A 57,671-nucleotide genomic window follows, 5' to 3' on the forward strand; every position below is an offset into this window, starting at 1 on the left:
CATAAATTTACAAATTATTTAAAACTAGACCATTACTTGGTGAAGTTGATGGATTGAACAATTTCATTCTTTAACATGATGAGTAATTCATAATCTCCACTTTCTAAATGATCTATGTTTAGATAGAGTTTGTTTTTTTCAAAAACTTTTTCGGTCGATTTTTCCTGCATTGTCACGTATTCAGTGAAGCTAATTAGTACAAAGTATCATCACCTTTTAATCTATAAAGATTTCAAACTCTCCACCTTCATTTCCGTCTTGCGCACCAAATCCGAAATACCAATTCCCCGATAATTCAGCTTGATTGTTCGTTTGACTTAAGGTGCCAGAGATCGAAAATTCATCATTAGAAGAATCATATGTATAATCTGCAGTAAGTACACCGTTGTTTAATTCCCAAGTTCCAGATCCCACTAGGGGATTAATTCCATCATCTGCCGCTACTTCAAGTGTTCCGTCACTATTGAATTCAAACATAAAATAAAAACTGCCACTATATGTTCCGGTAAAAGCGCCCTGAAAGGGATTGCTCAAGTTTATATTTGCAACCGTTTGGCCTTCGCTATTCGTGGCAATAACATTCATGTTATAATCACCGGGTGCCAGCTGTCTGTTCCAGTTTAATACACCATTGGTACTGTTTAAACTTATGCCCTCGATAGAACTTGACAACGATAAAGTTCCTTGGTTACCATTCCAAGAAATGGTTGGAGCTTCCGAATTTCCTGCCTCAAAAAAGGTTGCCATTAGATTGGTAGAAGGATACGTTAAGGATGGAGACATTACAGTGTCTTCATCGTCATCGGTTAGTCCGCACGATAGAAACAAAGCGAAAGCACTAAGAATTAGTAAAGTTTTTAGATAAAAAAATTTCATGATACATTATATTTTAATTTATTCAAACGAAATGAATGCTCCTAGATGAATACTCCTAGTTTATCCATTCGAGTTATTAGTGTAAAATTATTGAAGTGTTTTTCGCTAGGCTATAAATTATGTTCCATAGCTTGTTACAAATGTTCCAAAGTAAGGATGAGTCATGATTTACACCTCTTTTGAAGCAAATTCGGAAGGCGTATATCCATAGGCTTCTTTAAAACATCGTGCAAAATAAGAGGGAGAATTAAATCCTACAGTATAGGCAATTTCCGAAGTAGTATTATCCGATTCTTTTAATAAGCCTGCCGCTAATCTTAATCGGTGCGAACGAATAAAAGAAGAAGTACTTTTACCAACTATTGATTTTAACTTTCTGTGCAGTTGTGTTCGACTAATATTCATTAGATCCGCAAATTTTTCGCTAGTCAACTCGGGATCGGTTATATGTGTGTCGAGAACCGACTGCATTCGTTTTAGGAATTCTGTTTCTGTCGATGTTATACCGAGGTTGGGATCGATCGTAAAAGTCTTGCTAAAATGCGCTTCCACCTTTTTTCTTGTCTCAAGTAACTGTTGCACTCTTACTTTTAGTTTTTCTACACTAAAGGGTTTTGTGATATATGCATCGGCACCCGTTTGTAGTCCTTGAATTTCTGCTTCCTCACCAACTTTAGCTGTGAGCAATATAACGGGTATATGACTAGTAAGTTCATTTGTTTTTATAGTGTCACAAAGTTCGATTCCGCTCTTTATGGGCATCATTATGTCACTTATAATAAGATGCGGCAGGTGTTCGATGGCTAGTTCGATGCCTGCTTTGCCGTTTTCTGCTTCCAGTATATTATATTTGAGGGTGAATACGGAAACAATATATTCACGCACTTCCATGTTATCTTCCACGATCAAAAGTGTTTCTGTATTTTTGTTATCTGAAGCTGAATTTTGTATAATCTCTTCGGAAACATTCGATCTTTGTTTTATGACGTCTTCTTCATTGAAAGCTTCTTTTACCACCGGTAAGGTGACCGTGAACTGAATGCTATTATCTCCACTCGCATGTGCAATTATATTTCCATTATGAAGATTTGCTAATTCTTTTACTAACGCCAATCCTACGCCAATGCCTTCCGAAGACTCATCTGCCTGATAGAAGCGATTGAACAACTGATTTATTTGTCCTACGTTTCTACCATCCTTCTTGTTGGTAATGGCAAAAACGAACCAATCTTGATCTTTTTTTGCCTGCATAGTGATTGTGGTATTCTCAACTGCATACTTTATGGCATTGTTCACTAAATTTGTTACTATTTTTTCAATCACATCTCTGTCAAACCAACAGTTCTTTAAATTATCAAATTCATATTCGAATTCAATGCGTTTGTCTTTGGCAGCATACCGGAAAGTGTTTATGATTTGCTTTAAGAATAGTTCTAGATTGCCTTGTTCAATCTTTAACTTGATCGAACCGGAATCGGTAAGGGACAGGTCTAACATCTGATTTACCAAATGAATAAGTCGATTGCTGTTTTGTTTAATAAGCGTAAGGTCCTTTTTATCTTTTTCGGTCAATTCTTCTCGTTTTAATTGGTTTTCTACCGGTCCTGATATTAGTGTCAACGGTGTGCGTATTTCATGCGATATGTTCGTGTAAAGATTTGTTTTAAACTCATCTAATTTCTTAAGTCGTTCAGTTTCTTCATGATCTTTAAGTAGTTGATTTTGAACATTCCACCGCCACTTTAAGTAGGCATAAATTCCGTACAATAGCCATAAAAATAGAATGAGGTATATCACCTTCGCCAAGTTTGTAGCGTACCACGGTTGTGCAATGGTAAACGAATAGGCTGTTGGGGTCTCATTCCAAATACCATCGTAGTTGCTCGATATAACTTGAAAGGTGTATTCGTTTGGCGGAAGGTTGGTATAGTGTGCCACATTTGTATTATTGGCAAGTATCCAATCGGTATCGTTATTAGATAATTTGTATTTGAATTTATTCCGTTCCGGCTGAGAATAATGTAAGGATGCAAATGTGAACGTAATTGTATTTTCGTTGTGATCAAATTGTTGTCCCGGAAGTAATTCGCGTTCCGTATTAAATACTTCTAAACCGGTAATAATGGTCTTTGGGATTACGGGATTAAAAGAAAGTTGCTCAGGATGAAACCAATTTATTCCATCTAAACCACCAAAGTACAAGTTGCCTTTATCATCTTTAAAGTAAGCCCCCGTGTTGTATTCCAATGCTTGTAGTCCGTCATAATCGGTGTAATTTTCGATTGTTGCATAATACTCACCATCTATTGTGAAATTAGACAATCCTTGATTAGAACTTAGCCATAGATTTCCTTTATCGTCGGGAAGAATGCCGTAAATAACATTATTTGGCAATCCATTTTCTCTAGTGAACGCCCGTACAGATTCGTCGATCAAATTGTATAAGATCAATCCTTTACCATTTGTGCCTACCCAAAGTTTGTTGCTTGTATAGTATAAACTTTTGATAGGCACCGAAACCGCATCTATTTTAGTGATAATGTTAGTTTGTATATCTAATTTGAACAACCCTTTATCTTCGGTTCCAATCCAGATTATAGAACCTTTACCTTGTTCAATGGTTCGAATGTTATTGGTAGTTAATGTAGAATTTTGACGGTTAAAGGACTTTTTGATTCCAAGTTGCGGATCGAATAGAATTAGACCTTGACTTCGAGTACATAACCAAAGTGAGTCGTTAGCGGTCTTATAAATTTTCCAAATGGTTAAACCATTGGTCTCAGGAAAGTCTTTAAAGGTTCCGGAATTCGTCAAGTATTGTAGTCCTTTATTTTGATGGCCTATCCAAAGTCCGTTCGTATCATACGACAAGCTCATTACCCGATCACCGGCCAAATCGGAATTGTCTTTTGTAAATGTTTTAAAATTTTGTTGTGATAGCTGAAGCTGTGATAATCCTTTTCCCGAGGTTCCTAACCAAATGGTCTTCTCATTTGCGGCTATCGCTCTGGTGACATCCACTTGAATACTAATAGGAAGTTGTTTATTGGTCAATACATTGAATTTTACCAAATGCTCGTCGTAATAACTTAAACCTGCACCATCTGTACCCAACCACATAGTATTTGTGAAATCTTCGTAAAGACTTAAAACATCATTGTAATGCAAAGCATACGGATTGGTCTTATTGGCAACAAAATGTCGAATGGTCTCACGTTTAAAATCAATCAAATATGCACCTTCTCCATAGGTCGCAACCCAGAGTCGATCGCGATGGTCTATTTCAAGGTCTAAGATGTTAAGGTTTGATGAAAATGGAGCTTCTTCAAACCCTTGAAATAGCGTATACTGATTCGAGTTTTCTGGTTTTATAAAAAGACCCTTTCCATAGGTGCCGGCAAACACTACCCCTTGTTTGTTTTGAGCCAGCGCACTAAATGCTGTGTTTTCGAATCCTTCAATAAGAATAAACGAATGGGTGGTTTCAGTTACTTCTAATAAGCCTTCCGAAGTAGAAAAAAGAAGCCTGTCATTTAACTCCATACTGTCGTAGAAATGCAGAGCGCCAAGCGCGGCACTTGCTACTTTAATGGGTTCGTTTTCAGAAAGGTCAGTTACATACAGTCCATCTCCATAAGTGCCAATGTAATAATGATCATTTTTATCTTGAATGACCGTACTCGCATTTTCAATGGACGAAATAGGAGAGAAGCTATCGGTTATAGAGTTATATCGCTCCAATCGACCTGTAATTGGTATGATGAATAGTTGTCCTGCCTTGTCCACATAAACTTCACCAAGTCGACTATATGTAGGTCGCGTAACATCTTCAAACTGTTTGCTGTATTGATAAAATCTAGTACCATCATAACGGTTAAGGCCGTCTTGAGTAGCGAACCACATAAATCCAATACTGTCCTGAGCGATGCTTACAACACTGTTTTGCGAAAGTCCTTGGGCAACGGTTAATTCCCGAAATGAAAATTGTTTTTGGAATCGCCCGTTATCTTGGCACCTAGCTAATTGAGGAATAGACCAAAAAGCCATTGCCAAGACTGCAAATGGTAACGAGATTAATTTAGGCATGTACAAAAATTCTTACTTAAAAATATAAAAGAATCTTTAAACCTCCTTAAATAAAGCGTTTATAAAGCGTTGAAAATTAATAAAATGTGAGTTCGGACTTAGAACATGGCCCTAAGGATCCATTTAATGCCATTAAATAATAGGAAAATGGTAGCGCCCATCGCTGCTATGGCTAACGGTAAGATCCAATACATGGGAATGGTGTCCTTGTTGAGAAATGTAAATGTAAATAAATACGTGGTAAGTACTAACAACGGTATTGCAAAAGCAAGTCGTTTTAGCCCTTTAATCAGTAATTTTAAATCGGTGTGTTCTTTAGGCATTTTTGTAGGCATTAATAGCGTTGCGAACACTTTTATGGGTGTCTAATAATTGTTTTGCTTTTTCTTCGGAAACAGCCAGGGCCTCCATGATCATTCGGGTGCCACGATCTAACAATTTGTTGTTGCTCAATTGCATATCGACCATCTTATTACCCTTTACTCGTCCCAATTGGATCATTGCCGCTGTCGAGATCATATTTAGAACTAGTTTTTGCGCAGTCCCGGCTTTCATTCTTGAGCTTCCGGTGACAAATTCGGGTCCTACCACCACCTCGACCGGTAATTGAGCGGTTGTTGCTAACGGACTTCCTTCATTGCAAGTTATACAGCCGGTTATTATACCGTTTTCATTGCAATGCTTTAGCGCGCCAATTACATATGGAGTGGTGCCCGAAGCAGCAATCCCAATAACAACATCCTTATCAGAAATCTGATGTTCCTGCAGATCATTCCAACCTTGATGGTGCGAATCTTCTGCAAACTCAACCGCTTTGCGCATCGCAGCATCCCCGCCTGCCATAAGTCCAACGACCAAGCCGTGCGGTACACCAAAAGTAGGAGGGCATTCGCTTGCATCTACGATTCCTAAGCGACCACTAGTACCGGCGCCAATATAAAAAAGGCGTCCACCGTTCTTTAATTTTTCTGAAACGGCTTCGGAAAGTTTTGTGATCTGTGGTAGCGCTTTTTCAACAGCCTTGGGCACCTTTTTATCTTCAGAATTAATATGAACTAATAATTCTGAAACACTCATTTTTTCCAAATGATCGTAGTGTGAAGCTGCCTCTGTTGTTTTGGTAAAAGCCATGTACAAATTTACAATTTATAAGTTTATTGTACGGTATAACTTAATTCTGAAACTTGAGAAATTCGAAAGTAACCCAACGGAAAATTATCAGGATTGGTCTCATTTATAATATTACCGCGTACTGTGGCAGGTTGGGTCTCAAATGGACCGTTACTTTGGTCACTACTTTGCTGAAGCAACGTAAACATAAAATTATAAAAAGGCTCGTCTACACCATGCAATCTAAACAAGACATCGTCACCTGCTTCTAGATCTTCCACAAAATAAAAACCAAAGATCTGATTGCCGTCGAAAAACTCGTCATTAAAAGCATCATAGCTATTTCCTGCTTGCGATAAGCCTTCGAAAAAATAAAAATTATCAACATTCCCCGGATCGGTAAAGAACGCCTTTAATTCGATGCTCTCATTGTCAAATCCGCCATCATCTTCTTGCTCCACGAATTCTAATGGTACCACGGGAACAAATTGTTCGGTGGCAGCATACAATTCGTCTCGATAACGCACTTCGAGCGTATAGGATTTTGCGGGATCGATGACAAGGGGTTGGTTGTAAATACCATTTTGAAATAAGTCTAGGTTGGTCACTGTTCCATCTTCAGAGATGACACGAACCTGTGCATCGTTCACCGCTGTTGCTTGGTTGCTGAAAAAGGGTTTGGTGAGTCGTAATTCGACACGTGCCTGACTCTGTTCTCCAATCTCTTCCACATTAAATGTGGCTTCAATTACCAAACGCGGTGCTCCTTCATTTAGATCAACATCGATCACGTCTTCACAAGAAGTGGCGATCAAAAAGTAAGTAATCAACAATAGGATCTTCTTCATCATTAAAATTTAAAATTATAGGTTACTGCCGGGATGATTCCGAAGATAGAAAGACGAACAGCCTCGTTTCTACCCACATCACTATTTTCTCTAAACGAAATCGATGCTGCGTTCATTCGGTTGTATACATTGTAGACACTAAATACCCATTCACTCTTCCATCTTTTTTTAGAATTTGGTTTGGGAACCCAAGTAGCCGAGAGGTCCAAGTGATGGAAATCTGACAACCGACTGCTGTTTCGAGCCTCGTATACAGGAACTACGATGTCGTTGTAAATATATTGTCCGTTAGGAAATGTAAACGGTTGTCCGGTTTGATAAATAAAATTTGCCCCGAACGACCATTTTTTATTTAGTTCATACTGGCCGGTAATACTAATATCATGTGTTTTATCCCAGGCAGACCGGTACCATTCACCATTGTTGATTCCAATCTCTACTGGGGTTCTGCCCGGCGTTCGTTGTTCACTTCGAGAAAGTGTGTAAGCGATCCAACCTTGCAGTTTTCCTTCAGTTTTACGAAATAATACTTCTAACCCATAAGCACGTGCTTCCCCTTTAAGTAAGATCTGTTCTACGGCATTATTGGCAATAAGATCGGCGTCGTCTACATAATCTAATCGGTTTTTCACGATTTTATAGTACGATTCCACTTCTAGCGAGTAATCTTCAAAATTTTTGAAATATCCAACCGCAACCTGATCGGCTAACTGTGGATCGAGATACTTGCCACTAGGTGCATAAATATCGAAAGGGGTAGGAGAGGTCGTATTACTTATAAGATGGATGTACTGCGACATACGATTGTAGCTGGCCTTGACCGAAGAGGTCTCTGTTAATTGGTATGCAATTGCAATTCGAGGTTCAAGATTCACAAACGACTTTATAGTTTCGTTTCGATCAAAGGAGACTGTATCTATAGGGGTTGCTTTTTGATAAATGTCTAAGGCTTCGTTATACACTATAGGATTATCATTGGCATAAATGTTTAAAGCATCTTGCCCCAGACGATTAAAGGTGGAGAGTCGTACACCTGCCTGCACGGCTAATTTATCGGAAACCGTTACCTCGGCTTCTGCGTAGAGCGCATTTTCAAAGGCGTACTTGTTGGTCAATTTGAACGGATTGATCCCGGAGCTTTCGGTAGTGGGTTTTATACTTCCCGGATTAAATTTGTAATAAATGCTATTTAAGCCGTAGTGTAGTTCTATTTTTTCTGAAAGATAATGGGTAAGGTCATACTTCAAGTTTCCATTGCGAATGCCACTTTCAAAATCAAATTCTACAAAACTAAGTTCGAGTCCGTAGAAGTAATCGGAATAGATCAACGATAGATTACTAAACAACTTTTCAGAAAACAAATGGTTCCACCGTACATTGAAGGTGCTGTTTCCGAAGCTATTCGAAAAACTGTCGGATATACTAAACACATCTCTTCCGAAGTAACCCGACAAATACAGCCTATTGGTATCGTTCAAATTGTAACTTATCTTGGTGTTTAAATCGTAGAAATACGCGACATTGTCATTATCGAACAGTGGAAGGAACAAGTGGGCATAACTGCTGCGTCCACCCACTAAGAAGGAGGCAGTGTCCTTTTTTATCGGGCCTTCCAATAACAGCCTACTGGCAACCACACCAATACCGCCATTCGCTCTAAATTCTTTTTTGTTGCCATCTTTTTGATAAATATCGAGCACCGAAGAAATTCGACCGCCATAACGTGCCGGAATTCCGCCTTTGTACAAGGTGAGGTCTTTAATGGCGTCGGGATTAAATACGGAAAAAAACCCAAATAAATGCGATGAATTGTAAAGGGTAGCCTCATCTAAAAGCACCAAGTTTTGATCGGCAGCCCCGCCGCGAACGTTGAATCCGCTGGCCCCTTCACCGGCATTTGTGACTCCGGGAAGTAAGGTGATCGACTTAATTACATCGGTCTCTCCTAAGACCACAGGGATCTTTTTGATGGTGTTCATCGATAAGGAATTAACACTCATCTGTGGTTTTCGGATGTTGAGTTTTTCAATATCCGATTTTAAGATCACCTCATCCAGGGTTTCGGTATCAGTTTCCAAGACCACCGACTTCACCGTATTCTTGTTCAATTCTATGGTAAAGCTTTTGGTCGTAAAACCAAGCGTACGATAAAAAACCTCATAGGAACCTTCGGGAAGCGTGATCGAATAGAAACCATATTCATTAGTAATAGCCCCCGCTTGCATAGACGGAATGATGACATTAACGCCAATTAAGGTCTCACCCGACTCAGCTTCAGCTACAGTACCACTAAGGGTATATTTGGTTTGGGCGACTAACGAAATGCTTCCGAAGCAACACAGAAGCAGTAGAAAATATTTCAATTTTTTTTATTAAAAGTAATGACAATTAGAGAATTAAAAAAGTGATTACTCGTGTTAATTTAAACTCTCGTACTAAAAAGAGCGGGAAAAATCCCGCTCTTACTTATGGTTGTATTTGTATTATGCTATTTCGCTAAGGATCGAATTAAAGGTCTTGCTAGGTCGCATTTCATTAAAGACCAAGGCTTCGGAAGGATAGTAGTATCCTTCAATAGTTGCCGGGTCCCCTTGAACCTCGTTTAACTCTTTAATGATGGTTGCTTCTTGTTCACTTAATTTCTTAGCGATAGGAGCAAAGCGCTCTTTCAATACGGTGTCTTTATCCTGTGCCGCTAATGCTTCTGCCCAATAAAGAGCTAAATAGAAATGACTTCCGCGATTGTCTAACTGATGCACCTTGCGAGAAGGTGACTTTTTATTGTCCAAGTATTGTTCGGTTGCATCATCTAAAGTTTCCCCTAAAACTATCGCTTTTTGGTTGTTGAAGGTTGCTCCTAAATGATCTAAGGAAACCGCCAACGCCAAGAATTCACCCAAGGAATCCCATCGCAAATGGTTTTCCTCTAAGAATTGTTGTACGTGCTTTGGTGCAGATCCACCGGCACCGGTTTCAAATAGGCCACCACCATTCATTAATGGAACAATAGAGAGCATTTTGGCACTGGTTCCCAATTCGAGGATAGGGAAGAGGTCGGTGAGATAATCTCTTAATACGTTACCGGTGACCGAAATAGTATCCTTACCGGCCTTTACACGCTCTAGCGTGTAATGCGTTGCTTGTTCGGGAGAGAGGATCTTTATTTCAAGGCCGCTGGTATCGTGATCTGGTAGATACGCGCGTACCTTTTTAATTAGTTCGGCATCGTGTGCCCGATCTTCATCTAACCAGAATACAGCAGGACTTCCGGTAGCTCGTGCTCGATTCACCGTTAACTTCACCCAATCTTGTATGGGTAGGTCCTTTACTTGGCACATACGCCAGATATCACCTTCGGCAACAGTATGTTCTATGAGTGTGGTACCGTCACCATCGATCACAGCTACGGTTCCCGCAGTGGAAATTTCAAAAGTTTTGTCGTGCGATCCGTATTCTTCTGCTTTTTGAGCCATTAATCCAACGTTCGGTACAGTACCCATGGTCGTCGGATCGAAAGCACCATTTTCTTTACAAAAATCGATGGTCGCTTGATAGACAGCTGCGTAGCTACTATCCGGGATGATCGCCTTGGCGTCTTGTTGTTCTCCTGCAGCATTCCACATTTGTCCCGAAGTACGTATCATTGCCGGCATAGAAGCATCGATGATCACATCACTGGGAACGTGAAGATTGGTTATTCCTTTATCACTATTTACCATTGCCAGATCCGGGTTGCGCTCCATGATCTTAGCGATCTCATTCCTGATCTCGTCTTGTTTCGCTTCCGGAAGCTCGGCGATCTTGTTTATTAGATCCCCAAATCCGTTATTTACATCTACACCCAAAGATTCGAAAGTATCACCATAGGTTTCGAACAATTCTTTAAAATACACACGAACCGCATGTCCGAAGATAATAGGATCACTCACTTTCATCATAGTCGCCTTCATATGTAATGAGAACAACACCTCTTTCTCATTCGCATCCTTTACTTGTTCTTTTAAGAACGCCAACAATGCCTCTTTGCGCATTAGGGTGGCATCTATAATTTCACCCTCTAATACAGGCACCGATTCTTTAAGCACTGTTTTAGTACCGTCGGAAGCCGTATGCACTATTTGTACATAACCGGCTTTATCTATGGTAAGTGATTTCTCGTTGTGTCTAAAATCACCTTCGCTCATTGTAGCAACATGCGATTTAGAATCGGCACTCCATGCACCCATTCGGTGGGGGTTTTTCTTCGCATAATTTTTTACGGCCTTAGGAGCGCGTCGGTCACTATTTCCTTCCCTTAGAACAGGGTTTACTGCGCTACCTTTGATCTTGTCGTAAGTTGCTTTTATTTTCTTTTCCTCATCGTTCGAAGGCTCATCCGGATAACTGGGAATAGCATACCCCTTGGATTGTAGTTCGTTGATGGCTGCCGTGAGCTGTGGCATGGAAGCGCTTATATTTGGAAGCTTGATAATGTTAGCTTCCGGAGTCTTTGCTAATGCTCCTAATTCTGCTAGATCATCAGCCACACGTTGATCTTCCTTTAAATAATCCGGAAACTGAGAAAGAATTCTTCCGGCCAGTGAGATGTCACGTGTTTCGATTGCGATTTGTGAAGGCGCGGTAAACGCTTCTATAATGGGCAAGAAAGAATGGGTCGCGAGAAATGGCGCTTCATCTGTTTTCGTATAGATAATCTTGGCAGTCTTCGTCATAAGTTGATTGGTATTATTTAAATGTTGAATGAGATCGGTTTATGTATCTTCCTGTACGTAAAAACAAGGAAATGCAAATATAACTATTTGAAGAGGGTTTTAAAAGTGCGTTTACCTTATTGTTTTGTTAAGAACAACAGCCGTTAGATCGTTTTTTTGGTCTAATGTTATACTTAAGCATCGATCACACTTCCGAAGAAAACAAACACCTAAAACAAGAAAAGCCATATCAATGTACTGCTACAGTGCTATGGCTCCTTGTGAAACACATCGTTACCAACTATCTGCTCAATGGCAGATCGAGGTGAGTTTATTAAACCCTCACAGTTGTGATCTGTTTCAAAGAGATTTGTTTTTGTATTGAACCAATAACATAAAGTTATTCTATGTCTCAAAAAACAATCTCGAACTTCTCTTTAATCTCAACCCTAACAAATCGCTAGGACCGTTAGCGTTTCAAACGATTAAAAAAAAGTATATAAAGAACGTTGCTTTATTGTATCGTAATGACTGTTACATCATTTTGATACTGCTAATATAGAACACAATTTTTAGTACGCAAGTTTTCTATCACATTAGATACGAACAACTTATAAACCCCTATTATTAACATTTGTTCATAAAAAAAGCAGTCGATCTCCGACTGCTTTTTTTATTTGTGCTAACGTAAGGTTTACTTGGTGTTCTTCTCTCTAATACGAGCTTTCTTACCGGTAAGTCCTCTAAAGTAGTAAATACGCTTTCTACGTACACTACCTGTTTTGTTGATCTCAATTTTTTGCAGGGCAGGTAAATTCATTGGGAAAATACGTTCTACACCTACAGTACCAGACATTTTTCTAATGGTAAACGTTTGCGACGAACCTGTTCCTTTTAGCTGAATTACAACACCTCTAAAAAACTGGGTTCTGGTCTTATCCCCTTCGCGAATTTCATAATACACAGTGATGGTGTCACCGGCATTGAATTTTGGAAATTCCTTCTTGGTTACAAACTCGTCTTGTACAAATTTTACTAAAGCTTCCATTGCTCTTTAATTTAATGGGTTTGTTTACAACAACATACACGTACATCGCCAGAGGTTGGGGTAAAATCGAGTGCAAAAATACGTAATTAATAGAATGTTACAACTTTTTATGTACTTTTTTTCTTGGGCGTTCCCCGCTGTGGCGGGGCGCGCTATCGGCTATATCTCTTGTTGCACAAGAGGATGCCGCCTCTACAAGCCTGCCGCAGGCAGGTCGCTAACGCAACTCTTCTACTTTACGCATTGCTATTCGACCTCCTTTTCCGAAGCAATCCAACGTTCTATCTTATCTTCCAATAGTGCTAAAGGCACACAACCGGTTTCTAACACCTCATTGTGATAGGTCTTAATATCGAAGGCATCACCCAACTCCTTATTTGCCATATTGCGCAATTCGCGGATCTTTAATTGTCCTATCTTATACGACAACGCCTGACCCGGATTTGCCATATAACGCTCTATTTCTGATATAATGCTCGCTTCACTTTCGGCTTCGTTCGCCAACGAATATTCGATCGCCTCTTCGCGCGTCCAACCCTTAGCATGCATACCGGTATCTACGACCAATCGAATGGCGCGGTGCATTTCGGCACCCAACATTCCGAAGTATTGGTACGGATCGGTAAACAGCCCAAGCTCTTTTCCTAACGACTCACAATACAAGGCCCATCCCTCGCCATAACCGCTATACCATAAGGTCTTTCTAAATTGGGGCAGGTCTTCGTTCTCCTGCGTCAACGAGATCTGATAATGATGCCCGGGAATGGCTTCATGCAAGAACAACGACTCATCCGAATAGACATTATAGGTGGTCGCATCCGGAATAGGTACATAGAAAATACCGGGTCGCGTACCGTCAAGAGAGCCCGGATTGTATTCTGCACTAGATGAATTTTCTCGGAACGCTTCGGTACGTCTTACCTCGAAAGCTGTTTTTGGTTTAAGATCGAACAAGACGTCTATCTTTGGTTTCATGCGCTCATAGATGGCATTAAAGTTTTCAATTACTTCATTTGGTTCTTGGTAGGGCATAAGCTCAGGGTTATTTCGCACATAATCGAAGAACGAACGTAGGTCTCCCTTATAACCTACTTGATTCTTTATCTTTTCCATCTCGCCGGAAATGCGCGCTACTTCATTCAATCCTAATTGGTGGATCTCCTCAGCAGTCATATTGGTGGTTGTATATTTCTTTATCTGATGCTGGTAATAAGCTGCTCCGTTCGGGATCTCGTCAATACCTGTGCCTTCTCGAGCCTTCGGTAGATATTCATTCGCCATAAAATCGTGTACGCTTTGGTAGGCCGGGATCACTTTTTCGGTGACCATGCGTTCGTACTTTTTGGTCAACTCTTCTTTTTCTGCTTCGGAAAAATCTTGAGGAAAGATAGCAACTGGAGCATAGAACAAATGTTGCTCGACATTGGGCTCGGTCATTTCTTTTAACTGTGGTAAGATCTTCACTACTAAGGATTTTGGAAGTACATATCCTTCCTTCATCCCTTGTCGCATATTCGACTCGGCTGTTTTTAACCATACTAAATATCCGTCTACACGCTCAAGCCAATCGTTATAGTCTGCAACTGTGTTGAACGGCTGTGCACTCGCACCACTCGCCAACTGACCCATAAACAGATTTACAGACCACATTTGATCGATCGGAAAATAGCGATTGTTCATAAAGTTCAACTCTTCCAAATGAATATCGCATTCCCATTTAAGGATGTTCTTGCTCATTAACTGACTTTCAGAGAGTGTGTCATCCGGATAGTCGTTTAGTTGCTCCTTTATAGAAGTGTAATACGTTTCTAATTTGGCGATATAATCCTCAGATAGTGTATTAGGAAATTGGTCGTTATAGCGATTGTCGCCCGCTGCCGTTGCCGATATCGGATCTAATTTGAGTCCTTCTTCATAATAGGTTTCAAGTAAGGTGTCAAATGCTTCGTTGTACGAAGATTGCATAGCGGTTTCATTTTTTGGTGCATCCTTACAGGCTGAAATAATAAGAAGTAAGGAAACCATGAGAATAGATCGTTTCATAATAGGATAAAATTAAAATAAGAGTGTGTTAAAGATACAGATAAAAAATACTTCTTAATTCTAGATCGCTTGTACAAGGTTGTTTGATAGAGCAATAGCTTCCGAAGAAAGAATGCTAGTCATCCAAAAGGTCTGGGCGTATTGTTTTTGTGCGTTCTAACGCTTGGTCTTCACGCCATTCTTCTATCTTAGGGGTATTGCCACTCAACAGGATATCGGGTACTTTCCAACCTTTGTATTCTGCGGGACGAGTATAGATGGGCGGGGCTAAAAGATTATCTTGGAAGGAGTCGGTTAACGCACTGGTCTCATTGCCCAATACTCCGGGTAACAATCGGATGACGGCGTCACAAACGATGGCAGCGGCCAATTCTCCACCACTTAAAACAAAATCTCCTACAGAGATTTCTCGCGTAACAAAGTGGTCGCGTACACGCTGATCGACTCCTTTGTAATGACCGCATAAAATAATAAGGTTTTGTTTGGTCGAAAGTTCATTTGCAATTCCTTGTGTTAGGGTGTTGCCATCCGGTGTCATATAGATAATCTCATCGTAATCACGTTCATCTTTTAGTGTTGAGATACACTTGTCAATTGGTTCTATCATCATGACCATGCCGGCACCACCCCCAAATTGATAGTCGTCTATTTGCTTATAATTGTTGGTGGCATATTCTCTAAGATTGTGGGTGTGTACCTCAACCAATCCTTTTTCGATGGCGCGTTTTAGGATAGAGGCTTCGAACGGACTTTTTAATAATTCGGGGAGGACTGTTATGATATCGATACGCATGTTTATTGTAGGTCTTTTTTTAGTTGACAGCGTTCTATAGAATCCTTGGCGCGATTAAGTACATTCTTGTCTAAGGTTTGTAAGGCAGCTTTTTTATAATAGGATATGGCCTCATCAAATTTTCCAAGTTGTTCGTACATGATGCCATATTCATTGTACATGGTCGATTTGTTCACTCCGGGAATAGTAATAGCAGTGTCTAGAAGCTCTTTAAGGTCGTCGTATTTGCCTAAAGTGGACAGTAATACGGCGTAATTATAGTAGACTGCCGGATACATTGGGCTTTTCTCTAAACACAGCTTGTATAAGGTTTCTCCTTTCTCATACTCTTTGAACTTAACCTCGTATAAATACCCTAAATGGTTGTAGGCCTTTCCAAAATCTGGGTCGATATCTAAGATCTTTTCCAATTTATTGGTCGCTTCATCGTAAGCCCCGTTTTTGATATCCGAATTTGCCCGGTCTAATAATTCTTCCAGTTTGGTGAGATGATCCATAGCAACCACTTTAGGGTGTAAAAATACAGAAATCTACTTACTTATTTTCCCAAGTGTAATGAAAAACCTTGGTGTCTTTCACCCATCCCAAACGCTCGTACAGTTTTTGCGCCGGATTATCACGATCGGTTTCTAAGGTGAGTCCTCGACTCCCTTCTTGTTTTGCAAATTCTTTGGCTCGTAACATTAATGCTTCTCCCACACCTTGACCGCGAGCGGTTTTGGTTACAAATAGATCATTTAGAATATACGTGCGCTGCATACGAACCGACGAAAAACTAGGGTATAGTTGTGTAAAGCCCAAGCCATTAGTTTCTGTATCTAGTGCGAGAAAAATAGTAGAATCCTTCTGTTTAAAACGATCCACTAAGAAATTGCGAGCGGCCAAAGGGTCTGAAGGTTGTTTGTAAAAAACTCGATATGCGTCAAAGAGTGGAATTAATTGTTCAATATTCGCAAGTGATGCCTTAATGATCTTCATGTTGTGAAAGTACATATTTTTTAGAAATTTTGGTTTCGAACCTGCTTGCCCTTTACTCTGGTTTTTTGAAGTTGAGGGGCATAAAAAAAAGCCTGCATCAAGCAGGCTTTTTATCGTTCAGCTTTCCGAAGAAAGCATACAATTAATAATAAGTAAAGCGTCTAACTTTTGAGATGTATTTTGCCAATCGAATTACTTGATGACTGTATCCGTATTCATTGTCATACCATACATAAAGTACCGCGTTTTTCCCATCTTCTGTTACGATGGTAGCGTTGCTGTCGAAAATAGCCGGAGCCGAAGATCCTACGATATCGCTAGAAACCAATTCATTATTAAGCGAGTACTTAATTTGCTCAACCAAATCACCTTCCAGAGCGTATTTCTTCATAGTAGCATTCAATCCGTCCTTAGAGGTTTTGGCCTCTAATTCTAAATTTAAGATCGCTAACGAACCATTAGGAACCGGTACGCGAATCGCGTTGGAAGTTAATTTTCCGTCAAAAGAAGGCAGTGCTTTAGAAACTGCTTGGCCGGCACCGGTTTCGGTGATCACCATGTTCAATGCAGCAGCACGCCCACGTCGGTATTTCTTATGCATATTATCTACCAAGTTTTGATCGTTAGTATACGCATGTATAGTTTCTAGATGCCCGTGAATTACACCAAACGAATCTTCGATCGCCTTTAGAACCGGAGTGATGGCGTTTGTGGTACAGGATGCAGCAGAGAATATATCTACCGAGTTTGGATCGTGCTCACCGTGATTCACACCGTGTACGATATTTGGAATTCCTTTACCAGGTGCTGTTAATAATACTTTTGAAGTACCCTTAGCCGCAAGATGTCTGCTCAATGCTTCTTTATCACGAAAAGCTCCTGTATTGTCGATGACCAATGCATCTTCAATCCCATATTGAGTATAGTCGATATCCTCTGGGGCATTGGCTGAAATAATATGAACGGTAGTTCCATTGATGATCAAGGCCTTGTTCTCAAGATCAACACGAACTGTCCCCGGGAAATCACCGTGCACAGAATCGTATTGTAACAAAGAGGCTCTTTTTTCAAGCACGGTTTGATCGATGGTTCCCCGTGTTACGATGGCTCGTAATCGCATTTGACTTCCACCTCCTGTACGCGTCATTAGTTCTCGAGCTAATAATCGGCCAATTCGACCAAACCCATATAAAACCACGTCTTTCGGGGTGATAGATGCATTTTCATTAGCTGTTTTTAGCTTGTCGCTAACAAAAGCGATGGCATCTTCGTACTGATTGTCTTCTAAGTGGTATTCGTACGTTAATTTTCCGATATCCAATTTTGCCGGTGGCAAGTCTAATTTTTGGATGGCTTGTGCGATCTCAACAGAGTCGAAGATCGAAATTGGTTTTTGTACGAATTCACCGGCGTATTCGTGAAGGTTTAAAATTTCACTTACGTTGCGATCGATCAATTGATTTCTAAAAAGCACCAGTTCGATAGATTTGTCGTACCATAGATCGCTAACGATCTTGATAAATTCTACAGATGCCTTTCTGCGGTCGGTTTGAAACGACAGTTCTTTTTCATAAACGTCATCAAAACTCATAGGTTGTGTGGTTTAAGGGTTTAAAATTGGGTGCAAAAATAACCAATTCTAACGGTATTGAGAAGAATAATTCACATTTTAAGTTCATTTTGGCATTATCAAATTGTCAGCGCATTCTCTTAGTAGAATCTACTTTTTCTTACCTAGGACGCAACCTTTTTCAAAATACTGCTCATTAGTGTACAAATCATTACTTTTAGATATGAAAAAAACGGTATTCTTTTTATTGCTTGGAGCAATGACGCTCTTTAGTTGTTCTAATGATGACGATGCCATGGATACACAATCATGCGATGCATCTGTGTTTATTGATTCGCAACAATATGAGAACGGTGAAAGTGATAGCTTCAGTTTTAATTCGGTTGAATTAATAGGTGATTGTTTAAACTTACGTTATTCCGCCACGGGTTGTGACGGAAACAGCTGGGTAGTTCGCTTGGTCGCACACGAAGCAGTATCTGAATCGTTACCGCCTATGATGGATGTGCGATTGTTGTTAGTAAATCAGGAGGCATGCACAGCCGAAGTGTCTCAAGAGCAATCCTTTGATCTAAGTAATTTACAAGGTTCAGGTTCTTCCATAACGATACAATTGGAGGATTGGGAATCGACCATACTTTACGAATACTAACTGTAAAGAAAAAATAAGTTTTGCGTAAAAACATGATAAAGGATGTGTGTGGTATTCAAGATGACATTTTTTACTAATTAAAAGCGTCTTTTAACTTTTAAATCCTAGAATTATCGAATTTGTGCACAAGCTAAAGTTAAGCAATGCAATCGATCTAATTATACACTAAACAATATTTGAAGGAAACTACACTTATTCAAAAATGTATCGAAAATGATAGGGAAGCCCAAGGGGAGTTATACCGTAGGTATAAGGACCATTTGTTTCGCCTTTGCTTAAAATATTGTAAAAACAGAACTGAAGCAGAAGATACTTTACAGGAAAGTTTTCTAACCATCTTTAGCAAGATTGAACAGTATAATGGAAAAGGCTCTTTTGAGGGTTGGATGACCCGAATTACAATCAATAAGGCCATTGCTAAATATCACAAGTTTAGGTTTACATTGCCCATTAAAGAAGATATCGTTGAGCAGCCAATAATGGAAGTTAAAAAGTTGACCCATTCGTTAGATGAGGTTCTTACGCTTGTTCAGCAGTTACCCGATCGGTATCGTCTGGTTTTTAGCTTGTATTGCCTCGATGGTTATTCGCACAAGGAGATCGCCAAATTGCTAAATATTTCTGTTGGCACTTCCAAATCTAATCTACACCGAGCCAAACAATTTTTAAAAGAACGATTGATGGAAATCGAGAAAAAAGGCAACCGCTATGGATCATAAAGAAGAAATAGGAAAGGCTTTTAAAGAAAAGCTCGATCAATTAGACGCGTCTCCCGATCCGGCAGTATGGACAGCAATTTCTGAAAAGCTTGATAAACAAGATAAGGAGCGACGAATTTTGGTTATACCGCTTTGGTGGAAACTTGGCGGTGTTGCCGCTATCATAGCCTTAATGTTTACCTTAGGATTAAAATATGTGGGTTCAAGTGATGGAACTGTTACCAATACAAATTCTGAAATTGTTACCAATGCTTCAGATTCACTGCCCGAGAACGAGTTGTTGAAGCTTTCCGAGAATCCAACGCCAATTAGTACCACCGATAACAAGGAAGAATCCTCGCAGTCAATACCAAAATATAGTAACACTCCTAAAAATGACAGGTTGGATGTTGCCAATGAGACTTCCGATGATCTAAATCATTCCAACAGAGTAGCGACAGAAGACGTTTCAGAAATAAAAGAGAAAGAGGTAAATACTGAATTAGAACAATCGAATAATTTTCCAACGCCTAAGTCACAAGCTGATCAAGCTAACAAATCAATTTCGGAACGTATTGCTTTTGAAAAACAACAACAGAAGATACTGGGCGATTCCATGTTCATAGAGAAAACTAATGGTGTGGTATCGCCTATCGCTTCTAACGAACAAATTAATCAGGAAGCAATCGATAACGATTCGATAGTAGCAATAAGCACAACGCCAATCAACAAAGACATTCTTGAAGAAATTCAACAGATCCAAAATGCAAAAGATAGTGTCATAGCTGCCGATGGCAACTCGCGATGGACAGTTTCAACCTATGTCGCTCCTGTCTATTACAATTCACTTACACAAGGCTCTTCTTTAGATCCTAGCTTGGAATCGAATGCGCGAGAAGGTGGCGTTAATATAAGTTTTGGCATACGAGCACAATATGGGGTGTCAAGTAAAATTGCAATACGCGGTGGTGTTAATAGGACAAAGTTAGCCTACACGACAAATGATGGTCTTGTTGTTTCTGCAGAATCGAATATATTCTTGTCCGGAGTAGCCATTGATAATAACGAACTTGAGATTCCCATATCGAATGATGGTAGTAGCTCAGATTTTGACCTTACTCAAGAGATCACGTATGTTGAATTACCTTTTGAGCTGGCGTATCGTGTAGTTGATAATCGTTTTGGCCTGACATTAATTGGCGGGATGAGTCTATTTGTTTTAGATTCAAACGATGTGTTTATATCGAACAAGGAATCTGAACGTATGCGCTTCGGAAGCGCCACTAATCTAAATTCGGTTTCGTATAGTAGCAATTTTGGTCTTGGGTTTACCTACGATTTAGGAAGTTCATTTCAATTCAACCTTGAGCCTATGCTGAAGATTCAATGGAATACGTATACCAATGATACCAGCACTTTTAAACCTTATGTGCTCGGAGTTTATAGTGGGTTTAGTTATCAATTCTGAAGCACTAAAAACAAAATACCCTTTTCAAAAATTTGAAAAGGGTATTTTTCTTCAGAAGGAACAAACTACCTGAAGATGAACGAGTTTATTTCACCACGTTGGTCAACAAATGTCATTTTAATTGGGTCATTAAAATCCCGACGCGACATAATGCGTTTGGCATCGTCGATATCTTTTACAGGTTCATCATTAATTTTTGTAATTATGATGCCTTTTAGATTGTATCGACCCAGGTCTTGAGACAGTGCTTGAGTAACCTCGACACCATACGAAACGCCTCGGCGTTTTAAATCGCTAGGATCGGCGTTCTTTACTTCTAAGCCAACATCCTTAATTTGATAGGTCTCAAGTTTGATCAAGGTCACCGGAACTACTTTTTTGCGACCTTCTCTTAATATGGTTACATCCACCACGTCGTTGGGGCGTTTTGAACCAAGATATCCGGTCAAGTCTGAAAATTTTCCAACTTTGTATCCGTCAACTTGTTTAATAATATCTCCTTTTTTCAGGCCGCTTTTATCGGCACCGCTACCTCTTTCGATCTCACCTACAAATACACCTTCGGTTTCGGTAGTTCCCAACAATTCGGCTGTTTTAGAGTTTAAGTTGCTTCCTTGGATTCCTAGAATACCGCGTTGTACGTTTCCAAATTCCATAATGTCCTCTATCACTTTACGTGCGTTGTTCGATGGGACCGCGAACGAATACCCTACATACGAACCTGTTTCCGAAGTAATGGCCGTATTTATACCAACCAATTCTCCTTTGGTATTCACTAAAGCCCCTCCGCTATTACCGCGATTTACCGCAGCATCGGTTTGAATGAACGATTGTGGGTTACCGTCAAACTGATTAAGATCGCGTGCTTTAGCACTAATGATCCCCGCTGTAACGGTTGAGGTCAAATTAAATGGGTTCCCTACGGCTAATACCCATTCTCCAATTTTTACTTCATTGGAATCTCCGAAGGTTACAAAAGGGAGTTCTTCTTCAGAGTCAATTTTAATTAGAGCAATATCTGTTTTGGGATCGGTTCCAATGAGTTCTGCTTCGTAGATACGATTATTGTTTAGAGTAACTTCTAGTTGTGAGGCATTTGCGATCACGTGATTGTTGGTAATAATATATCCGTCGGGTGAAATGATCACACCACTTCCGGCTCCAACCATTGCTTTTGGTTGTCCACCACCATAGAAATACTCCATGATATTACTAGGCTGTCTGCTAATAGTGGTGTTTTTAACGTGCACGACGGCATGAACTGTTCTTTCGGCAGCATCGGTAAAATCGATACCCTCGGCAGCTGCACTATAGGCGTTGGTATACGTTGTTGATGTAGGAATAAAGGATGTATCCTTTTCCGGTGAGAGGAAGGCTATATCCGTATTCGATGATTCAAAATATTTATAACCTCCTAATGTGATGGCTCCTGCGACCAGGGCCACGAGAAATAAACGAACTGTCTGTTTCATAGGTTTTATTTTTAAGTTATACGTTAAGTAACATTTAGATGACGACAATTATTACAAAGTATTTCTGTTTTAACGTCCATTTAACAGCTTACAACCGTTGAAAGGCCGTTTTGCTTTTCCTATCTTTGCAATTATGCAAGTGGCATTTAGCAAATATCAAGGAACGGGAAACGATTTTGTATTAATTGATAATCGTCAACACACATTCTCCAAAAACAATACCAAAATAATTGCACGTATGTGTGATCGAAGGTTTGGCATTGGAGCCGACGGTTTAATTCTGTTAGAAAATCACGATTCCTTAGATTTTAAGATGGTTTATTTTAATTCTGACGGGAAAGAAAGCAGTATGTGTGGAAACGGGGGACGCTGTATCGTGAAATTTGCAAATGCCTTAGGTATTATTGAGGACTCGGCACAGTTCGAGGCCATTGATGGCTTGCACGAAGCTACTATTCATGGGGAATCCGTGCGCTTAAAAATGAGTGATGTAGCCCAGGTCGATATAACAACGACACATGCCTTTTTGAATACAGGATCACCGCATCATGTTACTATGGAAAGTAATGTTGAACAGGTAAATGTAAAAGAACAAGGTGCGGAAATTCGGTATGGAACATACGGCAGTGAAGGAGCGAACATCAATTTTGTACAGAAAACCGGGGATGCCATTTTTTCAGTTCGCACTTACGAACGTGGTGTAGAAGATGAAACATTATCTTGTGGTACCGGTGTAACTGCCGTAGCTATAGCGATGTATGAAATGAAGCAGACTTCAGAAAAGGAAGTGATCTTAGATACACCTGGTGGAAAGTTGATCGTTCGGTTTGACAAAGAAGACGATCGTTTTACAAATATTTATTTAGAAGGACCGGCGAATTTCGTTTTTAAAGGTGTTTGGCAATGAAAACACTAAAAGGGAATAAAATACATTTGCGTGCACTGGAATTAGAAGATCTGGATTATTTGTACGCACTTGAGAACGATGAATCGATTTGGGAAGTGAGCAATACCACGACACCTTACTCGAGGTTCGTATTGAAACAATATTTGGAGAATGCACATCGCGATATTTTTGAAGTAAAACAATTGCGACTTGTAATCTGTACGAACGATGAGCAACGGCCTGTCGGATTTATTGATCTTTTCGATTTTGAGCCGAAACACCGTCGCGTAGGCGTAGGGATACTAATTTTTTCTGAAGGCGATCGCGGGAAGGGTTTTGCTTCCGAAGCATTAAAAATGACGATCCAATATGCCTTTAAATATTTAGAGGTACACCAGTTATTCGCGAATATTTCCGAAGGAAATGACCGAAGTATGCAGCTATTCGAGTCTATCGGATTTAAAAACAATGGTTGTAAAAAAGACTGGATCGCTTCCGAAGAAGGATTTAAAAATGAATTTATTTATCAGTTGATACATCATGTACATTAAAAAGATAGTAATTGCCGTCCTGCTATTAGGATTGGTTGGAATGGGAATTTTTGCTTGGTACGTTTACGACACCATCTTTGCTCCAAACACAGCATTTAATAATTCAGAGGCCCATGTGTACATTCCTACCAATGCCAGTTTCGACAAGGTAGTGGCAGAATTGGAGCCCTTGTTACAAGATGTGGCATCGTTTAAAGTAGTAGCTGAAAAAAAAGAATATATTTCTAACATCAAGCCGGGACACTTTATCTTAAAGCCCGGAATGAGCAATAACGATATCATTAACACCATACGAAGCAGGAATGTTCCTATTATGGTAAAGTTTAATAATCAAGAGCGTCTCGAAAATTTAGCGGGGCACCTCTCAAGACAAATAGAACCCGATAGTCTAACCTTATTAAAGGTCTTTAGAGACGAAGCATTTTTAGATTCGACCGGTTTTTCGAAGGAGACGGCTCTGGGAATGTACATTCCAAACACCTACGAATTTTATTGGAATACGACTGCTTCCGATTTCCGTGATCGAATGCAAACCGAGTACGATCGGTTTTGGAATGAGACCAGAGTAGAAAAGGCGAAAGCACTTGGACTCACAAAAAATGAAGTATTGTCACTTGCTGCCATAGTTCAAAAAGAAACGGCCAAAGTGGAAGAGCGTCCCAGAGTGGCCGGGGTGTATATAAATCGGATACAATTAGGGATGCCGCTACAAGCCGATCCAACGGTGATCTATGCAAAGAAACTTGCCGAAAATGATTTCGATCAAATAATAAAACGAGTGTTATATGTGGACCTGGCTTTAGATTCACCCTATAATACGTATAAAGTGAAAGGAGTTCCTCCGGGACCTATTAGCATGCCCGATATCTCTTCTATCGATGCAGTACTCAACTACGAAGACCACGATTACTTGTACTTTGTCGCCGATGTGACGAACTTTGGTTATCATAAATTTGCCAAGACATTGGCGCAACACAACCGCAATAAGGCAGCCTATGTTCAATGGGTTAATAGCCAGGGCGTAAATCGTTAAACCTTTCAAAAACACCCAGTTAAAGAGTGTTAATTGCTTTTTAAGACTGCCTATTCTTGGTATATTCTTTGCAAAGATCAGTTCCGCAAGCGAATTGGTCTATGACAATATTACGTTCATTGAAATTACGAAATACAATTCATAAGACCTTTTAGCAAATGAAAGTTTGCTTTGAAGAATATTTCGTCATAGCACGAGGCTATGGCGCAATAATTATAATTCTTAAACTAAGTAGAACATGCGAAAACGTTTTATGAAATTGTCTGTGCTGCTACTGATAGCCGCTTTTGTGGTATCAGGTTTCTCTTTAACCAAAGAGACGAATAGCAGTTCTATATTTACGACGGAAATCGAAGGAGAACTCGCCTATGTTCCCTTTGAATATGAAGTAAATATGAATCCCCAACAAAGAATCCCTTTTGTTGGAAAGTCGTTCCTAGGCTTTTGTGAAGACCTCGGCTTTAGTGAAAGCAGTGGTAACTATCGAGCTGTTAATCGATTGGGTTATTTAGGCAAATACCAGTTTGGCTGGACTACCCTTAATTGGGTAGGTATTTTCAATAAATCAACTTTCTTAAATTCCCCCTTGTTACAGGAAAAGGCGTTCGAAACGCTACTTTCCAAAAACAAGTGGGTGCTAAGAGATTATATTGAAGAATATGACGGTCAAACAATTAACGGTATTCAGATAACCGAATCGGGATTATTAGCCGCAGCTCATCTGGGAGGAGCTGGAAATGTAATGAAGTTTCTAAGCTCAAATGGTGATGATGTGTTTGCAGACGCGAACAATGTACCTATCACTAAGTACATGAAGAAGTTTGCAAATTACGATGTATCATCAATTCTGCCAGATAACAACGCCAGAGCGACATTATAATTATTGAAAAAGTCAGGTTGACAAACCTGACTTTTTTCATTTAACACTTTTTAACATCCTGCAAATCAAATTAATAGAATTTTTCGTATCTTTGCGCGCTGAAATGCAAGGTGCGAGAATTCGTACTTTATAATTTTAAATTAAATGAAAAAAAGGTATTACTTAATTGTTGCATTACTTATCGCAACCGTAATGGTTGCAACAGGTTTTTCTTCGGAAAAGCAATACGACCTTTCTCATTACAAACTGAATGGAATGGAACTGTGTTACGATGTTCCTAATGAAGAAGAAATACTAACGGTCATACAACCAAAAGTATCGTACAGTTTGTTTTTGGGTAAAACCTATGTCGGATTTAAAGAAGCATTGGGTTTTAAAGAATCAAGAGGTGAATACTCTGTAGTGAATGAATACGGATACATGGGGAAATATCAATTCTCCAAAGGAACTTTGAAGCTTATCGGGATCTATAATCCGGATAGCTTTCTAAACGATTCACGACTTCAGGAATCTGCGTTTACAGCCAATGCGGCTCGTAACAAATGGATCTTACGTCGTGATATAAAACGCTTTAAAGGCCGGTATGTAGGTGGTGTGAAAATCACCGAGTCCGGAATTTTAGCGGCGGCGCATCTAGCGGGTCCCGGAAACGTAAAGAAATATCTACGAAGTGGTGGAGTACAAGTGTTTAACGATGCTTTTGGAACTTCTATCAAACATTATTTACGTAAATTTTCCGGATACGATACGTCGCACATCGTTCCAAACAGAAAAGCAAGAGTATTGTAACTTTTTAAATTATTTTTGAAGTATAAACAAGGTGGGTCTTTTATTAAGATCCACCTTTATTTTTTTCCAGGTAGCCGCTGTGGCTGTTTTTATATACTCGGTAGGCAACGTTATATCGCAAGCAATACAGAGTTGTGTTTCTTGATGTAGGGTTGCTAACAGGCTTTCTAATAATTGGTTGTTCCTATACGGAGTTTCAATAAACAATTGCGATTGTCCTTGCTCTCCCGACAGTCGTTCTAGACGCTTGATCTCTGTTTTTCGTTCTCGTTTGTCAATGGGCAAGTAGCCGTTGAATGCAAAATTTTGTCCATTTAATCCACTGGCCATAAGCGCCATTAAAATAGACGAAGGCCCCACTAATGGCACTACTTTTATACCTCGTGCATGGGCTTGTTGTACTACTTCCGAACCGGGATCTGCAATTCCGGGACAGCCAGCATCACTAATAATACCAATATCATTTCCTGCATAACACGGATCCAACATAGGAGGGATTTCGCTCGGATCGGTAAATTTATTAATGAGTTGAATATTTAGGTCGGGCTGTGACTTCTTAGGCACAATGCTCTTTATAAATCGCCTTGCATTCTTTTCGTTTTCAACAATATAATAATCTATATGTTCCACGGCTTTCTTTACCAGTAGCGGTAACACCTCTAAGGGTGGTGTTTCTCCTAACGTACAGGGAATTAAATAGACATTTCCTTTTTCTACGATCATTTAGTTAATAAGTAGTTTTTTGATACTGGTTTCTCCTCCTTCCGAAGTAATACGTACAAGATATAAACCATTAGATAGGCCGTTAACGGCTATATTTTTTTCTGAAGTCGATAGTGCAGATGCCTCATACACAATACTTCCGCGAATATCGGTGATAACGATACTATTAATGGTATCGCTCGTCATGGCAATTGTAATTGCTTCGGAAGCAGGATTAGGGGTCATGCTAATGTCTAGGCTCGTTGAATGTTCGGGCGTAGTTAACACACTTCCCTTAATACTGTATATATCACCATCAAGATCTACAATATACAGTTCGTTATTCACGTCTTGTCCGAAACTTACCCAAGTACCGTTAAAGTCTCCTTGATCCATTTGGTTATTCGACTGGTCTACAGTTCCTATCATTCCACTACAGGTATCGGCAAATAAATAGATGCCTTGTAGATCATCATATACATTTCCTCGGTATACATAACCGCCGACAATAGAACAATTACCTCCGGCGTGCGTATATTCGGCAACTGGGAAGGTAAGTTCACTCGGATCAGGACAATTTGCTGTATTAAATGGTTGCGAACCTTCGTAGCATCGCCACCCGTAGTTTAATCCGGCTTCGGTGATCCCGGCTCTGTCAACTTCTTCAATATTATTTTGACCAACATCACCAATCCATACCTCTTCCTCTACAAAATCGAAGGAGAAACGAAACGGATTTCGTAATCCGTAGGCCCAAATTTCTTCTGCATCAACACCACTTCCTGCAAAAGGGTTGTCTGCTGGTATACCGTAATTGTCTCCTCCAGACGGATTGTCAACGTCTATTCGCAGTAATTTTCCTAACAAAAGTGTCGTATTTTGAGCACGATTTCCCGGGTCGCCACCGCTACCACCATCGCCCGATGCGATGTATAAAAAGCCATCGGGCCCAAAGGCTAGTGCACCACCATTGTGGTTTCCGAAGGGCTGGCTATAGCTAATAATTTCTAGTTCAGAGCCTGGAAAGGCAATTTCCGGATTACCCGGGTCGACAGTAAATCTAGATACTTGTGTATCTCCACTGTTGTTGATATAGTTCACATAAAAATAGCCATTGGTGGCATAATCGGGATGAAATGCAAGACCTAGTAGCCCTCTCTCATCAAACGGACTGGTTGGGTCGAATACTCTGTTGTCAATATTGAGATAAGGAACATCGTTAATCGTTCCATCCGTTTTTAATATTTTAATGATTCCTGCTTTTTCAACTACAAAAAGGCGATCGTCTCCGGCATTCTGTAGATCGACAGGCGAATCGAAAGTGACCGAATCATCGTTGAATTTTTCAATGGAAACAGTTTGAGAGATTGCTGTCAAGCCTAAGAATAGCGACAGTAGGAGGGTAGTAGTGATTTTCATAACTTTTTTTTGAATTACTACTAAAGTAATGAAAATAGGGCAGAATATAAATTATATTCGCTTGGCGATCGACGTGCACGCTTTATCGAGCATGTTATACACCTGCTCAAAACCGTCATTTCCACCATAATAAGGGTCTGGAACATCGACATTTTCACCCGGAAATAGTTCGTCGAGGATGAGCTGTACTTTTTCTTTATCCGATTCTGATTCAGCAAGTTCTATCACGTCGCTATAATTAGAACTATCCATGACAAAAATGTAATCGAACTCATTAAAATCAGCAGGTTTAAACTGTCTTCCACGCTGTTGTGTAATATCTAATCCTTTTTGTTTTGCAATAGCGATACTACGAGGATCGGGTTGTTCGCCAACATGCCAGCCTCCTGTACCCGCCGAGGTAACCTCTACCTTTTCTGGATCGACCTTAGCTGCTAACAAGCCTTCTGCCAAAGGAGAACGACAAATGTTTCCTAAGCAAACCATAAGCACTTTTGTTTTCATATTTAGAGATAAAAAATCCGGCGAAGGGCCGGAGGTAAATTATAAGGTTAATTTTTTGTTGAGGTCTTCTACATACTTTCTGAATTGCTTATCGGTACTCGACAAGTTGTCGACGGTTTTACAAGCATGGAGAACGGTAGCGTGATCTCGCTGGCCAATTTGAGAACCTATAGATGCCAAAGAGGCCTTTGTAAATTTCTTTGCAAAGAACATGGCTAATTGTCTAGCCTGAACAATATGACGTTTTCGCGTCTTCGATTGTAATGTATCCACATCCATTTGAAAATATTCACTTACCACTTTTTGAATATAATCGATAGAAACTTCGCGTTTGGTGTGTTTTACATAATTATCGACTATCTTTTTGGCGAGTTCGATAGTGATCTCACGTTTATTGAACGAAGAATGTGCAATAAGCGAAATTATGGCACCTTCCAATTCTCGGATATTGGTTTTTATGTTGTTCGCTAAGAACTCGATGATATCTTCCGGCATATCAACGCCGTCTCTATACAATTTGTTCTTTATGATCGCAACACGAGTGTCGTAATCGGGATGGTTTAGCTCGGCAGAAAGGCCCCATTTAAACCGGGACAGTAGCCGTTGCTCTATATCGATCATATCTACCGGCGCCTTGTCACTGGTTAAAATGACTTGTTTGCCGTTTTGATGTAGGTGATTAAAGATATGGAAGAACACATCTTGTGTTCCTGCTTTTCCTGACAGCAATTGAATGTCGTCTACGATCAGCACATCGATGATTTGATAGAAATGAATAAAATCGTTTCTATTATTCTTTTTAACCGATTCGATATACTGCTGGGTAAATTTTTCAGCAGAGATATACAAGACGGTCTTTTCAGGATATTTGTCTTTTATTTCAACACCGATGGCATGTGCCAGGTGTGTTTTTCCTAATCCAACACCTCCGAAGATAAGCAATGGATTAAAAGAAGTGCCACCGGGTTTGTTAGCAACCGCTAATCCGGCCGATCGTGCTAAACGATTCGATTCACCTTCAAGAAAACTTTCAAAATTGTAACTCGGATTCAGTTGCGATTCGATCTTAACATTGCGAATGCCAGGGATCACAAAAGGATTTTTAAGTTCGGGACTTTTATTCTTTAAGGGAACATCGACTTCCTGCGATTTTACTTGAGAACGGTTGGAACTTGGAATACGCTCGGTAAATGGTTGCTTGTTACCATAGGTGTTCTCCATTTTAATGATGTACACCAATTTAGCAGTGGTTCCTAATTCTTTGGTGAGTGCAACTTTTAATAACTTCACATAATGCTCTTCGAGCCACTCGTAAAAAAACTTGCTGGGAACTTGGATGCTCAACGCGTTTTCAGAGAGTTTAACTGCCTTGATAGGTTCGAACCAGGTTTTGTATGCTTGCGAAGTTATATTATCTTCAATAAAGGACAAACAATTTTCCCAAACCGATTCCGCAGTTTTGCTCATAGTTAAAGTTGAAGTTTAATTAGTTTAAAAGATGCGGTTAAAAAAAGTGAAAAAGAGTTTTCTATAACATTTTCTTAACACTGCAAATATGTGAACAAATAATTGAAAAAAAAAATGGATTGGCTATTGAATTTGTAGTTTTTTTTTCCCATACTATAGCTCACCCAAACATACGAAAAAAGTTCCCCTTTTACGGTTTAATTCATGAAAAAAAATCTTACAAAATTAAGAGTACGTTATGGAGAGACCGATCAAATGGGTGTGGTCTACTACGGAAATTACGCACAATATTTAGAACAGGGAAGGACCGAATGGCTGCGTGAATTGGGCTTTAGCTACAAATGGATGGAAGCCAACAATATCCACCTGCCTGTCGTAAATCTCAACATCGACTATAAACAACCGGCCTTGTACGATGACCTCATTACCATTACTACGACCCTTAGGAAAATTCCTACTATTAAAATTGAGTTTGATTACCAAATACACAACGAATCGGGTGAACTTTTAGTGAATGCTTCCACAACTTTGGTCTTTATAAATAGCATCACAAAAAAAATTACAAAAGCCCCCGAATATCTGTTGAATAAATTAGCCGAATAGTTAAACTAATTTTCCAGTTTTTTGATATTCACCTTGTATGTGTTTGTAAAAAGCGAATAGATGCGATCTGCTTCCTTTTCTCTTACCGAAATTTGTATTTTACATCCTATAGTCAACGCTTGCGAAACAATTTTCAATTTCGCTTCTTTTATCATGCGCATGACCATGCTCATTTCGGGATATTCGAAGGTAAGCACAAAATCAACATTAATTGTTCGTTTTACGATGGGGGCAGCCTCTAGTGCTAATTGTGCCGCTGTTTTGTAGGCTTGTATCAATCCGCCTACGCCCAATTTCGTTCCGCCAAAATAGCGAACTACTACTACCAACACATTGGTAACATCGAACGATTGCAATTGTCCGTAGATGGGCATTCCGGCACTATTAGAGGGCTCTCCGTCATCATTGGCACGATAGCGGTCGTAGCGCATTCCCAATTGCCAGGCGTAGCACCAATGTCGTGCGGTATGGTGCTGTTGCTTCAGTAATTCCAACTGTTCCTTGATCTGTTCTTCGGAAGTTACCGGGAATGCATAGCCATAGAATTTACTGTCTTTTTCTTTGTACAGCACTTCTTCTGAAGGGTTACGTATGGTTTTATAAGTGTCTTTTTCCGAAGCCATTACCACTTTCCTAATGCAACTAAAAATATACTAATAACGGCCAGTACGATCCCAATCCAATTCTTCCGAAGCAATCGCTCTCTAAATAACACAATTCCGGTCAAGGTAGAGAGCATCACTATGGCAACGTTGTTAACCGTAAAGATCCCGGAGCTCTCAAGAACGCCACTTCGCAGCGCTAACACCAAAAAATAGATGGAAAAATAATTGGGAATTCCCAATACAACTCCTCCTAGAATGTTCTTCCATCGAAATTGAAACGCGCCTCGAATTTTTTGAACGACCAAAACCATCACGCCTATGGTGGCGGCAGCCGAAAATATTGTGGCCGAAAATAAGGGGACATCATTGGCTGCAACAAACGAATCTTCTAGATATTTAATGCTGGTATCAATGATACCACTGCCTAAAAAGACCAACAAAGGAAAAATGATATTTCTTTTTCGAACGGTAAGTCCGTCTTTCGTTTTTATCGAGGCTAAGTATACAGCGACCAAGGCCAATATGATCCCGCTGGCCTTAATAAATCCAAGGCTTTCATGGTAATAGACCAGTCCGAACACCACAGGTATCACGACACTCATTTTCGTAGCAACCGATACGACCGAAAGCCCGCTGCGCTGTGTAGTGATGGCCATTAGATTAAAAACAATAATAAATAATGCACCAAGACCTAGCGTGTAATAGAACCAATCGTATTGTGGGATCTTCGCAACTTCAATGCTACCATTATACCCTATGACTCCACAAATACAAGCGATAAAGTAGTTGATCACAATAGCGTGGAGCGTATTAATTTTAAATCGGTCGTACAATTTAAAAACGACAAATATGAGTGTCGATGAAATAACACTTAACAGCAGATAGATCAAGAATTCTTGTTTTTAAAGATTTGTAATCGGTCGTTTTTTATCTGTTCTTCGGAAGCTTCCTCAACAGAAAGCACGGGAGCTTTAACCCCTTCGTCAAATGTACAGTTTCCTGTAAATACTAGCGCCTCATCCCACAAATTTTCATCAATAAACGATTGAAGGGTTCTAGTGCCACCCTCAATGATCACCGATTGTATTTCTTTAGCATGAAGTGATTCACAAATCTGTTTCGGAACCGATCTCGAGAAATCGATCGTTTCAAAGGTATTGGTGGTGGTCCCTTCTTTGTGCTGCTCGGTGATAACAAGCGTGGGTGCCGCTGTGTCGAAAACAGAAGCACTATTGGGTACCTTTAACGATCTATCTATCACCACGCGTAATGGTGAGGGACCGTCCCAGTCTCGTGTTGTAAGACTAGGGTGGTCATCTAAGACCGTTTGGGTACCTACCAATATCGCTTGTTCCTGAGCTCTCAATTGGTGTACTCGCTGCCGTGAAAACGTATTGGTGATCCATACCGGTTTTTTATCTGCAGATCGCACGGTTTTAGTCGGTGCTATAAAATGATCGACCGATTGTGCCCACTTTAGGATAATATACGGCCGCTTCCTCGTGTGAAAGGTGATAAATCGCTTATTGAGCGCATCGCAGGATTCGCTTAATACACCAACAGTCACGTCACAACCGGCTTCTATGAGTCGTTTAATACCACGCCCGGCAACCTGCGGATTTACATCGGTGCTTCCAATTATAACCTGAGGGATCTTATGCTCGATTATCAAATCGGCACAAGGCGGCGTCTTGCCATAATGGCTACAGGGCTCTAACGAAACATAGAGTGTTGCCTCCTTTAGTTTAGACTTGTCACTAACACTTTGTACGGCAAGTACTTCGGCATGAGGTTCTCCAGCTTTGCGATGCCAGCCTTCTCCAATTATGGTGTCGTTGTGAACAATGACGCTGCCTACCATCGGATTTGGGTAGGTGGTTCCCAGTCCATTTTTGGCCAATTCGATGCAGCGCATCATGTATTTTTCATGTATCTTCACAGCGTAAAAATACAATGAATTGCTTAGATGGACATACCCTTGATCAGACCGATCGAAAAAAAAGACAATCCGCACATTGCAGCAGTGATTCGTAGCGTGCTCATTGATTTTGGTGTACCCAAAAAAGGCACGGCTTATGCCGATGCCGCATTGGATGCCATGTTCGAAACCTACCAAGAAGAACGCTCGGCCTATTTTGTTGTAGAAGAGGACGGGAAAATAATAGGTGGGGCAGGAGTCGCACCCTTGGCAAACTATAATGGAAACGTGTGCGAACTACAAAAGATGTATTACCTGCCTGAGGCTAGAAAACGCGGAATTGGAACACATATGATCAATTTATGCCTTATTAAAGCGCGAGAATTTAATTTTGATCAGTGTTATCTTGAAACCATGCCTTATATGACGGCCGCGCAAAAACTGTACGAACGTTCCGGCTTCCGATTTATCGATGGTCCAATGGGCGATACGGGACATTACTCATGCCCGGTACATATGCTAATAGACCTATAATTATAATTGGTAAAGAACTAGTGACCCTCAAGGAACTTCAACATACATTCCAGGCTGAATTAGCAGCATTGTATCCTTCAGAAGAAGTTAGGTCTTTCTTTAATTTGCTTACCGATGCTTACTTCGGAATGTCACCGGTGGAGATCGTCCTTAACGGTACCAAAGAACTTTCCGAAGTAGAAATAAATCCATTCTTTGCTGCCATACAACGTTTGAAGCAGTACGAGCCCATCCAATATATAATAGGTGAAACTGAATTTTATGGAGCACTATTTTCGGTAAACAAACACACCTTAATTCCACGCCCTGAAACCGAAGAACTGGTAGCGTGGATCCTTTCAGATTGTCGAACAATAGAAAGTGACACATCAACACTAAACACACAAGACGCTAGCATTTCCATTTTAGATATAGGTACAGGAACGGGTTGTATTGCGATCACTTTAGCTTCACAGTTGCCTAATTCCGAGGTTACCGCCATCGATGTTTCCGAAGATACCTTGAAAATAGCTTCAAAAAATGCGAATCAGCTTGCGGTTTCGGTAAACTTTGTACAAGAGGATATACTGTCGGCAACAGAACTTCCTGCGAAATACGATGTGATCGTTTCAAATCCGCCTTATGTGAGGGACTTGGAAAAAGATGCGATGTCGCCAAATGTGTTAGCCCACGAACCTGCTACCGCTTTATTTGTTTCTAACGATGACCCTTTGGTGTTTTATCGTGCGATTGCCAAATTGGCTGCAAAACACTTGAAGCCACAAGGTTCACTTTACTTCGAGATTAATGAGTATCTTAGTAGTGAAATGGAACAACTAATGAAGCAGGAAGGGTTTGCAGATATTGTGTTGAAGAAAGATGGCTTCGGAAAGTTCCGAATGTTACGATGTTGCTTATGACCAAACTAAAGAAAATATGTGTGTTTTGCGGAAGCAGCGATGGGAATGACGCCAACATTACGAAAGCAGCGACCCATTTGGGAACCGTCTTGGCCGAAAGAGAGATCAGCTTAGTATACGGTGCGGCTAAGATTGGAGTTATGGGTACGGTGGCCAAAGCAGTACTCGAGCAAAAGGGCACAGTGATCGGCATTATTCCAAACTTCTTAAAGAAAAAGGAAGTAGTACATTTGGGATTAACAGAGCTTATTACCACCGACAATATGCACGATCGCAAATTGAAGATGCAGGAAATTAGCGACGGATTTATCGCATTACCGGGTGGATTTGGAACCTTAGAAGAACTTTTTGAAATCATCACGTGGCTTCAGTTAGGGCTGCATGCTAAACCCATCGGGCTTTTGAACGTGAACCATTTTTACGATCCTTTACTGGAACTACTTGAAAACATGGTTCGTAATGGCTTTATTACTATGGAAAGCTACGAGTTGTTATTAGTTGCGACTACTTCCGAAGCACTGCTTGAAAAAATGGAACAGTTTAAACCGCCAAAATTCCCGCATTGGTTAAACGAAGAACGCACCTAGAAGAATGTTTATAAACTGTGTTCTGAAAGATTCCAAATAAACCGAATGAATTTTATATTTGTTCCATGAGCATCGAACAACAGATCAATCAACTTCGCAACGAACTACGCGAACACAATTATAATTACTACATACTCGACAACCCTACGATCTCCGATTACGAATTCGATCAAAAGTTGAAACAGCTGCAAGAATTAGAATCAGCCCACCCGGAATTCTATGATGCCAATTCACCAACCTTACGAGTTGGCGGCGCTGTTACCAAGAATTTTGAAACGGTTCCACATACCTATCGCATGTACTCCTTGGCTAATAGCTATTCGAAAGAAGATCTGGAAGATTGGGAGAAGCGCATAAAGAAAATGGTCGATGGTCCTGTGCAATATACCTGTGAACTTAAATACGACGGCGCTTCTATGAGTCTTACCTATGAAGATGGAAAATTAGTGCGTGCGGTTACGCGTGGCGACGGATTTCAAGGTGATGATGTGACTACCAATGTAAAAACGATCAATTCTGTTCCCTTGAAATTAAAAGGAGATTATCCCGATAAGTTCGAAATACGAGGAGAGATCGTATTGCCGTTCGAAGGTTTTGCACAAATGAATGCCGAGCGCGTTGCGGCAGGAGAGGAGCCCTATCGCAATCCGAGAAATACGGCCTCCGGAAGTTTAAAACTTCAAGATAGTAGCGAAGTGGCCAAGCGCCCTCTAGAGTGTTTGCTGTATAGCTTAAAGGGAGCAAACTTACCGGTTTCCACCCAATACGAAAGTTTAGAAAAAGCGAGAGCCTGGGGATTTAAGGTTCCTGAAGTTGCAACATTAGCCAATTCTATAACTGAGGTGTTAGAATTTGTAAATTATTGGGACGTTCATCGTCATGAACTGCCTTACGAAACCGATGGCGTTGTAATTAAGGTGAACGATCTACAACAACAAGAAGAATTAGGATATACCGCCAAAGCGCCACGTTGGGCGATGGCCTATAAATTTAAAGCCGAACGTGTCGCTACCAAATTGCATACGATCACTTATCAGGTTGGACGAACCGGTGCTATTACCCCTGTGGCTAATTTAGAGCCTGTGTCGTTAGCAGGGACCATAGTAAAAAGAGCTTCCTTGCACAATGCCGATCAAATTGCAAAACTAGATATTAGAGAAGATGATACGGTATTTGTAGAAAAAGGAGGGGAGATCATCCCGAAGATCATAGGCGTAGATTTTGCCTTACGAGACCAAGCTTCTCGACCAACACAGTATAGAACCACTTGTCCCGAATGCGAAACACCGTTGGTGCGTACCCAAGGAGAAGCACAACATTATTGCCCCAATACCGAAGGTTGTCCTCCACAGATCATTGGGCGGATTCAACATTTTATTTCGCGCAAAGCGATGGATATTGAAGGATTGGGCGGTGAAACCGTAGCGTTGTTGGTGAACAACGGACTCATAAATAACTATGCCGATCTTTATGAACTAGGCGTTTCTGAGATTACCCCTTTAGAGCGAATGGCCGAAAAAAGTGCAGAGAACTTGGTTGCCGGAGTGGAAGCTTCAAAAGAGATTCCTTTTGAGCGTGTCTTATTCGCCCTTGGAATTCGCTATGTTGGAGAGACGGTAGCTAAAAAACTGGCCAAGCATTACAAGAATATCGATGCGATCGCAACGGCATCGGAAGACGAACTAACTGCAGTAGATGAAATAGGCAGCAAGATTGCCGAAAGCGTAGTTGCTTTCTTTTCCGAAGAAAAAAATAAAGCGATCATCGACCGATTAAAACACTATGGAGTACAGTTGGAAATTTCGGCAGAGAAGTTAGCAAATCAGACCAACGTGTTAGAAGGAAATACGTTCGTTGTTTCGGGAGTTTTTACGACGGTCTCACGTACCGAGTTAAAGAAGTTGATAGAGGACAATGGTGGGAAAGTTTCGGGGTCTATCTCGGGTAAGACCAATTACGTGGTCGCGGGAGAGAATATGGGGCCCAGTAAGAAGACCAAGGCCGAAGATTTAGGGATTCCTATTATTTCGGAAGCTGAATTTTTGCAAATGATATCTTAAACTTCAGCAAAAAACAGTCGAAAAATGTATTTTTGTAGTCTAGGTTGATACGTATTCATGTTAAAGAAAATAAAGCTTTCCTCCTTAAAAAAACGAAAAGAGAAGAACCTTGAACAACGGGATTTTTCGGAAGTGAATGCTCCTTTACGTACCCTTGGATTCTTAGTGAACGAAAATGAGTTTCAGGATTTTGAGCGATTGTACGATTTTTCGAAGGGTTTAGGAATCCTTCGGAAGGATGTTAAGGTGTTTTCTTTTTTAGAATCACGTCGGAAACTTCCCTCGTTACGAAACAATCAGATCTATAACAAGGACTTTTCGTGGTCGGGTGAAATCACCAATCAAAATGCACGTGAATTTTTAGAAATGCCTTTTGATGTGTTGGTGGGATTGTACGAAGAGAAAAATGTGTTTCTAGATCTGTTGGTCTCTACCAGCAATGCGAAATTTAAAGTTGGATGTAAAGGAAGCGACGAACGTTTATTCGACCTTATTATTCAACTTTCACCTACCGCAATAGGTGATTTTGAAACGGAATTAAAAAAATATTTAAAAATTTTAAACAAAATATAAATGAAAGAACTTATTGGTACCGGTGTTGCGTTAATTACCCCCTTTACAAAAGATTTACAGGTAGATGTGGACGGATTAAAACGCGTTGTCGATTTTAATATTACCAATGGGATCGATTATTTGGTGGTATTGGGAACCACAGCCGAAAGTGCAACCCTTACAGATAATGAGAAAGCGTTGGTTGTTAAGACAATTCAAGAAGCGAATGCAGGCAGGGTTCCGTTAGTATTGGGAATTGGTGGAAACAACACGCAAGCGATTATCGATGAGCTTCAAAGCAAGGACCTTAGTGCATTTGCGGCGATCTTGTCGGTATCACCTATGTATAACAAACCTACCCAAGAAGGTATTTGTCAACATTTTGCGGCCATCGCAAAAGCGAGTCCGAAACCCATTATTTTGTACAATGTTCCCGGACGAACAGCCTCTAATATGTTGCCCGAAACGGTGATACGGCTGGCCAAGGACTTTGAGAACATTGTAGGGATCAAAGAAGCGGCAGGAGACATGGTACAAGCCATGCGATTGCTGCGCGATTGCCCAAGCGATTTCTTGGTGATCTCCGGCGATGATATGGTTACACTTCCTATGGTTTTAGCAGGTGGAGCAGGTGTGATCTCTGTAATAGGGGAAGGGTTTCCAGCCGAATTTTCAAAAATGGTGCGATTAGGACGGGAACGCAAGGTGGACGAAGCTTATAAAATACACAATTCGCTAATGCCCGCGATCGATTTTATATTTGCAGAAGGGAATCCTGCCGGCATTAAAGCAGTATTTAAGAAGCTCGGTATTTGCGGCGATACGGTACGCTTGCCACTTGTGGGGGTCACCGACTCATTGCGCAATAAGATCGATGCATTTGTGGACCAAATGTACTAAGCTGGGATTGGCAGCGTTTAATAGTGTCGAACATAGACAAACGATCAATACACATCGATTGTTTGCATAATAATAAGTTTTTGTAATCAGGTATAATTCACTACTTTTGCACGATGTTTTTTAAATCTATGAGAGCGAGTCTATTAGTTATCGTTGGGAGTCTTTTGGTATTAACCTCATGTAGCGAGTATCAGAAGGTGTTGAGCTCTGATGATAACTCCAAAAAATACGCGGTTGCCGATTCTTTATATAAGGTTGGTAAATACCGAAAAGCGCTTAAGCTAATGGAACAGATCGTTCCTGCTTATCGTGGAAAACCACAGGCACAGCGATTAATGTTTATCTACGCCAATACCTTTTACGAGTTAGAAGATTATTATTTGGCAGGATATCAGTTCGAGCGTTTCGAACAATCGTATCCTTCGAGTGATAGTGTTGAGGTGGCGGCTTATCGTTCGGCTCGAAGTTTCTACGAACTCTCTCCTCGTTATTCATTAGATCAAGAAGACACCTATACGGCCTTAGAGAAATTACAAAAATATCTCAACAAGTATCCCGAAACTGAATATAGAAGTGAAGCCAATGTATTGGTTGCAGAGCTTCGTGAAAAGTTAGAGAAGAAAGATATTGAGATCGCACGTCAGCATTTAAAGACGGCTCAGACCTTCGGAAGTTATAAGCCTGCGATTGAAGCATTCGATAATTTTATCACAGATCATCCGGGATCTATCTATAGAAAAGATGCGTTCTTCGGAAGATTTAAAGCAGCCTATTTACAAGCTATTAATAGTATACCATCACTTGTTGATGAACGTTTGGTCGCTGCGCGAGGGTACTACAATAACTTTGCAAAGTACTATAGCGAAACCGAGCTAAAAGAAGAAGCAGACGAGCTATTAGAAGACATCAACGCCCGATTAAAAGAAAAAGAACCTACAAGTTAAATTTGCACCTATGAGCGATATTAAGAACAGTGAAGCACCTATCAATACGACTACTATTGATAAAAATCTAGTAGATGCGCCTACCAATAACATTTATGAGGCGATCTCTATTATTGCAAAAAGAGCCAATCAGATCAATAGCGATATCAAGAAAGAATTGCTAGAGAAATTGGATGAGTTCGCTACCTATAACGACAGTTTAGAGGAGATCTTCGAGAATAAAGAACAGATAGAGGTTTCTAAGTTCTACGAAAAGCTTCCGAAGCCACACGCTTTAGCTGTACAAGAATGGTTAGAGAACAATATCTACTACCGCAATACAAAAGATGAAGAAATAGAACAATAAGAAATGTCGGTACTAAGCGGTAAACATATCTTGCTTGGCGTTACTGCCGGCATCGCCGCTTACAAATCGGCTTTTTTAGTTCGTTTACTGGTCAAAAAAGGGGCGAAAGTAAAGGTGGTTATGACACCTGCTGCGAAAGATTTCATTACACCCTTGACCTTATCTACATTATCAAAGAATGAAGTTTTCTCTTCGTTTACCAATGAAGAAGATGAAAATGCCCAATGGAATAACCACGTTGCGTTAGCCCTTTGGGCAGATTTGTTTATAATCGCCCCGGCCACAGCCAATACACTCTCTAAAATGGCAACAGGCAATAGCGATAACCTACTCCTCGCGACTTATTTATCGGCCAAATGTCCTGTGTATTACGCTCCGGCGATGGACTTAGATATGTACAAACATCCAAGTACCGATGCTACGTTTAAGAAGTTGAATGACTTCGGAAACATCCAGATCCCGGCCGAACATGGCGAATTAGCCAGTGGCTTAAGTGGACAAGGACGAATGGCCGAACCGGAACATATTGTTACATTTCTAGAAAATGACCTCCTTCAACAATTACCATTGCGTGGAAAAAAAGTGCTAATTACAGCGGGGCCCACCTTTGAAGCGATCGATCCGGTACGCTTTATTGGTAACCATTCCAGCGGGAAGATGGGATATGCCTTAGCAACCGTAGCGGCCAATTTAGGAGCCGAAGTTGTATTGGTATCCGGTCCCGTGGGATTAACAATAGAACACACCTTAGTAAAGGTTATACATGTCACCGCTGCGGCTGAAATGTACGACGCAGCGCACCAGCATTTTGAATCGGCAGATATTGCTATTTTGAGTGCTGCGGTAGCCGACTACCGACCTAACGCTATAGCAGATCAAAAAATAAAAAAGAAGGATACCGAATTAACGTTGACCCTTGAAAAAACAAAGGATATTTTAGCCTCTTTAGGCGAGATCAAAAAAGACCAGTATTTGGTTGGATTCGCATTAGAGACCGAAAATGAAATTGAAAATGCAAAATCCAAACTCAAAAAAAAGAATTTAGACTTAATTGTATTAAATTCGCTGAACGACAAAGGAGCCGGCTTTAAAGGGGATACCAATAAGGTGACCTTGATCACAGCAGACAATAAAGTAGTTCCCTTTTCAGTTAAACCTAAGATCGATGTGGCAAACGACATCATGCAACATATCATAAAACAAATTCATGCGTAGATTTTTAACAACACTAACGTTTCTATTTTTAGCGATTTCGCTACAGGCACAAGAGTTGAACTGTTCTATAACTGTAGATGCCGAACAAACAGGGCAGCCCAATTTGCAAGTTTTTAGAACGCTCCAACAACAACTTACTGAATTTGTAAATAATACAAAGTGGACCAATAAAGTATACAAGAATCAGGAGCGTATCGATTGTAATATGTCGATCGTAATTTCTGAATACAGCTCAGATCTTTTTACGGCAACCATACAAATTCAATCTTCTCGTCCGGCTTTCGACTCGACCTACGACAGTCCGGTGTACAACTACAACGATCGTCAGTTTTCTTTCGATTATATAGAATTTCAACCACTTAACTTTAATATAAACTCTTTCGATTCTAACTTGATCTCTGTGATCGCGTATCATGTTTATACCATCATTGGTTTGGACGCCGATACCTACGAATTGAACGGTGGCGCCGAATACTTCGGAATCGCTAAACAAATTGTGAATACGGCCTCTTCCAGTAACTTCGCCGGCTGGAAAGCAACCGATGGAACACAATCCCGTTACCAATACAACGACGCCTTATTGTCGAGTGTTTATAGAGAGTTTCACAAGGTCTTATACGATTACCATCGCAAAGGGATCGATAACATGGCCGACGATACTAAAAAAGGTAAAGAAGCAGTTGCTAAGGCGATCAACGACCTTAGAAGCATTAACGATAGGCGACCAAACTCATTCTTATTACGTACGTTCTTCGACGCTAAAAGCGATGAGATACAAGCCATCTTTAGCGGTGGCCCTAATGTAGATATCGCAACCTTGGTCGATAATTTAAATCGTATGGCTCCTACCAAACGCAGCAATTGGAGCGAGATCAAATTTTAGTAAAACAACCACTTATTTACTTGCAGGGTTAGCAAAAGGCTGTTATTTTTAAATGCAATAAATCACTAGGCTGTGCTTACCACCCTTTCAATAAAAAATTACGCACTAATCGAAGATATTCGTGTGGAATTGTCGTCCGGTATGACCATCATCACCGGAGAGACAGGGGCCGGTAAATCGATCTTACTAGGAGCACTTGCGCTATTGCTAGGAAAGCGGGCCGATGCAAGCAGCGTAAAAGATGCTTCAAAGAAATGTGTGATCGAAGCAGAATTTTCACTAGCCGACTACGGCCTTCAAGACGTATTCGAAGAGAATGATCTTGATTACGAACCTCATACGATAATTAGGCGTGAACTACTACCCAGTGGTAAATCTAGAGCCTTTGTAAACGATACCCCGGTCACTGTTGGGCAGCTTCAGGTGTTAGGGGTGCATTTGGTCGATATTCATAGTCAGCATGAGACCTTGGCGCTTTCTTCGGAAACCTATCAGTTAGAGGTGATCGATGCGCTTGCAGGACATTCTTCCTTACTAAAACAATATTCACAGCAGTATAACGCCTACACTGAAGCTTCCGAAGCACTTTCAGAAATGAAGGCGAAAAAACAAGAGGCGATCAAAGAATTAGATTATCAAACCTTTTTGTTTGAAGAACTCGAACAAGCCAAACTCGATGGATTGGATCAAATGGAGTTGGAAGAAACCTATGAAAAACTATCCAATTCCGAAGCCATACAAGAAAACCTGGCAACGATCGATCAACTTTTTAGCGAAGAACAAATTGGCACCATAGAGACCGCTAAAACAGCCAGAACCGCATTGGGGAAGGTACGCGGATTTGCTTCGGAATATGAGGCGTTGTGGAATCGCTTGAACAGTGCAATTATTGAATTAGAAGATATTGCAGAGACAGTTTCTCAGGCTGCCGGCGATATAGAAGCAGATCCACAACAACTGTTTCAACTCAATGAAAAACTGCAGACAATTCACAAATTGCAATTAAAGCATTCGGTGGCTAGTGTTGAGGAATTGTTAGAAATTAAAGCAGCACTTGGTTCGCAAATAGACGGGACACAGCAGTTGGACGATCGCATTGCCGAACTAGAAAACAAAGTAATAAACCTTGAGGAACAAACCACTAAAACCGCTTCCGAATTACACCAGGGTCGAGAAAAGGTCATCCCGACCTTAAAAGAAAAGTTAGAATCCTTTTTAGGTGCCTTGGGATTGCCAAATGCAAAGTTTCAATTTGAGATTGAGAAGCAGGATACCTTCAGAAAAAATGGAAAAGATACCTTAGCCTTGCTTTTTACAGCCAACAAGGGACTTCCGTTTGGTTCGTTAAAGAAGATTGCTTCCGGCGGTGAAATGAGTCGAATCATGCTGGCGGTAAAGGCCGTGTTATCCCAATATAAGAAATTGCCAACCATCATCTTCGATGAAATAGACACGGGTGTGTCTGGTGAAATTGCTCATGCCATGGCGTCGATCATGAGTGCGATGAGTGAAGAGATGCAGTTGTTAAGCATCACACATTTGCCACAAATTGCAGCAAAAGGTGAACACCATATTAAGATTTACAAAGAGGATGTGAACGAAGTGACCGTTACAAGGTTGCGCCCGTTGGCCGGAGAAGAACGTATTATCGAGATTGCCCAAATGATTGGTGGAAAGCAAGTCTCTGATGTTGCGATTGCCAATGCGAAAGAATTACTGAATTAAAATGTATCTTTGTTTTGTGCTTGTTGCCTGCACTTGCATTAGACCATAACCATGCTGGCGACAACTAAGACTTAAGAATAATTACACAACCAACTATAAAAATAGAACGAATGTCATACAATTTATTAAAGGGAAAACGAGGAATTATTTTTGGGGCCTTAGATGAAAATTCGATTGCCTGGAAAACAGCCGAACGCGTACATGAAGAAGGAGGTCGCTTTGTGCTAACTAACGCACCCATCGCAATGCGAATGGGGCAAATTAATGAGTTGGCCGAAAAAACGGGTTCTGAGATCATACCGGCAGACGCAACAAATCTGGAAGACCTAGAAAATTTAGTTGATAAAGCAACCGAGATCTTAGGTGGAAAATTAGATTTTGTACTTCATTCTATTGGGATGTCGGTGAACGTGCGAAAAGGAAAAAAATATACCGATCAGAATTACGATTGGACCCACAAAGGATGGGATGTGTCGGCAGTATCATTTCACAAGACGATGCAGACCTTGTATAAAAAAGACGCCATGAACGAATGGGGAAGTATCGTTGCCCTTACGTATATGGCGGCGCAACGCGTATTTCCAGACTACAACGACATGGCCGATAACAAAGCTTATTTGGAATCGATCGCGCGTAGTTTTGGTTATTTCTTCGGAAAAGATAAAAAAGTGCGTGTAAATACGATCTCTCAATCACCTACACCTACTACAGCAGGGCAAGGCGTAAAAGGTTTTGATGGCTTTATTGCCTATGCCGAAAAGATGTCGCCATTAGGGAATGCGTCTGCGATGGATTGTGCCAATTATACGGTTACTCTTTTTAGTGATCTCACCAAACGTGTAACCTTACAGAATCTTTACAATGATGGTGGCTTTTCTAACGTTGGTGTAAGCAACGAAGTAATGGAAGCTTTTATGAAAGAATAAGTGCAAATTTTTTAAAGTAATTTTGAGCCTCTTTTCAATATAGTTTGAAGAGAGGCTTTCTTTTTGGACTTTAATCTCTTAAAAGCCGCAACTCATCGAAATATTTTTGGCGCTACGATTCTTTTTTGATACTTTTAAGGGAATATTAACTAATCTTTAAAATTATTATGAAAAAAACTACGATTATGTGGTGCTTCGTGATGTGCTGTATTGGACTCACGTATGCGCAAACACCTCAGAATAATGATGAGGCAGAGTTGGCAGCATACAATGCTTCCAAACAATCCACCACGACATCCTCTATTGATGTGTTACTGAATAAATTAGCAGCATTAGAGGACCACAACGGAAACTTTCTTGATCACTTCACAGCTGCAGAAGCAGAAATTCTTAGAAGTTATTTCAAGCAACAAAACCGGTCTTCTGCAATGGCAGACTTTATTCCTACCGCAGGGGCGACAGAAACGTTTACTCCTACAGTAGGTGACTTCTTTTTTGATCCAGGAGGACCAGGAGGAAGTACAACGGGAGGATCACCCGGAAATTACCCGAACTGTAATTGTACTACAACTACAACTCTTGCAGGAGTAACTGAAATTGACTTTTTGTATTATAGTATCAATAATACATTTGATTTTCTAATGATTTACGATGGGGTAGATAATACTGCTCCGTTAATTTTTGATAGTGTACCAGGCGATATTGATGATCTAGCAGAATTGATGGCTGCAAACGGAGGCTCTTCTGTATTTACAGGTACTTCAGGAAATATTACTTTTGAATTTTTTGCTTCTGGAGTAGTAGATTACGGCGGATGGGAAGTTGAAATTCTTGCAGCAGGACCACCACCGGCATTCCCGGCACCGTATTGCGGGCCACTTGACTTTCCAGTTGATGTAGAGCCTATCACTTTAGTAGACGTTGCAGGTATCAGTAATGTAACAGATCCAGTCGTGAACGGTACTCCGGCTCACGAAGATTTTACAGCGATTTCTGGAGATGTTGAACAAGGTATGAGTTATACAATCGCCTTAGAAGGTAACACGGCAGGTAATTTTACCAATCGCTTTGCTGTATTTATCGACTGGGATCAAAATGATATCCTAGATGATGCAGGCGAAGTTTATGAAATTACCCAAACAATTGTTAACTCAAATGGAACTGATGGTCAACAAGCTATTGGGACCATCGATGTACCAATGGGTGCTCTTGAAGGAACCACACGTATGCGTGTTAAGAAAATTTTTGGTACTTCCAATTATTTAGACCCATGTTCAGGCGCAAGTTTTGGACAAGCCGAAGACTATTCTATTAACGTAACTGCCGGAGGTGGCGGAGGTTTAGGCCCTGCAACTGCCTATGCAGTTGATAATTCACAAGTGTTATTTGGAAGTTTTGATACTACCATGCCAGCTGTATTTAATGCAATTGGTCCATCACCGGACCCAGCACCGGATTTCGAAGGAGCAGGAGCTGTTGATATCGATGGAAATGCATATGCTTTAGTGAATACAGGTGATTTCTACAGTGTAGATATCGATACTGGTGTATATACATTATTAGGAACCTTAGCTCCACCAGCTGGTGAGACTTGGGTTGGATTAGAATTTGATTCTTCCACAGGAACACTTTATGGTGTGTCTGGAGTTATCAATTCTGGATCTACATTAAGTACGATCGATATTGGAGCACTTACTGCAACACCTGTGGGTGCCACAGGAATGTTAGGTGCTGTTGCTTTCGCCATTGATGGTGCTAGTGTTGGATATGCATTCGATATTGTAGATGATCAGATATATTCTATCGATCTTACTACCGGTGCAGCTACCGCATTAGGACCTGCCGGATTTAATGGTAACTTTGGTCAAGGAATGGGGTACGATATCAATTCTGATACTGTATTTATGACAGCATTCAATGCAACCGTATTCGATTCAGAATTCCGTTCTGTAAATACAACTACGGGTGCAACAACGCTCGTAGATCAAATGGAGCCTGCAGCCCTTACACAATACGCTTGGGTAGGTATTCCTGAAGTAAGAGATAACGATCTTTGTGATGACGCCATGGCAGTAGCTTGTGGTGATGTTGTTTCTGATGATACTTCAGACGGAAATACCGATTCTAACGGAGACGGTTCTCCAGATGAGTGGTATTCGTACACAGGAACAGGTGATCCTCAAATTGTAACCGTTTCACTTTGTGGCTCGTCTTTCGATACAATCCTTACAGTTTATGAAGACTGTACATTAGCAAATGAAATTGTTTCTAACGACGATTCTTGTGGATTGCAGTCTGAAGTTTCTTTCTACGCAGATGGAACATCTACTTACTATATAGCTGTTGATGGTTTTGGAGGTGCAAGTGGTGCTTTCGATCTAGCGGTTACTTGTGTTGATCCGTTACCAAACGATGTTTGTGATACGGCCGAAGCTATTTCTTGTGGTGATACCGTAATGGGAACTACGATCATGGCAACAGACGATGATAATGCATCAGAATGTGGAACAACAATTTCTGCTCCAGGAGTTTGGTACGTATATGAAGATACTACAAACCTAGTAACAGATATTAATGTTTCTACTTGTAGTGCAAATACCGATTACGACACTAAGATCAATGTGTATACAGGAGATGACTGTGGTAACTTGATTTGTGTAGCTGGTAATGATGATTCTCCTAACTGTACAAATTTCCAGTCGGAAGTTGATTTCCAAAGTGATGGAAACTCTACCTACTATATCTTAGTACAAGGATTTGGAGGGGCTACCGGTAACTTCGAGTTGAGTATGAACTGTATTCCGGTTCCTCCACCAAACGATATGATCGCAAACTCTATCGATGTGGATGAAATTGGATTCCCTTATACCGATCCAGATGTAGCAATGCCTGCGGCAACAGTGGAAGCTGGAAACCCAACAGGATGTAACATCGACGGTGCATTAGGAGTATGGTATAACTTTGTTTCTGAAGGTGACGGTGAGGTAACTGCTTCAATTGTTACTCCAGCAGGACCAAGCTCTGTAACGTTCTACTACGCACCAGATGAGAATGCAACTGAATCTGATCTAGAATTAGTGTTGCAAAACTCTAACCAGTGTGTGTCCGGTACATCAGCAATGATCACCACCGATCCTGGTCAAGCGTATTATGTGTACGTTGTGAACCAAGGCGGAAGAACGGATATTACTATCGACGGAGTAAACCTTGGAACCGATGAGAACACTATAGAAGGATTCTCATTCTATCCAAACCCTGCCGATACTACGCTTAATTTACGCGCAGTAGATAATATTGAAACGGTAGCATTGTACAATATCTTAGGTCAAAAAGTAATTGACCAAACGATAGGTGCAACAAGCTCAGAGATCAATATTGCTTCTCTCGCAGCAGGAACCTACGTAATGAAGGTTACTGTAAATGGAGAGACAGGAACTTACAAGGTTCTTAAGAAGTAATTTTTTCATAGTAAATTGTGTAAAAGCCATCTGCGTTTCGCAGGTGGCTTTTTCTTTTTAGTACCTTTGCGTAATGTCGCTTATGTACTCTTTTGTAATACCCGTCTACAATCGCCCCGAGGAGATCCAAGAACTGTTAGAAAGTTTTTTGGCCCTTACCTATACAAAACCGTATGAGATCGTAATTGTTGAGGATGGCTCTTCGGAAACTTCCGAAGAAATAGTGAAAAAGTATAAAGATAAACTACCCATTTCGTACTATTTTAAACCGAATTCAGGTCCCGGTCCGTCAAGAAATTATGGAATGCAACGGGCAAAAGGGAACTACTTTATTATTTTAGACAGTGACTGTTTGCTGCCCCCTCATTATTTATCGACAGTAGCTAAATACTTGGAAAACGACTATTACGATTGTTACGGCGGAGCCGATGCTGCCCACAGCAGCTTTACAGCATTACAGAAAGCCATAAACTATGTAATGACCTCATTTCTTACTACAGGGGGCATACGTGGCAAAAGCAAGCAAGTTCACCATTTTGAGCCACGTAGTTTTAATATGGGTATTTCGAAAATAGCTTTTGAGAAAACGGCTGGCTTCGGAAAAATTCATCCTGGGGAGGACCCTGATCTATCGCAACGTATCGAAAAGAACGGTTTTAAAACGACCTTTATCCCTAATGCCTTTGTATATCACAAACGCAGAATCTCTTGGAAAAAATTCTATACGCAAGTGAAAAAATTTGGATTGGTTCGACCCATACTAACTACTTGGCATCCAAATTCTGCAAAAATCACATTTTGGTTTCCAAGTGTATTTGTGTTGTTCTCTATGGCTTCAGTAGTGTTCGCTATTGCAGTGCATTGGATGTTTATCCTGCCTTTACTGTTGTACGTAGGTGCTATAGGCATCGATTCAACCTTCAAAAATAAAAGTGCCTATATTGGCCTTTTATCTATGTTCGCTGTGTTTGTACAGTTTTTTGGCTACGGACTCGCTTTTCTACAAGCTACATTTTTTATACGGCTCCTTAAAAAGAATCCGCAACAACAGTATCCGAAGTTGTTTTTTGACTAACTTCCCTTTATATTGGACATTTCATGGCAACACCTAAAAAAAGAAACTATAAAACTACCAAACTGAGGTCTTTCTTGTTCTTCATTTTGATAGCAGTATTGTTTTGGGTGCTTACTAAGTTTTCTAAAGAATATACTGCCACGGTAAGTGCTACCCTACAGTACGTATCTCTTCCCAACACCACACTTTTAGCCGAAGACAACCGGAAAACCATTTCTTTTGATCTTACTGCAAACGGCTTCGAATTTCTGTTTCACAAGCTCAACGAACCTATTATACAAATAGAAGTAGCCGAATATTATACAGAAGGAGCATCTGTTGCAACGGTCCCGAAAGAAGAATTGGGACGCCTTATTACCAATCAGTTGGATAAAAGTGTTTCGGTCAAGAATATTTCAATTAATGAACTCACCATTCAACTAAATGTGATCGTGGTAAAAAAAGTTCCAGTGCTCGTAAATAGTGACCTCACTTTCAAAAAAGGATTTATGAGCGTGGATAGTATTAGAATTACCCCCGATTCGGTTCAAATTTCCGGTCCTACGCCTTTGCTGGATTCGATTCAAGCGGTAGAGACTGAATTGATAAGCGGTTCGGAAATTGAAAACGATATTGAACAAAAAGTAGCTATAGCACCCATTAAGAGCGAAGAGCTTTCTATTATGCCTTCGGAAGTAACGATTGCGATACATGTTGAAGAATTTGCCGAAAAACAGTTACAATTACCTGTTGAAGTTATCAATCTTCCCGAATCGATCGAGTTGCAGTTAATACCCAATACGGTAACAGTTACATTTAATGTTTCGATAACAGATTTTAATGCGATCACTGCAAAGAACTTTAAACTTATTTGTGATTATACAGAACGTAATGAAGGTGACAATTTTATGGTTGCGAAACTTTCAGAAAAACCAAACGACATCCTAGACGTTGAACTAGGTACAAAAAAAATTAATTATCTAATATTTAAATGAAAATTGTCGGACTAACAGGAGGAATAGGAAGCGGTAAAAGTACTGTGGCCAATATGTTCGCCGAACTTGGGGTGCCGGTTTATATTGCCGACAAAGAAGCACGACGTCTTACAAATACCTCGAAAATCATTCGAAAGAAAGTAGAAAAGTTATTTGGAGCACAAGCGTATGTTGATGATAAACTTGATCGTGAATTCATTGCAAGCATTGTTTTTAAAGATGCAGACAAATTAGCGCAACTAAATGAAATTATCCACCCAAAGGTCGCGGCTCATTTTGCGCGATGGATTAAAAAGCAAGAAGGTCTCTATTGCATTAAAGAAGCTGCGATATTATTTGAAAACGGAGGTTACAAGAAATGTGATAAGACTATTTTGGTAACGGCTCCTAAACAAGAACGAATTCGACGGGTTATGGAACGAGATGCCGTAAGTCGAGAGTCGGTAGAAAGCAGAATGCAACACCAATGGAGTGACAAAGAAAAGAGCGCCTTATCCGATCTGATCATCGAAAATATCTCGCTAGAACAGACTGCAAAAGAAGTGAGATCCACCCATAATTACCTGTTAAATTTATACGCATAATACCCATTACGTCATTTTGTTAACATTTGGTTAAACACATAGAACCCTAAATGTTAAAATCTTACTTTTGGGTCATGAATAAAAAGCTTTTTGCTTTACTAATCGCCCTAATGTCCCTCTCGTTATTGGGAATTATTTTTGTTCAAGGGTATTGGATCGCAAATTCGTATCAAACAAAGGATGATCAGTTTAAAATTAATGTACGTCAAATTCTTAGTTCGGTAGCAAAGAAAATACAAGTAAGGGAGGCGGAAGATTACTATAATCTTTATAGTGGTTTGATCGATAGCGCGAACATTCCAGACAATGTCACTATGAGCGAATTGATCTATAAAACACAGAACGATCGCACCAAAGAAACCGTCATATTTTCGGATGGGATTCTCGCCGAAGATTACAAACTTTCTTCTAGCTTTTTAGACCTTGAAGAAACCGATAGTATACAGTTTAAAAAGTTAACGAATCGAAAAAGTACGACCACCTTCAAAGAAGGCGTCGACGGCGGTGGCATAACAAAAAGTTATAATGAGTCGTTTAGCCGATTAACCGACTACGAGCGGAGTCATTTCGAACACTTCTTTAAGAATATCTCGGCCAAACAACCGTTACATAAAAGAGTAGAAGCCGAAGAAATTGAAGCGAACATACAAAATGAACTGGAGAATTACGGATTGAAGTCGAAGTTCGAATTCGCGGTGTATAGCAACGGACTGGCGACCAAAGTGCGTTCAAGGAATTTTAATTTGAATCCAGACACGACCTACGATGTCCCCCTTTTTGTGAACGATGAAGCCGATACCAGCTATACGCTGTATGTGAATTTCTTCGAAAAGGAGAAATTAGTATTGAATTCTATTCTCGGAATGGCTATTTTATCGCTGGTATTTACAGGAGTGATCGTCTTGGCCTACGCCAATGCACTCTCCCAAATATTTAAGCAACGACAGATATCACAAATTAAAAGTGATTTCATTAACAATATGACGCATGAGTTTAAAACACCAATTGCGACCATAAACCTAGCTTTAGATGCGCTTAAGAATCCTAAGGTAAAAGACAATAAAGAGTTTTTATCGCGCTACTTAGGCATGATCCGAGACGAGAACAGACGCATGCACGCTCAAGTGGAAAATGTATTGCGAATCTCTAAATTAGAGAAGAACGAGTTGGACCTGCCCAAGGAACGTATTAAACTGCATGAGGTAGTAGAAGATGCGATCACGCACATTAGTTTAATTGTTGAAGATCGTGGCGGGTATGTAAAGACGCATTTCGGTGCCTTGAAATCGTCGGTATTGGGGAATGAGTCCCACTTGACCAATGTAGTAGTGAATTTATTGGATAATGCGATCAAATATTCCGAAGGACCACCGAAGATAGACGTGTTTACAGAGAATGTAAAGAATAGCATTATATTAAAGATCCGTGACCAAGGAATTGGTATGAGTAAAACGGTTCAGAAAAAAATATTTGAAAAATTTTATCGAGAACATACAGGAGACATTCACAATGTGAAAGGACATGGGCTTGGACTAGCCTATGTAAAACGTATTCTCGATGATCACGATGCGCAAGTATACGTGGAAAGCGAAAAAGACAAAGGCAGCACCTTTATTATAAAACTACACTTAATATCTTAAAATTATGGAAACTGAAAACAAAAAAATCCTTTTAGTAGAAGACGATCCCAACTTTGGGACGGTTTTAAAAGACTATCTGGCAATGAACGATTACGATGTAACCCATGCAAAAAACGGTATGGAAGGCTTCGAAAAGTTTAAAAAAGACGACTACGATCTTTGTATCCTAGACGTTATGATGCCGTATAAAGATGGTTTCACCCTCGCCAAAGAGATACGAGAAAAAAATGAAGATGTGCCAATCATCTTCTTAACCGCTAAAGCGATGAAAGAAGATGTATTAAAAGGCTACAAGGTGGGCGCCGATGATTACCTGAACAAACCTTTTGATAGCGAAGTGTTATTAATGAAGATCAAGGCGATCATTCAACGCAAAGCCACCGACTCTATTGCAGATAGCAAACAATTTGAATTTGAGATTGGAAACTTCTTTTTAAACTCGAAGCTTCGTTTCTTGACCTATAAAAAAGAGGACCCGATAAAATTATCTCCAAAAGAGAATGAATTACTTCGCTTGTTGGCCTTACATAAGAACGATCTAATGCCTAGAGAATTGGCACTTACTAAGATCTGGCGCGATGACAACTACTTCACCTCAAGAAGTATGGATGTATATATCGCTAAACTGCGTAAATACCTAAGTAAGGACGACGGTGTTGAGATCATCAACATTCACGGTGAAGGATTTCGATTGGTCGTTAAAGACGAAGTAGACAACTAATTTTTAGGATACATAAAGTGTAGAAAGCGCCCTTTTTTAGGGCGTTTTTTGCTTTTTTAGAACAGCTAGTACATCGCTTACTGCAACCGGGGCCTCAAACCACCTTATGGCGTCGTTCTTGCGAAACCAGGTTCCTTGACGTTTGGCAAAGCGGCGGGTATTCTTCTTTATTTCTGAAACTGCAGTTTCCAGAGGATACTCACCATCTAAATAGGCGAATAATTCTTTATAACCAACCGTTTGTAATGCATTCACTTCGCGATGCGGGTATAGTTCTTTTGCTTCGGAAAGCAAACCGGACTGCATCATAAGGTCGACACGCTTGTTGATGCGTTCGTAGACGATAGGGCGATCGGCTTTGATGCCTATGTATTCAGTTCGAAATTTTCGAGCTACCGATTTCTTTTTCAAAAATGAAGAGAATGGTCTTCCTGTTCCTCTAATGATCTCAAGCGCGCGTATTATTCGATGTGGGTTTTGAATGTCAGCTTTTTTGTAATATTCAGGGTCTGCTGCCTTTAATTCGTTTTGAAGCACTTCAATACCATGGTTCGTTAATACATTTTGTAGTTCTTGACGTATTAATGAAGACACTTCCGGAAAATTGTCCAATCCGTTGGTTACAGCATCTACATACAAACCGGAACCACCAACTAATATAACGACTGGGTGTTTTTTAAACAATTCGTCCAGCTTCAGTAGGGCTTCCCGTTCAAAATCACCTACGGTAAACGATTCGAAGATGCTTTTATTTTGAATAAAATGATGAGGTGCAGCAGCTAGTTCTTCCGAAGTAGGAACCGCTGTACCAATAGTCATTTCTTTATAGAATTGCCGCGAATCGGCCGAAATGATCTCAGTATTAAACGCCTTCGCTAATTCGATAGCCAAGTTGGTTTTTCCAATTGCCGTAGGGCCTACAACACAAATTAACAGTGGTTTCAAAATAGAGAATTTAGTTATCCTAATGGGTGTAAAGGAGAACCGCAGCGATGACAAAATTCTGCATCATCACGATGGCGTGATGCCGAACAGTTTCTACAAGATTGTGAATTTACATGTACATAATTGTCATCTTCTACACTGGGCTTTGCCGTTTTCTTTGTGTACTCGGCACTTACAATTCCCGTAGGTACCGCTATGATACCATAACCCATGATCATTATTATAGCAGCCAAAAATTGCCCCAAGGGTGTTACCGGTGCGATATCACCAAAGCCAACCGTTGTCAAGGTTACGATACACCAGTAAACACTTACAGGAATGCTTTTGAAGCCACTCTCTTCTCCTTCTATAAGGTACATTAGTGTTCCTGCGATGATACAGACAATCAATACGGCGAAGAGAAAAACCAAGATCTTTGGTCTACTGTCTTTTAGCGCATTCTTTAATTTATTCGATTCGCCTATGTACCTAGTGATCTTTAAAATTCTAAAAACTCGTAGTAAACGCAAGGCACGAACTGTAAGCAGATAGTTACTTCCAACGAGAATAAACGACAGGTATAATGGAATGGTTGAAAGCAGGTCGATAATACCGTAAAAACTAAAAATGTAATTGGAGGGTTTCTTGACCGTGACGATTCGTGCGATATACTCAAAAGTGAAGAATATGGTAATGACCCATTCGCCGTAATAGAGTAGATCGTACACTTGTTCGGAAAGTCCTCGAACACTTTCTACCATCACAAATAATACGCTCAGTAAAATAAGGATCAGCAGTACAATGTCGAACAGCTTGCCCATGGGCGTATCTGCTTCATAGATGATCTCGTGCAGTTTTCTGCGCCAATAGATATTATGTGGTTTGGTCAACTAATAACTGTTTATGGTTTGATAAAAATAAGCAAGTTTCACTAATTTACCGTATCCTTCGCCAACTTTACAGTCTTTAGCACTTTGCCTTTCCGAAGAAACGATTGTATAATATGTTGTGCATCTCGATTGTTCTGCATCGGATTAATGATCGATCTCAATATTTCAAGATTGTTAATTTGGTGGTTTAGGTTGTAATATCCAAATCCTTTGTACTCGCCATTCTCAATAAGTATGACCGAGCGCTCGTCTACATCTCTTCCTTTGTCGATAAGTAGCATATGCTGGTTTTCATAGCTGTGATCGTTTAAAAAGTCACGAACACGTTCGTTGTACGCATCAAAAGGTTCTTTTAGTATACATGCGCCATGACACTCTTTTATGCTGTAGCTAAAACAACTTCCGTCTACCGAATGCAGCCCGGTCAGTTTTTGACAAAGGCTGTATTTTTCGGTGATAGCGAACAAGGTAGATTTTGCTTGTTGGAGATTGGTAAATGTTGTGATTGGAGCTGTTTTGCCGGTTGCTTTAACAATTTTCAAATTAATATAACCCTCATCATCAGTAAAGGAAATCAACTTATGTGAATATAGTTTTTTTCGCAATGCGCGGTTATACACCGGATTGTTACTCTTTATTTCGGCACTCTCCTTTAACAGTGCGATCAATTCACTTCCTGTAGTCTCATAACTTACGTCTGTAACCTCTAGTTGTATCTTTTTCGACTTGCGGTTATCACTGGTAAAATGTTGAATAAGTCGTTTCTGTATGTTCTTACTTTTACCAATATAAATCACCTCTCCGGCCTTGTTGTGCATATAATATACACCCGTATCGGTAGGAGCGGCATCAATGATCTCCAATAATTTTGGCTCTAGTTGTCGCTTTGGGTCTTTTTTGATCGACTTGGTAATGATCTCTTTCTTACTATCCTTGTTCAGTAACATTTTGAACAACGCTACCGTTGCCTTGGCATCTCCTTGTGCTCTGTGGCGATCGCTTAGTGGGATTCCTAACGAGCGTACTAATTTCCCTAAACTGTAGGAGGGAAGATCGGGAATCAACTTCTTAGCCAATTCTACGGTACAGAGGGTGTCTTTTTCGAACGGATATCCGAGTCGGTCGAATTCGGTGGTTAGGATTCGGTTATCGAATTTAGCATTATGGGCCACAATGATACAACCGTCGGTAATTTCGATGATTCGCTTAGCAACCTCGTAAAATTTTGGAGCATTTCGTAGCATCTCGCTATTAATGCCGGTGAGGTTTACAACGAAGGGTTGGATCTTACGTTCCGGATTGATGAGGCTTGCAAATTGATCGACGACTTTTTGTCCGTCGAAGCGGTAAATTGCAATTTCAGTAATGCCTTCTTCATTGTATTTTCCTCCCGTCGTTTCTATATCTAAAATTGCGTACATCTATCTATTCTAATTCCTGTAAGGTATAAAAAGTTTTATTAATAATTGCGTTCACCAAATATGGCACTACCCACTCGAATCATGGTACTCCCATTGTCTATGGCGATCTTATAATCACCACTCATCCCCATGGAAAGCGTTGTAAAACCGTAGGTTTCTTTAAGTCGGTCATAGCATTTTTTTAGTTTCTGAAACTCTTCGGTTAGTTGCTTGCTATCTTCTGTAAATGTGGCCATACCCATTAATCCTTGAATGCGTATATGCTGAAAGTTTGCTGTGGTTTCTGAAGCCAAGAGCGTTTCGGCATCGGCTTCACTCATGCCGTATTTACTTTCTTCTTCTGCGATCTTGATTTGAAGCAAACATGAAATCACTCGGTCGTTTTTCTTGGCTTGTTTATTTATTTCTTTAAGCAGACGTGGACTATCAACTGCATGAATCAAACTTACAAAAGGCGCCATGTATTTTACTTTATTTCGCTGTACATGCCCGATCATATGCCACTGTATATCGTCGGGAGTCTCCTCCCATTTGGACTCCATCTCTTTCACCTTGTTTTCTCCAAATATGCGATGTCCGGCTTTATACGCTTCCATAATATCGGCTACCGGCTTGGTTTTCGATACCGCTACCAAGTCGACATGTGAAGGAATTTCATTTTGAAGTTTTTTTATATTTTCTGAAATCATAGCGTTTTAATTTTTACCCATGTTGCACAATTTA

The 57,671-nt window shown here is 40.3% G+C and carries 53 protein-coding genes; 27 read left to right on the top strand and 26 right to left on the bottom strand.

The genetic code is table 11. The features are described 5' to 3' along the window. Positions 1 to 32: 32 nt before the first annotated feature. The 14 genes from DWA30_RS13280 to DWA30_RS05235 form a co-directional block, all read right to left on the bottom strand. Entirely contained in the window at positions 33 to 170 is a 138-nt protein-coding gene (locus DWA30_RS13280; protein ID WP_168421740.1) for a hypothetical protein, read from the bottom strand. Between the two features lie 46 nt (positions 171 to 216). After that, the gene (locus DWA30_RS05175; RefSeq protein WP_114491474.1) at positions 217 to 876 is read right to left on the bottom strand and encodes a putative Ig domain-containing protein; all 660 of its coding nucleotides are present in this window, start codon (positions 874 to 876) and stop codon (positions 217 to 219) included. A 168-nt stretch (positions 877 to 1,044) separates the two neighbouring features. Then, positions 1,045 to 4,962, bottom strand: a complete 3,918-nt coding sequence (locus tag DWA30_RS05180; RefSeq protein WP_114491475.1) for a hybrid sensor histidine kinase/response regulator transcription factor — start codon at positions 4,960 to 4,962, stop codon at positions 1,045 to 1,047. 98 nt (positions 4,963 to 5,060) lie between these two features. Beyond that, positions 5,061 to 5,285 (bottom strand): DUF6095 family protein, encoded by a 225-nt coding sequence (locus DWA30_RS05185; RefSeq protein WP_136073158.1) that lies wholly within the window; start codon positions 5,283 to 5,285, stop codon positions 5,061 to 5,063. Next, positions 5,278 to 6,093: an N-acetylmuramic acid 6-phosphate etherase gene (gene murQ / locus DWA30_RS05190; RefSeq protein WP_114491477.1), complete on the bottom strand. Its 816-nt coding sequence runs from the start codon at positions 6,091 to 6,093 to the stop codon at positions 5,278 to 5,280. Before murQ ends, DWA30_RS05185 begins: the two co-directional genes overlap by 8 nt. Before the next feature lie 23 nt (positions 6,094 to 6,116). Next, positions 6,117 to 6,923, bottom strand: coding sequence for a DUF4249 domain-containing protein (locus DWA30_RS05195; protein ID WP_245933864.1), 807 nt, complete (start codon positions 6,921 to 6,923; stop codon positions 6,117 to 6,119). Next, positions 6,923 to 9,283, bottom strand: coding sequence for a TonB-dependent receptor (locus tag DWA30_RS05200; RefSeq protein ID WP_114491479.1), 2,361 nt, complete (start codon positions 9,281 to 9,283; stop codon positions 6,923 to 6,925). The genes DWA30_RS05195 and DWA30_RS05200 overlap by 1 nt, the downstream gene beginning before the upstream one ends. Positions 9,284 to 9,403: 120 nt before the next feature. Then, the gene (locus tag DWA30_RS05205; protein ID WP_114491480.1) at positions 9,404 to 11,632 is read right to left on the bottom strand and encodes an NADP-dependent isocitrate dehydrogenase; all 2,229 of its coding nucleotides are present in this window, start codon (positions 11,630 to 11,632) and stop codon (positions 9,404 to 9,406) included. Between the two features lie 673 nt (positions 11,633 to 12,305). Then, positions 12,306 to 12,659 (bottom strand): 50S ribosomal protein L19, encoded by a 354-nt coding sequence (gene rplS, locus DWA30_RS05210; protein ID WP_114491481.1) that lies wholly within the window; start codon positions 12,657 to 12,659, stop codon positions 12,306 to 12,308. A gap of 246 nt (positions 12,660 to 12,905) precedes the next feature. Next, on the bottom strand, positions 12,906 to 14,702 hold the full coding sequence (locus DWA30_RS05215) for a DUF885 domain-containing protein (RefSeq protein WP_114491482.1): 1,797 nt from the start codon (positions 14,700 to 14,702) through the stop codon (positions 12,906 to 12,908). A 115-nt stretch (positions 14,703 to 14,817) separates the two neighbouring features. Continuing rightward, the gene (trmD, locus tag DWA30_RS05220; RefSeq protein ID WP_114491483.1) at positions 14,818 to 15,495 is read right to left on the bottom strand and encodes a tRNA (guanosine(37)-N1)-methyltransferase TrmD; all 678 of its coding nucleotides are present in this window, start codon (positions 15,493 to 15,495) and stop codon (positions 14,818 to 14,820) included. Between the two features lie 2 nt (positions 15,496 to 15,497). After that, complete coding sequence (locus DWA30_RS05225; RefSeq protein WP_114491484.1) at positions 15,498 to 15,992, bottom strand: tetratricopeptide repeat protein; 495 nt, start codon at positions 15,990 to 15,992, stop codon at positions 15,498 to 15,500. A 37-nt stretch (positions 15,993 to 16,029) separates the two neighbouring features. Continuing rightward, entirely contained in the window at positions 16,030 to 16,473 is a 444-nt protein-coding gene (locus DWA30_RS05230) for a GNAT family N-acetyltransferase (RefSeq protein WP_114491485.1), read from the bottom strand. 142 nt (positions 16,474 to 16,615) lie between these two features. Next, positions 16,616 to 18,064, bottom strand: coding sequence for a glyceraldehyde-3-phosphate dehydrogenase (locus tag DWA30_RS05235; protein ID WP_114491486.1), 1,449 nt, complete (start codon positions 18,062 to 18,064; stop codon positions 16,616 to 16,618). A 202-nt stretch (positions 18,065 to 18,266) separates the two neighbouring features. On the opposite strand from DWA30_RS05235, the gene DWA30_RS05240 reads away from it, so the two are divergent. The 3 genes from DWA30_RS05240 to DWA30_RS05250 all read left to right on the top strand — a co-directional run bounded on the left by DWA30_RS05240 (position 18,267) and on the right by DWA30_RS05250 (position 20,861). Continuing rightward, on the top strand, positions 18,267 to 18,695 hold the full coding sequence (locus DWA30_RS05240; RefSeq protein WP_114491487.1) for a hypothetical protein: 429 nt from the start codon (positions 18,267 to 18,269) through the stop codon (positions 18,693 to 18,695). A 176-nt stretch (positions 18,696 to 18,871) separates the two neighbouring features. Beyond that, complete coding sequence (locus DWA30_RS05245) at positions 18,872 to 19,414, top strand: RNA polymerase sigma factor (protein WP_114491488.1); 543 nt, start codon at positions 18,872 to 18,874, stop codon at positions 19,412 to 19,414. Then, the gene (locus DWA30_RS05250; protein WP_114491489.1) at positions 19,404 to 20,861 is read left to right on the top strand and encodes a porin family protein; all 1,458 of its coding nucleotides are present in this window, start codon (positions 19,404 to 19,406) and stop codon (positions 20,859 to 20,861) included. The genes DWA30_RS05245 and DWA30_RS05250 overlap by 11 nt, the downstream gene beginning before the upstream one ends. A 65-nt stretch (positions 20,862 to 20,926) precedes the next feature. Here the strand turns inward: DWA30_RS05250 and DWA30_RS05255 are convergent, their stop codons facing one another. Further along, the gene (locus tag DWA30_RS05255; protein WP_114491490.1) at positions 20,927 to 22,333 is read right to left on the bottom strand and encodes a trypsin-like peptidase domain-containing protein; all 1,407 of its coding nucleotides are present in this window, start codon (positions 22,331 to 22,333) and stop codon (positions 20,927 to 20,929) included. 133 nt (positions 22,334 to 22,466) lie between these two features. On the opposite strand from DWA30_RS05255, the gene dapF reads away from it, so the two are divergent. The 5 genes from dapF (at position 22,467) to DWA30_RS05280 (ending at position 26,472) form a co-directional block, all read left to right on the top strand. Then, positions 22,467 to 23,240, top strand: a complete 774-nt coding sequence (dapF, locus tag DWA30_RS05260) for a diaminopimelate epimerase (RefSeq protein WP_114491491.1) — start codon at positions 22,467 to 22,469, stop codon at positions 23,238 to 23,240. Next, positions 23,237 to 23,770 carry a GNAT family N-acetyltransferase gene (locus tag DWA30_RS05265; protein ID WP_114491492.1) on the top strand — a complete coding sequence of 178 codons (534 nt, stop codon included), beginning with the start codon at positions 23,237 to 23,239 and terminating at the stop codon, positions 23,768 to 23,770. Before dapF ends, DWA30_RS05265 begins: the two co-directional genes overlap by 4 nt. Further along, a complete protein-coding gene (gene mltG / locus DWA30_RS05270) occupies positions 23,760 to 24,803 on the top strand; it encodes an endolytic transglycosylase MltG (RefSeq protein ID WP_114491493.1) in 1,044 nt (347 codons plus the stop codon). The genes DWA30_RS05265 and mltG overlap by 11 nt, the downstream gene beginning before the upstream one ends. Positions 24,804 to 25,041: 238 nt before the next feature. After that, a complete protein-coding gene (locus tag DWA30_RS05275) occupies positions 25,042 to 25,683 on the top strand; it encodes a hypothetical protein (protein WP_114491494.1) in 642 nt (213 codons plus the stop codon). A gap of 144 nt (positions 25,684 to 25,827) precedes the next feature. After that, positions 25,828 to 26,472 carry a peptidoglycan-binding protein LysM gene (locus DWA30_RS05280; protein WP_114491495.1) on the top strand — a complete coding sequence of 215 codons (645 nt, stop codon included), beginning with the start codon at positions 25,828 to 25,830 and terminating at the stop codon, positions 26,470 to 26,472. 9 nt (positions 26,473 to 26,481) lie between these two features. Here DWA30_RS05280 and DWA30_RS05285 read toward each other — a convergent pair whose 3' ends face one another. The 4 genes from DWA30_RS05285 to dnaA are packed head-to-tail and all read right to left on the bottom strand — an operon-like array spanning position 26,482 to position 30,564. Next, positions 26,482 to 27,195 (bottom strand): SAM-dependent methyltransferase, encoded by a 714-nt coding sequence (locus DWA30_RS05285; protein WP_114491496.1) that lies wholly within the window; start codon positions 27,193 to 27,195, stop codon positions 26,482 to 26,484. After that, positions 27,196 to 28,593: a PQQ-dependent sugar dehydrogenase gene (locus DWA30_RS05290; protein ID WP_114491497.1), complete on the bottom strand. Its 1,398-nt coding sequence runs from the start codon at positions 28,591 to 28,593 to the stop codon at positions 27,196 to 27,198. 51 nt (positions 28,594 to 28,644) lie between these two features. After that, on the bottom strand, positions 28,645 to 29,097 hold the full coding sequence (locus DWA30_RS05295; RefSeq protein ID WP_114491498.1) for a low molecular weight protein-tyrosine-phosphatase: 453 nt from the start codon (positions 29,095 to 29,097) through the stop codon (positions 28,645 to 28,647). A gap of 39 nt (positions 29,098 to 29,136) precedes the next feature. Beyond that, positions 29,137 to 30,564 (bottom strand): chromosomal replication initiator protein DnaA, encoded by a 1,428-nt coding sequence (gene dnaA / locus DWA30_RS05300; RefSeq protein ID WP_114491499.1) that lies wholly within the window; start codon positions 30,562 to 30,564, stop codon positions 29,137 to 29,139. A gap of 204 nt (positions 30,565 to 30,768) precedes the next feature. Between dnaA and DWA30_RS05305 the strand changes: the two genes are divergently transcribed. Then, on the top strand, positions 30,769 to 31,167 hold the full coding sequence (locus DWA30_RS05305; RefSeq protein WP_114491500.1) for an acyl-CoA thioesterase: 399 nt from the start codon (positions 30,769 to 30,771) through the stop codon (positions 31,165 to 31,167). Between the two features lie 5 nt (positions 31,168 to 31,172). Here the strand turns inward: DWA30_RS05305 and DWA30_RS05310 are convergent, their stop codons facing one another. The 3 genes from DWA30_RS05310 to ribD are packed head-to-tail and all read right to left on the bottom strand — an operon-like array spanning position 31,173 to position 33,711. Then, a complete protein-coding gene (locus DWA30_RS05310; protein WP_114491501.1) occupies positions 31,173 to 31,790 on the bottom strand; it encodes an IMPACT family protein in 618 nt (205 codons plus the stop codon). Beyond that, on the bottom strand, positions 31,790 to 32,662 hold the full coding sequence (locus DWA30_RS05315) for a DMT family transporter (RefSeq protein WP_114491502.1): 873 nt from the start codon (positions 32,660 to 32,662) through the stop codon (positions 31,790 to 31,792). Before DWA30_RS05315 ends, DWA30_RS05310 begins: the two co-directional genes overlap by 1 nt. After that, positions 32,659 to 33,711 carry a bifunctional diaminohydroxyphosphoribosylaminopyrimidine deaminase/5-amino-6-(5-phosphoribosylamino)uracil reductase RibD gene (gene ribD / locus DWA30_RS05320; RefSeq protein ID WP_168421741.1) on the bottom strand — a complete coding sequence of 351 codons (1,053 nt, stop codon included), beginning with the start codon at positions 33,709 to 33,711 and terminating at the stop codon, positions 32,659 to 32,661. The genes DWA30_RS05315 and ribD overlap by 4 nt, the downstream gene beginning before the upstream one ends. Positions 33,712 to 33,738: 27 nt before the next feature. Between ribD and DWA30_RS05325 the strand changes: the two genes are divergently transcribed. The 18 genes from DWA30_RS05325 (at position 33,739) to DWA30_RS05410 (ending at position 53,713) form a co-directional block, all read left to right on the top strand. Further along, entirely contained in the window at positions 33,739 to 34,224 is a 486-nt protein-coding gene (locus DWA30_RS05325; RefSeq protein ID WP_114491504.1) for a GNAT family N-acetyltransferase, read from the top strand. After that, the gene (gene prmC, locus DWA30_RS05330; RefSeq protein WP_168421742.1) at positions 34,194 to 35,123 is read left to right on the top strand and encodes a peptide chain release factor N(5)-glutamine methyltransferase; all 930 of its coding nucleotides are present in this window, start codon (positions 34,194 to 34,196) and stop codon (positions 35,121 to 35,123) included. Before DWA30_RS05325 ends, prmC begins: the two co-directional genes overlap by 31 nt. Then, the gene (locus DWA30_RS05335; protein WP_114491505.1) at positions 35,120 to 35,710 is read left to right on the top strand and encodes an LOG family protein; all 591 of its coding nucleotides are present in this window, start codon (positions 35,120 to 35,122) and stop codon (positions 35,708 to 35,710) included. The genes prmC and DWA30_RS05335 overlap by 4 nt, the downstream gene beginning before the upstream one ends. A gap of 65 nt (positions 35,711 to 35,775) precedes the next feature. Continuing rightward, positions 35,776 to 37,770, top strand: a complete 1,995-nt coding sequence (gene ligA, locus DWA30_RS05340; RefSeq protein ID WP_114491506.1) for an NAD-dependent DNA ligase LigA — start codon at positions 35,776 to 35,778, stop codon at positions 37,768 to 37,770. 57 nt (positions 37,771 to 37,827) lie between these two features. Further along, positions 37,828 to 38,343 (top strand): DUF6913 domain-containing protein, encoded by a 516-nt coding sequence (locus tag DWA30_RS05345; protein WP_114491507.1) that lies wholly within the window; start codon positions 37,828 to 37,830, stop codon positions 38,341 to 38,343. Continuing rightward, a complete protein-coding gene (gene dapA / locus DWA30_RS05350) occupies positions 38,344 to 39,222 on the top strand; it encodes a 4-hydroxy-tetrahydrodipicolinate synthase (protein WP_114491508.1) in 879 nt (292 codons plus the stop codon). 128 nt (positions 39,223 to 39,350) lie between these two features. Next, a complete protein-coding gene (locus DWA30_RS05355) occupies positions 39,351 to 40,166 on the top strand; it encodes an outer membrane protein assembly factor BamD (protein ID WP_114491509.1) in 816 nt (271 codons plus the stop codon). A 10-nt stretch (positions 40,167 to 40,176) separates the two neighbouring features. Beyond that, on the top strand, positions 40,177 to 40,512 hold the full coding sequence (locus DWA30_RS05360; RefSeq protein ID WP_114491510.1) for a DNA-directed RNA polymerase subunit omega: 336 nt from the start codon (positions 40,177 to 40,179) through the stop codon (positions 40,510 to 40,512). Between the two features lie 3 nt (positions 40,513 to 40,515). Further along, positions 40,516 to 41,727 (top strand): bifunctional phosphopantothenoylcysteine decarboxylase/phosphopantothenate--cysteine ligase CoaBC, encoded by a 1,212-nt coding sequence (gene coaBC, locus DWA30_RS05365; RefSeq protein ID WP_114491511.1) that lies wholly within the window; start codon positions 40,516 to 40,518, stop codon positions 41,725 to 41,727. Beyond that, complete coding sequence (gene porD / locus DWA30_RS05370; protein WP_114491512.1) at positions 41,720 to 42,610, top strand: type IX secretion system protein PorD; 891 nt, start codon at positions 41,720 to 41,722, stop codon at positions 42,608 to 42,610. The genes coaBC and porD overlap by 8 nt, the downstream gene beginning before the upstream one ends. A 72-nt stretch (positions 42,611 to 42,682) precedes the next feature. Continuing rightward, positions 42,683 to 44,335 (top strand): DNA repair protein RecN, encoded by a 1,653-nt coding sequence (gene recN, locus DWA30_RS05375; RefSeq protein ID WP_114491513.1) that lies wholly within the window; start codon positions 42,683 to 42,685, stop codon positions 44,333 to 44,335. Between the two features lie 110 nt (positions 44,336 to 44,445). Then, on the top strand, positions 44,446 to 45,261 hold the full coding sequence (locus DWA30_RS05380) for an enoyl-ACP reductase FabI (RefSeq protein WP_114491514.1): 816 nt from the start codon (positions 44,446 to 44,448) through the stop codon (positions 45,259 to 45,261). Positions 45,262 to 45,428: 167 nt separating this feature from the next. Then, entirely contained in the window at positions 45,429 to 48,719 is a 3,291-nt protein-coding gene (locus DWA30_RS13285) for a GEVED domain-containing protein (RefSeq protein WP_168421744.1), read from the top strand. A gap of 73 nt (positions 48,720 to 48,792) precedes the next feature. After that, the gene (locus DWA30_RS05390) at positions 48,793 to 49,794 is read left to right on the top strand and encodes a glycosyltransferase family 2 protein (RefSeq protein ID WP_114491515.1); all 1,002 of its coding nucleotides are present in this window, start codon (positions 48,793 to 48,795) and stop codon (positions 49,792 to 49,794) included. A 23-nt stretch (positions 49,795 to 49,817) separates the two neighbouring features. Then, positions 49,818 to 50,768 (top strand): CdaR family protein, encoded by a 951-nt coding sequence (locus DWA30_RS05395; protein ID WP_114491516.1) that lies wholly within the window; start codon positions 49,818 to 49,820, stop codon positions 50,766 to 50,768. Beyond that, positions 50,765 to 51,352, top strand: a complete 588-nt coding sequence (gene coaE / locus DWA30_RS05400) for a dephospho-CoA kinase (RefSeq protein ID WP_114491517.1) — start codon at positions 50,765 to 50,767, stop codon at positions 51,350 to 51,352. Before DWA30_RS05395 ends, coaE begins: the two co-directional genes overlap by 4 nt. Before the next feature lie 74 nt (positions 51,353 to 51,426). Further along, on the top strand, positions 51,427 to 52,992 hold the full coding sequence (locus tag DWA30_RS05405; protein ID WP_114491561.1) for a sensor histidine kinase: 1,566 nt from the start codon (positions 51,427 to 51,429) through the stop codon (positions 52,990 to 52,992). A 4-nt stretch (positions 52,993 to 52,996) separates the two neighbouring features. Next, a complete protein-coding gene (locus tag DWA30_RS05410; RefSeq protein ID WP_114491518.1) occupies positions 52,997 to 53,713 on the top strand; it encodes a response regulator transcription factor in 717 nt (238 codons plus the stop codon). A 36-nt stretch (positions 53,714 to 53,749) separates the two neighbouring features. On the opposite strand, the gene miaA is transcribed toward DWA30_RS05410, so the two are convergent. The 4 genes from miaA to DWA30_RS05430 all read right to left on the bottom strand — a co-directional run bounded on the left by miaA (position 53,750) and on the right by DWA30_RS05430 (position 57,637). Further along, positions 53,750 to 54,658 carry a tRNA (adenosine(37)-N6)-dimethylallyltransferase MiaA gene (miaA, locus tag DWA30_RS05415; RefSeq protein WP_114491519.1) on the bottom strand — a complete coding sequence of 303 codons (909 nt, stop codon included), beginning with the start codon at positions 54,656 to 54,658 and terminating at the stop codon, positions 53,750 to 53,752. A gap of 14 nt (positions 54,659 to 54,672) precedes the next feature. Next, positions 54,673 to 55,458 (bottom strand): ion transporter, encoded by a 786-nt coding sequence (locus tag DWA30_RS05420; RefSeq protein WP_114491562.1) that lies wholly within the window; start codon positions 55,456 to 55,458, stop codon positions 54,673 to 54,675. Between the two features lie 110 nt (positions 55,459 to 55,568). Next, the gene (locus DWA30_RS05425) at positions 55,569 to 56,948 is read right to left on the bottom strand and encodes an exonuclease domain-containing protein (protein WP_114491520.1); all 1,380 of its coding nucleotides are present in this window, start codon (positions 56,946 to 56,948) and stop codon (positions 55,569 to 55,571) included. 38 nt (positions 56,949 to 56,986) lie between these two features. Beyond that, complete coding sequence (locus DWA30_RS05430; RefSeq protein ID WP_114491521.1) at positions 56,987 to 57,637, bottom strand: YggS family pyridoxal phosphate-dependent enzyme; 651 nt, start codon at positions 57,635 to 57,637, stop codon at positions 56,987 to 56,989. Positions 57,638 to 57,671: the final 34 nt, after the last annotated feature.

The sequence above is a fragment of the Candidatus Ulvibacter alkanivorans genome (assembly GCF_003333325.1).
GTDB lineage: Bacteria > Bacteroidota > Bacteroidia > Flavobacteriales > Flavobacteriaceae > Ulvibacter_A > Ulvibacter_A alkanivorans.

Excerpts from the sequence above, each read along its gene's own strand:
- DWA30_RS13280 (WP_168421740.1), bottom strand. The coding sequence starts at position 170 with ATGCAGGAAAAATCGACCGAAAAAGTTTTTGAAAAAAACAAACTCTAT.
- DWA30_RS05175 (WP_114491474.1), bottom strand. The coding sequence starts at position 876 with ATGAAATTTTTTTATCTAAAAACTTTACTAATTCTTAGTGCTTTCGCT.
- DWA30_RS05180 (WP_114491475.1), bottom strand. The coding sequence starts at position 4,962 with ATGCCTAAATTAATCTCGTTACCATTTGCAGTCTTGGCAATGGCTTTT.
- DWA30_RS05185 (WP_136073158.1), bottom strand. The coding sequence starts at position 5,285 with ATGCCTAAAGAACACACCGATTTAAAATTACTGATTAAAGGGCTAAAA.
- murQ (WP_114491477.1), bottom strand. The coding sequence starts at position 6,093 with ATGGCTTTTACCAAAACAACAGAGGCAGCTTCACACTACGATCATTTG.
- DWA30_RS05195 (WP_245933864.1), bottom strand. The coding sequence starts at position 6,923 with ATGATGAAGAAGATCCTATTGTTGATTACTTACTTTTTGATCGCCACT.
- DWA30_RS05205 (WP_114491480.1), bottom strand. The coding sequence starts at position 11,632 with ATGACGAAGACTGCCAAGATTATCTATACGAAAACAGATGAAGCGCCA.
- rplS (WP_114491481.1), bottom strand. The coding sequence starts at position 12,659 with ATGGAAGCTTTAGTAAAATTTGTACAAGACGAGTTTGTAACCAAGAAG.
- DWA30_RS05215 (WP_114491482.1), bottom strand. The coding sequence starts at position 14,702 with ATGAAACGATCTATTCTCATGGTTTCCTTACTTCTTATTATTTCAGCC.
- trmD (WP_114491483.1), bottom strand. The coding sequence starts at position 15,495 with ATGCGTATCGATATCATAACAGTCCTCCCCGAATTATTAAAAAGTCCG.
- DWA30_RS05225 (WP_114491484.1), bottom strand. The coding sequence starts at position 15,992 with ATGGATCATCTCACCAAACTGGAAGAATTATTAGACCGGGCAAATTCG.
- DWA30_RS05230 (WP_114491485.1), bottom strand. The coding sequence starts at position 16,473 with ATGAAGATCATTAAGGCATCACTTGCGAATATTGAACAATTAATTCCA.
- DWA30_RS05235 (WP_114491486.1), bottom strand. The coding sequence starts at position 18,064 with ATGAGTTTTGATGACGTTTATGAAAAAGAACTGTCGTTTCAAACCGAC.
- DWA30_RS05240 (WP_114491487.1), top strand. The coding sequence starts at position 18,267 with ATGAAAAAAACGGTATTCTTTTTATTGCTTGGAGCAATGACGCTCTTT.
- DWA30_RS05250 (WP_114491489.1), top strand. The coding sequence starts at position 19,404 with ATGGATCATAAAGAAGAAATAGGAAAGGCTTTTAAAGAAAAGCTCGAT.
- DWA30_RS05255 (WP_114491490.1), bottom strand. The coding sequence starts at position 22,333 with ATGAAACAGACAGTTCGTTTATTTCTCGTGGCCCTGGTCGCAGGAGCC.
- dapF (WP_114491491.1), top strand. The coding sequence starts at position 22,467 with ATGCAAGTGGCATTTAGCAAATATCAAGGAACGGGAAACGATTTTGTA.
- DWA30_RS05265 (WP_114491492.1), top strand. The coding sequence starts at position 23,237 with ATGAAAACACTAAAAGGGAATAAAATACATTTGCGTGCACTGGAATTA.
- mltG (WP_114491493.1), top strand. The coding sequence starts at position 23,760 with ATGTACATTAAAAAGATAGTAATTGCCGTCCTGCTATTAGGATTGGTT.
- DWA30_RS05275 (WP_114491494.1), top strand. The coding sequence starts at position 25,042 with ATGCGAAAACGTTTTATGAAATTGTCTGTGCTGCTACTGATAGCCGCT.
- DWA30_RS05280 (WP_114491495.1), top strand. The coding sequence starts at position 25,828 with ATGAAAAAAAGGTATTACTTAATTGTTGCATTACTTATCGCAACCGTA.
- DWA30_RS05285 (WP_114491496.1), bottom strand. The coding sequence starts at position 27,195 with ATGATCGTAGAAAAAGGAAATGTCTATTTAATTCCCTGTACGTTAGGA.
- DWA30_RS05290 (WP_114491497.1), bottom strand. The coding sequence starts at position 28,593 with ATGAAAATCACTACTACCCTCCTACTGTCGCTATTCTTAGGCTTGACA.
- DWA30_RS05295 (WP_114491498.1), bottom strand. The coding sequence starts at position 29,097 with ATGAAAACAAAAGTGCTTATGGTTTGCTTAGGAAACATTTGTCGTTCT.
- dnaA (WP_114491499.1), bottom strand. The coding sequence starts at position 30,564 with ATGAGCAAAACTGCGGAATCGGTTTGGGAAAATTGTTTGTCCTTTATT.
- DWA30_RS05305 (WP_114491500.1), top strand. The coding sequence starts at position 30,769 with ATGAAAAAAAATCTTACAAAATTAAGAGTACGTTATGGAGAGACCGAT.
- DWA30_RS05310 (WP_114491501.1), bottom strand. The coding sequence starts at position 31,790 with ATGGCTTCGGAAAAAGACACTTATAAAACCATACGTAACCCTTCAGAA.
- DWA30_RS05325 (WP_114491504.1), top strand. The coding sequence starts at position 33,739 with ATGGACATACCCTTGATCAGACCGATCGAAAAAAAAGACAATCCGCAC.
- prmC (WP_168421742.1), top strand. The coding sequence starts at position 34,194 with ATGCCCGGTACATATGCTAATAGACCTATAATTATAATTGGTAAAGAA.
- DWA30_RS05335 (WP_114491505.1), top strand. The coding sequence starts at position 35,120 with ATGACCAAACTAAAGAAAATATGTGTGTTTTGCGGAAGCAGCGATGGG.
- ligA (WP_114491506.1), top strand. The coding sequence starts at position 35,776 with ATGAGCATCGAACAACAGATCAATCAACTTCGCAACGAACTACGCGAA.
- DWA30_RS05345 (WP_114491507.1), top strand. The coding sequence starts at position 37,828 with ATGTTAAAGAAAATAAAGCTTTCCTCCTTAAAAAAACGAAAAGAGAAG.
- dapA (WP_114491508.1), top strand. The coding sequence starts at position 38,344 with ATGAAAGAACTTATTGGTACCGGTGTTGCGTTAATTACCCCCTTTACA.
- DWA30_RS05355 (WP_114491509.1), top strand. The coding sequence starts at position 39,351 with ATGAGAGCGAGTCTATTAGTTATCGTTGGGAGTCTTTTGGTATTAACC.
- DWA30_RS05360 (WP_114491510.1), top strand. The coding sequence starts at position 40,177 with ATGAGCGATATTAAGAACAGTGAAGCACCTATCAATACGACTACTATT.
- coaBC (WP_114491511.1), top strand. The coding sequence starts at position 40,516 with ATGTCGGTACTAAGCGGTAAACATATCTTGCTTGGCGTTACTGCCGGC.
- porD (WP_114491512.1), top strand. The coding sequence starts at position 41,720 with ATGCGTAGATTTTTAACAACACTAACGTTTCTATTTTTAGCGATTTCG.
- DWA30_RS05380 (WP_114491514.1), top strand. The coding sequence starts at position 44,446 with ATGTCATACAATTTATTAAAGGGAAAACGAGGAATTATTTTTGGGGCC.
- DWA30_RS13285 (WP_168421744.1), top strand. The coding sequence starts at position 45,429 with ATGAAAAAAACTACGATTATGTGGTGCTTCGTGATGTGCTGTATTGGA.
- DWA30_RS05390 (WP_114491515.1), top strand. The coding sequence starts at position 48,793 with ATGTCGCTTATGTACTCTTTTGTAATACCCGTCTACAATCGCCCCGAG.
- DWA30_RS05395 (WP_114491516.1), top strand. The coding sequence starts at position 49,818 with ATGGCAACACCTAAAAAAAGAAACTATAAAACTACCAAACTGAGGTCT.
- coaE (WP_114491517.1), top strand. The coding sequence starts at position 50,765 with ATGAAAATTGTCGGACTAACAGGAGGAATAGGAAGCGGTAAAAGTACT.
- DWA30_RS05405 (WP_114491561.1), top strand. The coding sequence starts at position 51,427 with ATGAATAAAAAGCTTTTTGCTTTACTAATCGCCCTAATGTCCCTCTCG.
- DWA30_RS05410 (WP_114491518.1), top strand. The coding sequence starts at position 52,997 with ATGGAAACTGAAAACAAAAAAATCCTTTTAGTAGAAGACGATCCCAAC.
- DWA30_RS05420 (WP_114491562.1), bottom strand. The coding sequence starts at position 55,458 with ATGGGCAAGCTGTTCGACATTGTACTGCTGATCCTTATTTTACTGAGC.
- DWA30_RS05425 (WP_114491520.1), bottom strand. The coding sequence starts at position 56,948 with ATGTACGCAATTTTAGATATAGAAACGACGGGAGGAAAATACAATGAA.
- DWA30_RS05430 (WP_114491521.1), bottom strand. The coding sequence starts at position 57,637 with ATGATTTCAGAAAATATAAAAAAACTTCAAAATGAAATTCCTTCACAT.